The sequence below is a fragment of the Mitsuokella jalaludinii genome (assembly GCF_928722185.1).
GTDB classification, from domain to species: Bacteria; Bacillota; Negativicutes; order Selenomonadales; family Selenomonadaceae; genus Mitsuokella; species Mitsuokella jalaludinii.
Genome location: NZ_CAKMXA010000001.1, coordinates 1,666,471 through 1,724,141, shown reverse-complemented (window position 1 = coordinate 1,724,141; position 57,671 = coordinate 1,666,471). Strand labels below are relative to the sequence as shown.

Sequence of the window (57,671 nt, the reverse complement as noted above, 5' to 3'; positions counted from 1 at the left end):
TATTGGCTATCACTTCAGAATAAGAGTACTGTCTCTGATGCTGGAATCACTGTCATTGCCAATCGAGCAGATACGATAAAATGGTTGCATGGCTATGATGAGACAATCCTATCTGAGCTAAAAAACATTCCTTCTTCGGATAACAATTTCATCATTATCCATTTGAACGGAAGCCATTTCCGTTATGACAGACGCGTACCGCAAGAGTTTATCGAGAAAAATAACTTACCAACCGAATCGAAAACAGATTGGTACAATGCATCACTACAATATACTGACTACGTATTAAAAGAAATCTATCAGTACGGAAAAGAAAATCTTCACATGCAGGCTCTGGTCTATTTCTCAGATCATGGTGAGAATATGGAATACACACATACTTCATCACCATTTTACTTTGATATGGTTCATATCCCCTTCTGGATTTATTTGTCACCAGAGTACCAGGCAGCTTACCCAGGCACCTACCAATCTTCACGTAATAACAAAAAAGAAATCTTTACAAACGATTTGATGTTTGAAAGCATTTCTGGAATTCTACATGCCGAGTCGAATTCTTATCAACCAGAATACGACATAACATCATCGAGATATAATCTATCAAGCGACCACGCCTTAACCTTACACGGCAAAAAATATATACGAGACGACATAAAGTAAGTGAAATGGCCATCATGAAGATGGCCATTTTTAAATTCCTAGCTTATAGCGGATCTTCAATATACCATACCAAAACATGCCAGTAAGATAATCTCCTATATAACCTTTTTCTTTACGATACCGTCCCCAGTATTTAAAATCATGGTAATTCTCTGGTTTCTTTACTGGACGTATGTTCGTGATTGTCGGCCACGGTGATAATGTATTATATTTACGCCATTGCTCATCAAAAGATGATACTACCATCTGCCATGGTTTACGACGGCCAGTCCAATGAACAATGACACTATGTCCCCGATCATATTCACCACCATCGTACACATTATAGTCGTCAGGTAAAAAGAAATTTGTTCCATCAAATACTAAATTCAAGACATCTTGACTTTGTCCTAAGAAGCGTTTTCTCGGTTCACACTGATAAGAAAAAGCTTTTTCTGTAATATGCTGCTGTTCCCAACAAGGAATATCCACCAGCATTACTCCATCATTGAAATATTTTCCGCCCTTTAGATGTAAATATCCTGCACGATAATCGACTGCGGAAGCACGTTCTGATACAGCCCCCATCGGTGCACCATGCAAGTTCATCTCCCATATCTTATCCAACGATGCAACACACATTGTATCAGCATCTAGATAAATATAACGAGATGTATATTCTTTAACAATCTTTGGCATATAAAGACGTGCATATGTGATGCGAGAAAATCGTTCTACTTTTATATGAAAGTCATGGAATGGTTCCATATTTAATTTATAAATAATACACGTACAGTTCCATTTCTTTGCGACTTCTTCTATTTTCTTTGCATTCTCTTTACTATATCCATCTGTAAAGATGTGGAACACCAGTGTAGCATCTTGATTGTTTTCCAAGACCGAAATCATAGATGCGCCCATTATGGGAATAAAGTCATCATTTACATTATAAGTAATATGATATTCTTTCTTTCCATCACTAGAATATTCATATTTTAGTTTCGAAACGATAAAATTATTCACATCAAAAAAAGTATCAACAAATTCCTTCATTTAGTTACCTTCCGCTTTCTCTCATAAAATCAATAACTTCACCTATATAAAATTACATATTGCTTTGCTTTACAATTTCCGACTATTATCCGATGCAAATGCCATTCCTAAGATTGCTGAGATTGATTGTAGAGCATTACGATTTGTAATGCCTGTATCTACCATCCCATGACACATCAAAGCCACGAATGCCCAAAAAGCTGCTTGATAATAAATATTATGTGGATTCTGTTGTATTCGCCTCCCTAAAATAATCAAGGTACCAAACACCAATAACAGAAAACCGAATCCACCAATGATACCTGTCTCATCAAAGAAACTAGCTATCACATTATGCGGAATTGTTAAGTCAGGTTCCCTTGCTGCGGGAGATATATAATTAGGATATTCACGCGCCCAATGTCTAAATCCAACACCATACAGTTTATGATCTTCCCACATCGCATAACTAGATTTCAACAGTAAAACTCGTTCATAATCATAACTGCGATGAAAAGATTGCACAGTAACTGCTCCTATGCATCCTACTATAGCAAGACTTACTAAAATCATTAACACTGTTTTCTTTACATTGTTCTTTTTGATACTATATAATAAAGCCGCTAATAATACTCCACCTATCAATACACCAATAATTGCACCTCTAGTCTTTGTCATAAGCAACGTGTATACGCCTAAAAATGTAGGTATTATCAGCATTACACGTCCCATAAGATTTTTTGTTTAAATCTATACACTGCTATTATAATTATAACAGGGACTATTATCGCTAATTCTGTTCCTAAAAGCGTCGGCTTTCCAAAATAGCCATCGACACGATATTGCGTATTTAATTGTGGTACGATACTCAGGAAAATAGCAATCAACGCGAGAGATAAGGCACCATCAAAAATGTCAGGACGAAATTCCTTCGATTCGAGAAGGAATACTATCCAAAACGGTAATGTCCAAAGGAAATACTTCCATGTTGAATGAACAACCGTAATATCCCCATATAACATAGCGGCCAAAAATAATGATAAAAAGAAAATTACATAATATATAAGGAAGGTTCTGATTAGATTAAAATTAAATTCAATCCTCTTCTTGATTAAAAATATTATTACTAGTACTCCAATAACCGAAAATATACTATACCCCGCGTTTGAACATCTTGATAGGCAGAAAAAGATATACAAAAAAAGGATAACTGATTCGTAAATATTTTGTCTTATCAGCATGAAGCTTACCTTTCTCTAATCTTTTTTGCTTTCACTTGAAAATACCGAATATGACTGTATATCTTTAATCCAGTCAAAAAATATTTTGACATAAGCTGAAGGAGCTTATATTTAAAACTGATACGCGTCGATTTGTGTGTCTTTAAATAATCTAAAACATCTTGCCTCTCTTGCTTAGATAGACACCTTACACTATGATAATCAATATACAAAGACTTGATTCCTTCATGGATGCAACGAGAAATAGCCCATTCCTCTCCTTCTTTATATGAAAATAACTTTGATACACGTTCATGTTCTTCATATGCCAAAAATTTATTATATCGTCCCCAAGAAGAAAATTCATTATTTTTCCCTGTAATTGAAGAATCGTTCAATCTATTATAATGATACAAAATATCCGGTACAATGGTGAATGTACGAACTCTCAAAAAGAGTGATGGATGTATAAACAAATCTTCATATTGAAATCCAACAGGAAAGCGAAGTTTTTCCCAAAGTTCACTTCGATACATCTTATTCCATAAAAAGTTTGTAATCCGATCGACCAGTACATACTCTTGTATGGTCCGTATATCAAAAGAAGTATCAAAGTTCATCACTGAATTTTTTATTCCATGGTTCGTAATTTCATCATATCCAAAAAAAATCACATCATACTTTTCTTTTTGAAGACATGCTACTGCTTTTTCGACTAAGGTCGTTTCAATATAGTCATCCGAATCAACAAAGAGCATATAATCTCCATGGACACAATCCAAGCCATGATTTCTTGATGCACCAATACCTTGATTGGGCTGATGTATTACTTGTATCCTAGAATCTTTATCTCTATATACGTCACATATAGCCGCTGAAAAATCCGTTGATCCATCATCAATCACTATAATTTCAATATTTTTATATGTTTGATTTATTATCGATTTCAAACATGTCTCTAAATATTTATCTGTATTATATACTGGTATAATGAGACTAACTAACGGACAATACATCATAATCCCTCTGCATCACGTTTACTATCGAAAAAAGAAATGTCTCCACTCTTCAAATAAGTATCTATTTTATTCTTTCATCCTATTTAAATTGATTCTTCAAGCTGCTTTTCTTTAAGGATAACGATAGGAATCCCATCCCTCTTTCCTTCTTTTTCCCTCCAGCGAATAATACGGCTTTTTCTGACCTCTTGTGTCCTGCTCCGATAGATAATACGATAGAATATGGAATAAGTAGCTAAATCTCCTTTTAATAACTTTTCTGCAGAAATTACCTGATCCATAGCATACAAGATATTAGAGCCTTTGAGTTCAATCAGATATGCGGACTTCTTATCCTGATTCATAACTAGAAAATCACACCGTTGTTCATGTCCTGTAAAGACCTGACCATCCAATTGATATTGTGCAACGTGTGAGCGATCTTTATTGACAGCAACGTGTTTGCAAGGATTTCGACTTTCTCTGTCTTGTGATACGATTTTTGACTGCCGTTCGCTGCACAGGGACTGAAACTTGCTAACTTACCCATTATCTTTCTCCGTTTGCCACTTGAGTTCCATCAACGCATCATTTTCATCATTGATTATGTCAGAAGCTCCATCAATCAGACTATTGTCAATCAAACCATCATCCATGCCATCGATGACTTGGCCATTGATGACATGGACTGCTTTTGTCCAGCATGCATCTAACATCTCACAAGACGGCACGATTGCATCACGCTGTGCGTCAGCCGAACGTATCTCAGCAGCATACAGCAGATTATTGAACTCGCCCAGAATATAGGGGCTATGTGTCGTGACGATAACCTGATTGCCAACATTTGCAAAAGTCCCTAGAGCTTCTGCCATGTATTTCTGCGAATCCGGATAGAGATGCGCTTCCGGTTCCTCCAAGATGATACATGACGGCTTATCTTCCAGCAAATAGTAAAAGAGCAGATTCAAGGCCCATACGGTCTCCTGCTGACCCGAAGAGGCAAAATTGACCTTGATGGATTTGACTGTTTCGTCTACGTCCAGTAAGAGCTGTTCTTCGCTTGCGCGGTAACAGTAACGTGCTTTGAGGATTTTCTCTGTCAGCTGCATCATATGTTTCAGCACAGGCAGATTCAAATGCTTATCGGTCGTTTCAATCTCCTGCTTCAATAAGCCTTCTAAGCCATTGGCAAAGGACTGGCGCAGAGACAAAATCCCATGGATGTATGCATTGGTACAGTAATCCAATGCGGGCAGTTGACGGTTCGGATCAGTGAAGAGCACCGGGAGCTGATCGCTCAGAAGGGTGATCATACTGCGACCTGCAGGGATGTAAACAGTCTCCATCTTCTCCCCTGTCAACTAGCGAATATCTTGACTGTAGTGAAATAATACTGTCTGCGAATGGGTTTGAGGATGCTGGCCTTTAATGACTTCTAGCCAATGCCCATCTGCAAAAGTATAGCGGACCTGCATCGCATCGGAAAGGCTTGTCACATCGCCAAAGATCCGCAGGAATACTGAGCGAAGCCCCTTGTCCACCTGTGAAGATGATGAATCCTGCGATTGTATATACTGTCTGGCAATCTTGAAAAAGTAAATCAACTTCGCCAAAGTGCTCTTGCCGCTCGCTTGTGGCCCAGTCAGCACGGTCAATCGCTATACTTCGATATCACAGGACTGAATAGGCCCAAAGTCACGCACATGCAAGTGCTGTATCTCTTCCATCCTCTCACCTTCTCTCAAGATTTTCTCGACAGGATTCCCACAATCCGCTGAATCAGTTTATCTTGTCCGTATTTCTCGTTTGCCCCCATCAGACCTTGGCGGTATTCCTCTGCCTTTTGTGGGAAGGTATTGACGAAGTGTTCCAACTGCTTGGAGAACACATCCACTGAATCCAGCTTGACGGCTTCACCTATCTTGAACTCGCTCAGAATCTCGGGATTCATCTCGGGAGACTGCAGGACGGGCTTGTAATAGCCGATTGCGGTGAACAACATGGCGCTCGGCTGATAGCGGTAGCGCTCTGCACCGTATGGCAAGAGCAGAACATCGATGTCCATGAGCTCGCGCTGCCATTCGATGCCCAAGAGGTTCTTGTGCAGGAAGCGGATATTATCGTACGATGCATACTCACGCTTCAAGCGCTCGAAGTCGTCGCCGTCGGCCTGCGTCACGGTAGCGCCCTGCACCGTGAGCACGACGGGATTCGTAAAGGTCGCCTTGACAAATGCCTGCAGGAAAAAGTCGAGATTCTTCTCGCGGCGGTATTGCCCGAAGAAGCCGAGCCGCAGCGGCTCGTGCACATGGAATTCTGGTGTGACCGGCAAATCAAACGGGATGTAGACTGGTGCCATGACTGTATGGAAGTTTGGGCAATCAGACAGCTCGGGGAACGACGTCTGCAAGCCCAGTGCGCCGAGATGGATATTCGAGTAAGCCCGGAGGCTCTTGACACCATCGCAGAAGCGCTCTCTGTCTTTTGGCATGATACCATGGAATAGGAACAGGACCGGGACAGGGCTGTTCTTGATGGCGCTGTTCCGGACCGAGCGCATGACGCGCCAGCTGTTCGTCGGCACGACGATGGCATCGCAATAGCCCTGCTTCGCCTTTTCACAGGCGCTGTTGAACCAAGCCAGGCGGCGGCGTTCCCTCTGGAATGACAGCCAGAGCCGCTTGATCCTGCCGACACCCGCATACGATATCGCTTCGCCGCCCGCCAGATACTCGACATCGCAGTGATAGTCGAGCTTGAACGGAAAGTGTTCCGGCACAAAGAACACTGGCTCATGCCCCTGCTTCTTCAATTCTTCTACGAGAATGCGGTCAAATTCTACCTCATGGCCAGCAGGCATAACGATGGATTCTAATATCGCAATCCTCATAAATTAGGCTCCTCTTCTCTGCAATTCGTGCAGTTTCAAATACTTAAGCATCGTATAGAAGAAATGATTGCAACACATGTACATGCCGAGATACCCGTCCAGGAAACCTCTCCGAACAAAGAACATCTTGAAAAAGCCGCCCAGACTATGGGTAAAGATTCCTGGCAAAGTCGTTCGTTTCCCTCTTCGGTAGGCATCTTCTGCCCAAATGGTCGTATAGAGGCAGAGCTTCTCTTCCCACTGATGCCAGTCCTTATAGGTATGGTGCTCGATGTAGCCCGGCAGGCGTTTGGCGGGCAGCGGGCACTCGGGGTGTTCGTGGACCTTGTTGACCCAAGTGACGCTTTCGCGGGGGAACATGCGCAGGACATGGTCAGGATAGAGTACGCCGTAGCTGAAGGTCACGCCAAAGGCGACGGATTTACGTGTGATGGCGTATTGCGCATCCATCTTGCCGGACGCGACGATGTGCTTAACCTCAGCGATGAGCGCATCATTGAGCCGTTCATCGGCATCGAGGTAGAGCACCCAATCGGCATTTGTCTGCTCGAGTGCAAAATTGCGCTGCGCTGAAAAGTCATCTGTCCAGGCGCGGAAACTGACCTTGGCGCCGTGCTCCTTTGCCAAGTCAACAGTACGGTCCGTGCTGCCCGAGTCGATGATGATGACCTCATCCGTGCACTTCTTGGCGTTCTCCACTACCGAGATGATATTCTCTTCTTCATTGCGCGTCAGGATCAAGATAGCTAGTGAGCTCATATTTCCCTCGTTCTCTCGTCATTTCAACAGTGCATGGACCTTCTCTGCGATAGAAGCGTCGACTTCATCGAGTAGGGCGTAGCGCTTGCGGTAGTTAGCGCGCTTGCGCGTCGGGACTTCTTCCATGGTCTTGCGGTATTCCGTCATCGGCAGCTCGTAGAAGCGCTGGTCGGCACACGGACGGCCGCCCGACTCTTTCCAGAAGTCGCTGAAGCTCGTCTTGAGCTTGCGGTCGCGGCGGATGTGGTTGTTCGCATAGTAACCGTAGTTCGTGACAGCATAGATGTGCTTGAGGCCGAGGGCCTTGGCCGTCTCCTGTGTCGCGTGCAGGATGAAGTTCTTCGTGCGATAGGCATGGCAACGCTTCGTGACCTTCTTGACGATGTCCTTGGCGTTCTCCATGTTCGGGCCCTGCATCGCACCGATCCAGAGTGCCCACTCACCAGCCTTGTTTGGCGCAATCCAGAACATCATCTGGTAGAGGTCTGCTTCGTCGAGGCACAGGACAACGGACAAGAGCCCTTCCTTACGCTGGCCGGGATGATACGACAGCTCGAAGCGCAGATGGCCACCTTCATCATGGCTTTCCCAGAGGATGTAGTGCTCATCCCCATAAAGACCTAGGAATACATCTGCTTTGAGATGCTTCGACAAGTAGTCCATATGCTGCTCGACAAGTTTGGCACGCTCATCAAACGTCGACTTATTGTAGAAGAAAGCACGCGTCGGCTGCTCGTAGACAAAAGGATATTCCTCTGCCAGTTTGCCGAGAAGCGCATCGCTCGTAAAAAATTGATACAGACGCTTCATGCGTCTCATGTTCAACAAGCAGCGCCCAACGAAGACCACCATGCGTCTGGCTTCGCGCGGATTTTCTGTATTGTATATTTTCTTTCCTAATCTTATATAATCCAGCATGCATTCCATTCCTTATATGTATTCTACAAGATAACCTCGTCATCCTTCTTATCATAAGTTTACTCTAAACAAGTCCATTGTGCAAATAGCAAACGAAAAACCCTATCTTGCGACAGGGTTTTCTATTACAATGCCTAATCTTAGCTATATTGCGAGAAGTTTCGGCCTTCAACGAAAGTTGCTCAACATCTCTGGATGACGGACAATCCAGGCTGTCAAGGCATCAACACCGGCAATCTCATCCGCATAGCGGATGCCCGTACTCTCCTTTGTCGGCACCTCTTGATCCGTAGCGACAGTGGATTGATATACCGGCGTCTGCGCTGAGCCCACGTTTTCCTTGGTGAGCCAGTGATACGGCGTCACAACGTGGTCGATTGGCTCCGTCAGCGATGGCACGAGGGAATAGTACGAGAATCCCTTAGGAGCAATCAGCTCGAAGATGGTCGGCATGATGTTCATATGGCCGCCAATCGTGTTTCCTGAGAGGATGTCCTGTGTGAGCTCTGGGTGGTGCATCGCAAAGGAAGTACAGAACTGCTCGCGCAGGGTGACATCCTGGCGCGTCAGCGTATCGCCCGGGTGAATCGGGATGCTCGCATGGTCGCCCGTCACGATGAACAGGGCGTCTGGGTAGACGCGCTCCATCTCCGCCACAAAGTCCGAGATGGCTTTATCGCTGTACCAATAAGTGCCCAAGACCTTCTGCTTCTTGTGGTTATGCCGCACCGACTCCGGCAAGTCCTTGAGGACTGCGTCGGCATCGAAGCCGAGCTTCTTGAGCGGCATCTTGTAGGGACCGTGATTCGAGGTCGTGTAGATGTAGTGGAAGGTCGGCGTATCGTCATCGAGTTCCTGGATGAGCTCTGCTGCATGCTGCAGGAAGATGTGGTCGTAGACGCCCACCCATGTCTTCGGCGAGTCGGGCGGGCAGAACTCTGTAGCGCCCATGACCTTGTCAAAGCCAACGGCAGGGCCGAACTTGTCGAAGTTACCGTACGTGGGATTGCCGCCGTACCAGTAGATGGAGCGGTAGCCCAGCTTGCGCAGCTGATTGGGCAATGTCGTGGCCAGTGTGCCATGCCAGAAATCCTCGCGTTCGTTGAGCTCCAGCTTCGCATCAAAGATGCCCGTCATCAGGCTGACGATGGCAGGGCGAGAGATCATGCCGGCTGGCAGGAAGTTGTTAAGCGATACCGTATGCGGGTCCTGGCGAAACGCCTTGGCACCGTCCATGATGTGGTAGTCGCTGTAGATATCGTCGAGCGGCATCTGCGCGTAACTCTCGCCCACGATCAAGAAGATGTGTTTTGGCTTCTTGATGCGTGCGCCCTTTGCCTCGTGCACGAAGGCTTCGGCAGGATTCTGGAGTTCCTTCCACTTGCCGCCCTTCATCGCATCGGGCATGATGGCGTCGATGACGGGCTCATCTTCCTCATCGGTATGGCTCAGGCCCTCTTGCAATGGATGCTTGAGCACGTTCTCGAGTGCAATCAGATCATCTACCGTCGCACGCGCCATGAAGATGTCTTCCTTGACGATGCTCGGGATCGTGTCCCACTCCGGCTTATTGTCGTGGATCAGCGTGCCACCGTAGCGGAAGTAGTAAAACAGGAGTGCTATGCCGATCACGATGGCTGTGTTGATGGCAATCTGCAGGGCTCCTGACGGTACGAGGTAGTACGTCAGCTGCGGGATGGAGAGAAATGCTTCCCCCGCCCACCAGCAGAACAGCGTGTACGGGATGTAGCTGAGAATCAGCAGGACGCCGTGGTTCTGGTGAAAGAAGATGTCCAGCAGATTGTGCTTCTCGGCCTTCTTGCCCAGCCAGAGTGTGCTGTTGTAGATGTCGTGGTAATGATAGTAAAAGATCATCTTGCCAAGGAAAGCGGTGTAGAGCACCACGGCATAGATTGTGACGGCGGCCTGCCGTATCGTATCGCCGATGGCAAAGTAAGCGGGCAAGAACGCGCCCGGCAGGCTGACGAAAAGGACCAGCAGCAAGAAAACGTACGCATTGAAGTCCATGCCCCACCAGAAGCCATAGCGGAAGCAGGCCAGCCACTTGCGCCATTCGCCAAAAGGGTTCTTCTTGGGACGATAGACTTCAATGAAAATCAAACGGAACAATGTACACAGGACAGGCGGAAATATTGCAATCTGCAAATCCTGCTGTATCCCGTCAAAAAACAATGAAAACATGGAGTTCACCTCTACTATGCCTTATATAATTGCTTGGAGCAACTACTCTATAGTTTAATCGATAACGCTGGCTTCTGCAACAAAAAAGAACCATGTTGAACATGATTCTTTTTCTACAAGCTATTTGTTTTAGATGCTTTGTACCAGCTCCAGCAGGCTCCCGCCCTCGTAGCGCAGGCCTTTGAGGCCGGCGTTCTTGGCGCAGAGCATGTCGCCGTCGCTGTCGCCGACGAAGTAGGACTTCGCGCGGTCGATGTGGAAGCGGGCGCAGGCGGCGTCGATGAGGCCGGTGGCAGGCTTGCGGCAGCTGCAGGCCTTGGTGTAGGCGGGCACTGTGCCCTCGGGGTGGTGCGGGCAGTAGTAGAGAGCGTCTAGGTGGGCGCCGACTTTCTGGAGCTCGCTGTTCATCCAGTCGTAGACGTGCTGGACGTCGCTCTCGGGGTAGTAGCCGCGGGCGACGCCGGACTGGTTCGTCACGAGGATGGCGAGGTAGCCGCGGTCGTTGACGTGACGGATGGCCTCTTTGGCGCCGGGAATCCAGATGAAGTCTTCGGGACGGTGAAGGTAGTGGATGTCGACGTTGAGGGTGCCGTCGCGGTCAAAGAAGACGGCTTTATTTTCCATACTCATAGTAACCGCCGTTGTCGAGGAAGGTCACGTACTCTTTGACGGCTTCGTCCATGTCGGTGAAGCCCTGGTCGTAGCCGGCGGCGAGCAGGTGTGTCGGGTCGGACTCGGTGAAGTTCTGGTACTTGCCCTTGAGGACCTCGGGGAAGTCGCGGTAGGCAATCTCGCCCTTGCCCATGGCCTTGATGACGGCCTTGGCTACTTCGTTGTAGCTGTGGGCGTGGCCGGTGCCGCAGTTGTAGATGCCGGACGGGCCGTGGTTCTCCCAGAACCAGAGGTTGACGCGCACGACGTCCTTGACGTAGACGAAGTCGCGGCGCTGCTCGCCGTCCTCGACGGGCTTGCCGGCGATCTCGCCCCAGCCGCGGAACAGGCGCGCCTTGCCCGTCTCGTTGATCTGGTTGTAGAGCTGGTAGAAGATGGAGGCCATCTTGCCCTTGTGGTGCTCCTGCGGGCCGTAGACGTTGAAGTACTTGAGGCCGACGATCTGGCTGTGGGCTTCAGGCATGACCTGGCGCACGTAGCGGTCGAAGGCGAGCTTCGAGAAGGCGTACGGATTCAGGGCGTCCTCGCACTCGTCGCCCTCGCGGAAACCGTTCTTGCCGCCGCCGTACGTCGAAGCGGACGAGGCGTACATGAACGGGATGCGGTGCTGCAGGCAGAAGTGCAGCAGGGACTTGGAGTACTCGTAGTTCGTGCGCATCATGAAGTTGACGTCATACTCCATCGTGTCGGAGCAGGCGCCCTCGTGGAAGACGGCGTCAATGTCCGTGCCGTCGAAGTCGTCATCCTCGATGCTCTGAAGGAAGTCGTCCTTGTACTGGTAGTCGATGAACTGCAGGCCGCGGAGGTTCTTGTAGTTCTGCCCATCCTTGAGGTCGTCGACGATCAGGATGTCCGTGCGACCGCGGCGGTTGAGTTCTTTGACGATATTGCTGCCGATGAAACCGGCACCACCTGTTACGATAATCATGTGGAATTCCTCCTGTATCCTATCACAAAGTGACTGTTTACTGTATTATTCACCCCGAAGCACGGCCATAAGCTCGTCGCGGCTGACGGCGTAGGTGCCGAGCTTGGCGACGACGACGCTGGCGGCAAGGTTGGCCATGTAGGCGCCGTCGCGCGGCGCGAGGCCGCCGGCTAAGGCCATGGCGAAGACGGCGATGACGGTGTCGCCGGCACCGGAAACGTCGAAGACCTCCTGTGCCTTCGTCGGGATGTGGACGACTTCTTCCTCGCGCACGAGCGAGAGGCCTTCTTCGGAGCGCGTGACGATGACGTTGCGCAGCTTGAACTTGCGCATAACGTAGTGCGCGGCCTTCTCGACGGCCTTGTCCTCATTGCGGATGGGCTCGAGGAGCACCGAATTGATTTCCTTGAGGTTCGGCGTGATGTAGTCGGCGTGCGCATACTTGGCCCAGTTCGTGCCCTTCGGGTCGACGACGACGGGCACGCCGTGGGCGTGGCAGGCCTGGATGATCTTCTGGCAGTTCTGCTCGGAGCAGGAGCCCTTGCCGTAGTCGGAGATGATCACGCAATCGAGGCTCTCGTTGAGCTTCTGGTTGATGTAGTGGAGGAAGCGGTCGGCATAGGGACCGGTGATTGGTGCGGACTCCTCGAAGTCGAGGCGCATCATCTGCTGATGGCCGCCGATGACGCGGAGTTTCGTCGTCGTCGGGCGGTCGGTCGTGATGAGGCCGTGGTAATCGATGCCGCGGGCCGTGAATTTATCGAGCAGGCTCTGGCAGTGGTAATCCTCGCCGACGAAGCCCGCGATGCTCGTCTCACAGCCGAGCAGGGCGAGGTTGTGGGCGACGTTGGCCGCGCCGCCCAGGGTCTCCTTCGTCTCGAGCACGTGCGTGATTGGCACAGGCGCCTCAGGCGAGATGCGCGTGACCTCGCCATAGTAATACTTGTCGAGCATGACATCGCCGACGACGAGGATCTTGCAGCGCGCGGTGCGCTGGGCGACAAAATCATAAAGCTGTTCGTTTTCCATTGGACACCTCTCAATACATCCCAAGCGTAAAGGCTCAAAATCTCAAAGTTCAATGACGCGGCACTTGTAGTCGCCCGGATGGGGCGGCCACTCGTAGGCCGACGCGCCGTCGTGGGCCGCGAGGAGTTCCTCCGCGTACTTCATGACGGTGTCTACAGGGATATTCTTCATGCAGGCCATGTTATCCTGCCCCTTGCGCGGACATTCGTGGATGCCGCAGGGGTGGCAGGGCTCGGGCGTCTTGATGAGGACGTCCTTGCCGTCGTACGGGTAAAAGGTCGGCACGGGGCTCGCGCCGAACATCGTGACGATGGGCACGTTCATGGCGACGCCGACGTGCATCGGGCCGGAGTCGGTCGTGAGGAAGAGCGAGCAGCGCCGCAAGAGGCCTGCGAGCACGGTCAGGCTGACCTTGCCCGTGAAGACGTGGACATGCTCCTGCTCCTCCATCTGCGCGCGGCATTTCTCGACGAGCGGCACGTCGGTCGGGCCGCCCATGAAGGCGACGTCGTAACCCTCGCGGATGAAGCGGTCGGCGCAGGCGGCAAAGTAGCTGTCGAGCCAGCGCTTCGTCTGCCAGCTCGCGCCGATGTTGAAGGCGACGACCTTGGCCTCGGGCGCGAATTCCTGCTGCCAGAGTGCGGCGGCCTTGGCCTCCTCCTCTGGCGGCAGCATCATCTCGAGGCCGCGGTCGTCGATGGTCTTGACGCCGACGGCCTCCTTGAGCACATCGAGGTGGCAGAGCACCTGATGCTTGACGAGTTCGGGTGGCGTGTCGGCCATGGCGCGGTTCGGCATGACCTTGTCAAAGAAGCGCTTGAAGCCGGGCTGCGAGTAGCCGACGATGCGCTTGCCGCCCGAGAAGGCGGCGATGGCCGAAGCGCGTTCATTGCGGTGGAAATTGATGACGAGGTCGAAGTGGCGCGCGCGGATTTTCCGGATGAAGCGCACGAGGGCGAGGAGGCCCTTGTCCTTGCCGTGCTTGTCGATGAGGATGCACTCGTCGAGGTTCTCGTTACAGCGCACGAGGTCGCCGAGCGGCTTGTCCGTCAAGAGCGCGATGTGCGCCTCGGGATAGTTCGTCCGCAGCGTGCGCAGGGCCGGCGTCACGAGCATGAGGTCGCCGATGTGCATCGTGTTGATGACGAGGATATTCTTGTACATGAAAATTTCCTTCTTGCTAGACTACTTGGCTTCAGATGGTGACGGCAGCGAGCGCTGGCACGAGGGCCTTTAGCTTTGCTTCGACCTGCTCGGGCTTGATGACGGCCATGCAGTCGTGGCCGAGCGGGCAGACGCGCTTCATGCACTCGCGGCAGTCACGGTCGACGACGAGCAGGTTCTCCATCTGCCCGTAGGGTCCCGTGCGGTGCGGATATGTCGGCCCCATGAGCATGACGGTCTTCGCGCCGATGCCGACGGCGAGATGCGTCGGGCCCGTGTCGCCGCCGACGACGGCCGCCGACTGCTGGAAGAGGTAGGCGAGTTGCTTGAAGTTCAGCTTGCCGACGAGGTCGATCGGCGGGATGTCCATCTTGGCCGCGATCTCGGCGGCCTTCTGCGTCTCGACGGGGCCGCTGCCGACGAGCACGGGGATGACGCCGTGGTTGTAGAGCCAGTCGCCGAGCATGGCAAAGTGCCCGTCCGGCCAGCATTTTGTCGGCCAGCTGGCACCGACGACGAGCACGGTGTAGGGATTCGCCATATTGGCGCCGGCCTGCGCGACGATCTGGCGCGTGAGCTGCTGCTCGCGCTCTGGCACGCGGATGGGCAGGCGCACTTCCTTGACCGCGCAGCCGATGGCGCGCGCCGTGTCGAGGTAGCGCTCGATGACGTGGTCGTGGCAGTGCGGGCCGATGACGGGCTTCGAGATGAGCTGGCTGCCCTCGCGCATGTTCCACATGCCGTACTTCTGCCCCTTCGGGGCCTTGGCGAGCGCGGCGACGGCCGCCGACTTGAAGAGGCCCTGCAGGTCGAGCACGACGTCGTAGTCGCGCGCCTGTATCTTCTGGCGCAGCGGCAGGAAGTTCTGCAGGAAGCCCTTGACGCTGCGGAACTTCTTCTTCTCGAAGACGATGATCTCGTCGACGCAGGCGGCCATCGCGACGATGTCGTAGGCCGGCGGCTCGACGACCCAGGTCAGGTGGGCATCGGGATACGTCTCCTTGATGGCGTAGCTCACGGGCAGGGCGTGGATGACATCGCCGATGGAGCTCATCTTCACGATCAGGATATTCTTCACAGCGCAATCATCCCTCCATATTTTTTATCTTCTCGATGACGTTTGTCGTCGAGCGGCCGACGACCATCTGGACGAACTCGACGCGGCCGCCGTAGCTCTGGACGATCTTGGCCTCGGGCAGCGTCTCGAGCGTGTAGTCACCGCCCTTGACGTAGACGTCGGGGCGGACCTTGGCGATGATGGTCTCGGCTGTCTTCTCGCCGAACAAGACGACGTAGTCGACGGCCTTGAGTGCGCCGACGACCTCGGCGCGATCGAGCTCGCCGTTGATGGGGCGCGCGGGGCCCTTGTTGCCGCGCACGGATGCATCCGTGTTGAGGCCGAGCACGAGGCAGTCGCCGAAGGAGCGCGCTTTCTCGAGGTAGCGCACGTGGCCGGCGTGCAGGATGTCGAAGCAGCCGTTCGTGAAGACGATCTTCTCGCCGGCGCGATGGAGAATCTCGCAGAGCTTCTCGATATCATTTGGGTCAATCAGCATGGTATTCCCTCACTTTGACGGATATTCCGGATGTTGTTTCTCGACGGCCTCGGCGAGCTCGCGCACGGAAACCGTGCTCGTGCCGAGCTTGCGCACGGCGATGCCGCTCGCGATGTTGCTGAGGCGCGCGGCGAGCGCCGGCTCTGCACCGGCGGCCAGCGCCAGGATGACGGTCGCGACACAGGTATCACCGGCGCCGGAGACGTCGAATACCTCGCTCTTGTCGGAGACGGGGATCTCGTGGACGGCGCCGTGCTCGACGAGGACCATGCCGAGCTCGCCGCGCGTCACGAGGACGCCCTTGGCCGCGAGCTCCTGACGGAGCTCCTCTGCCGCCCTGACAATGTCCTCCGTCGTCACGAGCTCGCGGCCCATGGCCGCGGCAATCTCGGCATCGTTCTGCTTGACGTAGCCGATGCCGTGGAAGCGGCGGACGGCGTAGCGCGAGTCGACAATGCTAGGGATGCCCTTGGCCTGACAATAGTCGATCAGCAGGGACTGGAGCCCTTCGGTGACGGTGTCAGAGCCGTAGTCGCTGATGACGACGCCCTCGACAGTCGGCAGGACGGACTTGATGTAGGCGCACAGCTCCGCCTCGACGGCTGGGGCCATCGGCGCCTTGCTCTCCCTGTCGATGCGCACGATCTGCTGGCTGACCGTCGCGCGGCCGCCCGCAATGATGCGCGTCTTGGAGATGGTCGGCCGCGAATCGTCGGCGATAAGGCCGCGGACGTCGGCGCCGTTCTTCGCGAGAATAGCGCGCAATCCGTCAGCGCTCTTGTCTCTGCCGACGAGTCCGACGGCATGGACCTTGCCGCCGAGCGTCGCGATGTTGTTGACGACGTTGGCCGCGCCGCCCGCGACGACCTTCTCGCCGGCCTGCTCGAGCACGAGCACAGGGGCTTCGCGCGAGATGCGCGAGATGCGGCCGTCGAGGTAGATGTCGGCGACCATGTCGCCGATGACGAGGATATCCCTGCCCTGCATGCCGGACAGGGCATCATGGTATTCCTGCTGCAACGCATTCATCCTTTCTCATACTGCCAGCGCATCACATCGGCAGGAAGCGCCACTTGACCTTCCATGTATTGTCGCGTCCCTCGTAGTGAAGGATGAGCTGCGAGCAGTGCATGTCGTGGAACCAGTAGTAGTCGAACTTGCGCCAAGTTGCGTTGTCGACGTCGTACTTCGAGCCGAAGGCCACGCGGTTGTTCTCGTCGATGCGGTAGCTGAAGCCGGCCTCTACTTTGCGCGAGTAGCTGTCGTTGTCGAAGTCAAACGGCGAGAGCTCGCGATTATTCTTCTGGTAGCGGTAGGCACCGTAGCCCGACCAGCGGTCGTCGAAATCCTTCGTCAAGGTCGCATCGTAGTTGAAGCCGTTGTAGTGCGCGTCGTTATACGACTCGTGCGTAACCTCGTAGCTCGTACTGAGGTTGAGCTTCCAGCCGTCGAAGCGGATCGGGTCGTAGCTCAGGCCCACATTGTACATCTTGTGGTTACTCTTGACCTCGCCCTGCTTCCAGCGGCCGTACTCGCCGTTGATGCTGTAGTGGAACGGAGAATTGCCGATGCGCGCCGTGTGGCCGACGAGCAGCGACGGCTGCTTCTTGATCCAGTTGTCGTCGCTGTCGTCGAAGTAGCCCTGCGTCACGCGCGCGTAGTTGCCCGCGTTGGCCCAGCCCACGTTGAACTCATTGCGCCAGTCCTTCTTCGTCGTGTAGACGATCTTGGCATTGGCATCGACATTCTTGGCGATGGGCTGCTTGAGGTTCTCGCGGATCCAGAGGCCGTTCGTCTTGTCGTAGCCGACGCGCGGGAACCAGTCGGAGACAGTCGTGTCTTTCTTGAGGTTGACCTCGTAGCGCGACTTCGACATGAAGGTTGCGCCCTTGATCTTGAACTTGACGTTGTGCAGGACCATCTTGTCGTCGGGGTAGATCTCGATCTTGCGCGCGAAGAGGCTGTAGTCGGGGTGGATGGCGCTGCACTTCGTCTTCGTGCCGTCGTAGATGACGATCTTGTCGGGATAGAACTCGAACTTCTTGCCCGTCATGTAGTTTTCGGCCACTTTGCCCTTGGCGCTCTCCATCGAGCCCGTGCGCATGCGGTAGTTGTAGTTCGTCTCGAAGCCGTCGAGCATGACCTCAGTCTGGCCCGGCGTGAACTGCAGCATATGGCCCTTGCCCGGAATGTGGATGCGCTCCTCGATGGTGTTGCCGTCGACGTTCTCGCCCTCGAAGCGGTGCTGGTCGAGCTGCGTGACCTTGACCTTGCCCTTGGCCGTGAAGTCGCCCGTCACCTGGTTCCACGTGAGGTCATCGCCCTCGAAGGCGACAGGTGCGGCCTTCGTCGGGTCAATCGGGTAGCGCAGGTGCTTGCGCATCTCCTCCGTATCGGCCTTGAGCTGGTCTTTCTCGGGATTCGGCTTCTGGGCGCGCGCCGCGCGGTGCTCGTTCTCAAGGTAGTCGAGCAGGCCCAGGCTCGTATCGGAATCGGAATGATACGTCGCGGCGCTGGCCGTGCCCGCTGCTGCCGGCAGGACGAGGGCCGTGATCATCAGGCCTGATAAAATCTTCGTTGCTGATTTCATCCAGAAAATCTCCATTCTATGCATCTATGCAATCGTACATCCTCTATAGTACATCATCGCCGCGAGGAGCGCAAATCTCATGGCTTCTCAGCAAGTGTCTCATTGAGGCTGCCCGTGCGGTAGCCGAGCAGGTCGAGCGCGGCGTAGGCAAAGCCGATGCGCCTGAAAAAAGCCGCCGTCTCCTCGCGCAAACCTTCTTCAAGGAAGCGCGGGATGTCCTCTGGCACGAGCTCGATGCGCGCCACCTCGCCATGCGCGCGCACGCGCAGCTGGCGGAAGCCCTTCGCCATAAGGAATTCCTCGGCGCGATTGACGCGCGTAAGGCCCTCTGGCGTCAGCTCTTTCCCGTACGGGAAGCGCGAGGCCAGGCAGGCGAAAGAAGGCTTGTCCCATGTCGGCAGGCCGAGCGCCCTGGAGAGCGCGCGGATGTCGGCCTTGCGGAGCCCTGCCTCGTGCAGCGGGCTCACGATGGCGAGCTCGCGAAGCGCCCTGTGCCCCGGGCGGTAGTCGCCGTCGTCGTCGAGGTTCGAGCCGTCGACAACAAAGGCGAGGCCATGCTCTGCTGCGAGTTCCTTCATGTGCGCGAACAGTGCGTGCTTGCAGTAGTAGCAGCGGTCTTTGGGGTTCTCGCGGACATGCGGCACCGTGAGGATCGGGAACGGCACGGCATGGTGCTCGATGCCCTCTTTCTCGCAGAAGGCCCGGGCGTCGTCGACATCGCGCTGCGGCACAAAGTCAGAGGCCGCGGTGAACGCCACCGCTTTGCTGCCGAGCACATCGTGCGCTACCTTGACGAGCAAGGTCGAGTCGACGCCGCTCGAGAAGGCCACGGCGACACTGCCGAGCTGCTGCAGGATAACCCGCAACTTCTCGTACTTCTGGCGCACGGGCTCGGGGAGAGACTGTATAGAGTTCATGGGAATCACCTTTCTTCAGGGGAAATCAATTCTGGGGCTTCAACAAGCCGTTCTGGTAGGCGAGCAGCAGATTGTAGAGGTCCGTGATCTCGTCCTGGATGGCTCGGCCCTGGTCGGTGTCGCCGACCGTGTTATGGCACGACTGCAGTTCGACTGTCTCGGAGACGGACTCGATGTCGTGGTTGGCGCGCAGCGCCTCGCGGACGTCGGCGATGCGCTGGTGCTCGAGCAGGCGCAGGCCGCGCGAATTCGAGATGAGCGTGTAGCCGGAGATGCCCGTCTTCTTGTGGTAGGCGCGGCAGAAGCCGCCGTCGATGATGATGGCGCGGCCGCCCGCCTTGATGGGGCTCTCGCCCTTCTTGACCTTGACGGGTACATGGCCGTTGATGATGTGGCCGCGCTTCGGGTCGAGGCCGAATTCCTGCAGGACATGCTCGCAGCATTCCACCGTGTCGATGTAGCGGTAGTACGGGTCAGACGGCTCCTTCCATGTGCTCTCGTCGGGAATCAGCGCGCGCTCAAACGTCTTGAACTCGCGCCCAGACGTCGGCGAGAGCCTGCCGCACCAGAGGAAGTACATGAAGTCGAGGGCGCGCGGCGTGCCATGCAGCCATGCCTCCCGCGCGCGCTGCTCGCAGAAGTCGAACCAGCTGCGGCCGCGGTACTCCTTGCCCTCGAAGCGTATCGTGCGGAAACTGCCGTCTTCATTGAGCGGCACGCAGCCGTGGAACAGCAGATTGCCGTTGCAGCAGGTGTAGAGATTGCCCTTCTGGTAGAGGTAGTCGACGTGACGGTGCAGGACGGCGCTCTCCGTGAAGTAGGAGCGCAGGTCCGCGATGATCTCCTGCTCCTTTGCGGTCAGCTCGTAGACATCCTCGCCCGACTCGTCAATCGTCGGGAAGTAGGCGCTCTCGAGCTCGTAGCGCCTGCCGTCGCCGAGCCGCGCATACGAGGAACGGAAGTCGATGTGATGGAGCAGCCGGCGGCTCTCCATCTGGAAGTCGTGATTGCGCGCGATGAGCTGGCCCTCGAGCTTGAACATCATGATGGTGATGGCGCGCTCCGCTGCCTTCAGGGGCGCTTCGTCGGGGTAGATGTGCGAGGCAAATGTCGTCAGCGGCCGCAGGCTGATGCCGTAGCCGCGCTCGAGGACGTCGGTATTGTGGTAGCGCAGGGAATTGCGCACGACCGTCGCGATGCAGGCCTCGCTGCCAAGCGCCGCGCCCATCCAGAGCACATCGTGGTTGCCCCACTGGATGTCGACGGACGGGTGCTCCATGAGCAAGTTGAGGATGGCGTCGGGCCGGTTGCCGCGGTCAAAGAAATCGCCGACGATGTGGAGCCGGTCGACGGCCAGCCGCTTAATCAGAACGGTGAACGCCTCGATGAAGTCCGCGCCGCTGTCAATCTGCACGATGGTATTGAGGAGCTTCTTGAGGTAGAGGAACTGCGCCTGGTCGGCTTCCGGGCGCGTGTTCATGAGCTCGACGATGACCGATGCGTAGCGGTCGGGGATGAAGCCGCTGACCTTCGAAGCCGGGTACTTGTAGCTCATGAGCTTCGCGAGCTCGAGCAGGCGCGAGAGGTTCTCGCGGTACCACGACGGCGTCGCGCGCCGCTCCGTGCGCATCTGGTCGATCTTCTCCTTCGGGTAGTAGATGAGCGTGCAGAACTCCGCCTTCTCGTCCTCCGTCAGCCGCACGCCGAAGACGTAGTCGACCTTCTCGCGGATGACGCCGGAGCAGTTGTTGAGGATGTGGAAAAACGAGGCATACTCGCCGTGCAGGTCGCTCATGAAGTGCTCGATGCCCTTCGGCAGCGAGAGGTACGACTGCAGGTAGATGAGCTTCTCGTAAACGGCTTCTTTTGTTGGGTATTTCTCGGCCATGAGGCGCAGGATCTTGCTCGTCTTCTTCGTGTGTGTGCGATAGTCCGTCATCGTGACTCCCCTTCCCTAATCTATCCCTCAATCTCATATCTCAGCGCAAGTCAGCTCAAAAAAGAAAAATGCGTGCGCAGGCCGTAGCAGAGCAGCACAGCTGCAATCGTGAAGAGGTACTCCGGCACAGAGCCGACCTTGAAGAGCCTGACGCCGACTTTCTGGTACGGCGTCAAGAGCGGCACCTTGCCGCAGACGGCGTCCTCGGCGATGTGCAAGAGAGCGCCGATGCAGATGTAGATGCCGATCGTCGTGAGGTCGGCCGTCGGCAAGGCAGTCAGCTGCCCCTCCTCGAGCCTGCTCAGGAAAAAGATCAGACCGAGGTACAAGAGCGGCCAGTGCGACCAGCCGCGGTGACGGCTGCGCCAGCTCCAGTAATTGCCCGCATGCGGATTGCCCTCGACCTTGTCGGGGAAGATTGCCCCCGCCATGCTGTAGATAGTCAGCAGCATATCGTCCGTGGCCGCATAGACAATGACGCCCGTCAGGACCTGGTGGTTGACCCATTTCATAAAAAACATTTCCTCCAAAGCACAAACGCACGAGATTCTATTCTCTATCTCACTATTCTACCAGATATTACAAGGAAAACATATGAGTGCTGGCGATTTTTTGGACGCATACCGCCTCGTATAGTATAATAGAATCACACAGACAGAAAGGAATTTGCCAGATGGATGATTATACTTGGGAAAAGACCATACAGAGGCGCAGGATCAGGAGGCGACGCCAGGCTCTCCTGATCCTCGTGCTGCTGATCCTCGCGCTCGGCGCCTTCTTCGGCTGGCATTCGTATGCCGAGAAGCGCACACCGGAATACGCGCTCGAGCAGGCGGCGATCGCCGTTCAGAAGAAGGATGCCGACAGCTTCCGGCACTACGTCAACCTCGACCTCGTGACCTCGCGCGGCTACGACGACCTGACGGCAGACCTGCTCTCCTACGACACGACGCTGACAGCTGTCAACAAGGCCGCCTACGAGAAGTTCTACATCACGGTCAAGCCGCAGCTCACGAGCGGCACGCAGGACACGATCCTGCGGCGCGTGAGCTCGGGCGAGTGGAGCCTGCCTGAAGGCACGGACATCCTCAAGGGACGCCAGCTCGGCATCGACTACGAGCGCTTCCTCGCGCGCAGCCAGATGCGCAACACCTCGCTTGTCGGCATCGGCAAGGTCACGCGCGACGGCACGGCGGCAACGGCTGAGATCGAGGTGCGCGACGACTGGACGGGCACATCCTTCACGCTCGAGGCCGCAATGGAGCAGGCGACGGACGGCCACTGGCAAGTCACCTATCTCAAGAATTACCGCGACTACCTCGACGCCATCACGCCGCTGCACAACGAGGACATCGCCAAGTACAGCGAGGCGACGAAGAACATCGTCGCCTCCTACAACGAGAAGCTCACCGCCTACAAGGCCCGCTTTGCCGCACTGAGCCAGACGAGTTCCGGCACATTCACGGCCGAGCAGAAGGCGGGGCTTGAGGCACTGGTCGAGAAGGAAGTCATCCCGACTCTGCAGGCTCGCCAGCAGGAGCTCGCGAGCGTCGAGGTGCCGCCCGGTGCCCGCTACCTTGCCGACCAGCGCCAGCAGGCCACTGAGCTGACGCTCAAGGCATGGCAGCACTTCCTCGCGGGCATCAAGAACGATGACCCCGATGAGCTCGCCCAGGCCGAGACGCTCAACAAGCAGGAGCTCGCCGTCGACCTGCGCGTCGACGACATCATCCGCCACACGGCCATCAGCCGCAGCATCCCCAATCTGCCGTGACTGCCCTGCCCCATCAAAAAAGGTTCCACTCCGATGAGTGGAACCTTTTTTGATGGGATTACGGCTTCTGTATCTTGTACATCGCAGCGTACATCGTCGGCAGCACGAGCAGTGTCAAGACCGTGGCGACGAGCAGGCCGCTGGCGATGGCGACGGCCATCGGCCCCCAGAAGGCGCTCGTCATCAGGGGCAGCATGCCGAGGATGGCGGCTGCAGCCGTCAGCATGATGGGGCGGAAGCGCAGCACAGCGGAGTCGACGACGGCATCCCACGGCGTTTCGCCCGCCTCCAGATGCTTCTGGATCTGGTCGATGAGGATGACCGAGTTGCGGATGATCATGCCGAAGAGCGCGAGCACGCCGAGGATGGCGACGAAGCCCATGGCCTTGTCGAGCACGAGCATGCCGATGGCCACGCCGATGATGCCGAGCGGCGCCGTCAGGACGGTCAGGACCATGTCCTTGAAGCTGCGCAGCTGGAACATCAAGAGCGTCATGATGAGGAACACCATGACTGGTATTGGCTTGACGAGGAAGCCGACTGACTTGTCGCTGTCCTCGAGCGTGCCGGCCGCTTCGATGGAACAGCCGAGCGGCAGATCATCGCGCAGGTCCTTCGTCGCCTCGTACGCTTTCTTCGTCGCGTCATTAGCCGTGCCCGTCTTGACATCGGCGCTGACCGTGACGGTCGGCATGAGGTCGTAGCGCTTGATGAGGCCGTCCTCACCTTCGTACGAGATCTTCGCAATCTGGTCGAGCGTCACATAGCCGGCCTGGCCGAGGTAGATCGGCAGATTCTTGAGCTCGGCGATGTTCTGGCGGTCAACAGCCGCGAGCCGCAGGTCGATGTCGATTGTGCGGTCCCTCGTGTAGAATTCCGCCGCCTTGGCGCCCGTGAGCTCCGTGTAGAGCATCTGCGAGACGGCCTGCGTCGTCACGCCCATGCTGCGCAGCTTGTCCTGATCGAGCTCGAGGTGGACGACCTTGCTCTTCTGGCCCCAGTCCGTCTGGATATTCGTGTTGTTGGGATCCTCGGCGAGGATGTCCGCGACCTCGGCCGCCGTCGCCTTCGCCTGTTCGACTGTGTAGCCAGAGACGCGCAGCATGACAGGATGATCGGCCGGCGGGCCCGTCTGGATGAACTGGATGTTGCCGCTGACGTCGGAGAACTCACCGGCAAAGGCATCCTGGAGATCCTTGGCCAGCGCCTCGCGGGCCTTCGTGTCCTTCGCAACGATGACGAACTGCGAACAGTTGTCGGCTGCGGCCTTCGGGTCGACCGTCAGCACGAAGCGCGGCGCGTACTGGCCGACGTAATACGAGTAGTTCTCGAGCTTGTCACTGCGCTCCTGCAAAAAGTCCGACATGCGGTCGCAGACGGCCTGCGAGGCCTCCATCGAGGAGCCCTCCGGCAGCTTGAGCTCCACGAGGATCTCCGGGCGCAGCGATGGCGGGAAGAACTCCTGCTTGATGAACGTCATCATGAAGAGCGAGAGGAAGAATACGCCGGCCGTCGCGATGAGCACGACCTTGCGATGCGTCAGGAAGATGGTGAGCACCTTGCGGAACCACGTGTAGAAGCGGCTCTGGTACGGGTCAATATGCCCCTCAGCATCCTTCTTGACCTCGACGCGAATCAGGTAGTAGCCATAGAGCGGCGCGACCATGACAGAGACGATCCACGAGAGCAAGAGCGCCGTTGCGATGACCGGGAAGAGCGCGCTGCAGAACTCGCTGGCCATGCCCTTCGCAAAGGCGACGGGGATGAAGCCACAGCAGGTAATGAGCGTGCCCGTCAGCATCGGCTTAGCCGTCGCGCGGAAGGCGTAGCAGGCCGCGTCGAAGCGGCTGTTGCCCATCTCGAGCTTGACGCTCATCATCTCGACGGCGATGATGGCATCGTCGACGAGCAGGCCGAGCGCGATGATCAGCGAGCCGAGCGAGACTTTGTGCAAGTCGATGCCCACAGCGTACATGACGACGAAGGTACCGCAGAGCACGAGCGGGATGCAGCCCGCGACGACGAGGCCCGTGCGGAAGCCAAGCGACAGGAAGCTGACGGCCAGCACGATGACGATGGCCTCGACGAGCGTCTTGACGAAGTCGTGGATGGACTCCGCGACGACGCTCGGCTGGTCAGATACCTGGTGGATCTCGAGGCCGACGGGCATGTCCTGCTGGATCTTGCCGATCTCCGCCTTGAGATCATCGCCGAGCTTCAGGATATTGCCGCCGTCCTCCATCGAGACGGCGATGCCGATGGCCGGCTCGCCGTTGTAGTACATCTTCGGCGCAGCCGGCTCCTCAAAGCGGCGCTCGACCTTGGCGATATCGCCGAGCCGCAGCACCTTGCCGCCCGCATTCACGGGCATCTGGCGGATGGCCTCGACATCGTCGAACTGGCCCGACACGCGCACGTAGACGTTGTCGGAGTCCGTCTCGACCATGCCGCCTGGCGTCATGTCATTCTGCTGTGCGAGCGCGTTCATGATGACCTGCGGGCTGATGCCGAGCTCGGAGAGCTTGGCGCGGTCCATCTCGATGTAGACCTTCTCCTCCTGTTCGCCGACGAGTTCGACTTTCTGGACGCTCGGCACATTGAGGAGCAGTCGCCGCGTCTTCTCGGCCTGCTGGCGCATCTCCTCATACGAGTAGCCGTCGCCTGTCACGGCGTAGATCGAGCCGTAGACATCGTCGAAGCGGTCGTTGTAGTACGGGCCGTAGACGCCCTGCGGCAGTTCGCGCTTGACGTCCTCGCAGAGATTGCGCACATCCTTCCAAGTGTCGCGCACCTTTTCCTTCGCGACCTCATCGGAGAGCTCGACGTAGATGATGGTCTGGCCCGCGCGCGTCTCACTCTTGATGTTGTCGAGTCCCTGCGTGTCCTGGAGCTTCTTCTCGAGCTTGTCCGTGACCTGCTCCTGCATCTCCTGCGCCGTCGCGCCCGGCCAGGCGGCCGAGACGACCATCTGGCGTATCGTGAACTGCGGGTCCTCCATGCGGCCGAGCTTGTTGTAGGCAAAGATGCCGCCGATGGCCGTCACGATGATGAAGTACCAGACGAGCACCTTGTTCTTCAGGGAGACTTCTGTCAGATTTCTCATTTGTCCGCCTCCGTCCGCACGGCCTGGCCCTCACGGAGTTTATGGACGCCGGCCGTCACGACGACATCCGTCGGCGCGAGGCCGTGCACAAGGACCGTGTTGTCGCCGAAGTTCTCGACCTCGACGCTCTTCAGGGCAACGGTGTTGTCGTCCGTGACGACCCATACCTCGGGCGCGTCATCCGTCTGGTAGATGGCCGAGAGCGGCAGGACGGCACCTGAAGAGGCGTTGCCGTCCGACTGCCGGACAGCCACACTGGCCGTCATGCCGAGCTGCATGCCCTGCGGCGGGTTCGGAACGGAGACGCGCACTTTGTAGGTGCGCGAAGTGCTGTCCGCCATCGGCGCAACTTCGCGCACCGTGCCGTCCACTTCCTGAGATAGCGCCCAGAACGAAACTTTGACCGGCGTGCCGACTGCCACATCCTCGATGCGGTTCTCCGGGACGGCGATCTCCACCTCAAGCTCATCCGTCTGCACGAGCGTCATAACGGTCTGGCCGGCTGCGACGACCTGCCCTTCCTCCGCGTCAATCTTCGAGATGACGCCGTCTGCACCGGCTGTCAAGTTCGTGTAGCCGAGTGCGTTGTGCCCCTGCGCAGCGGTGGCGAGCGCCTGCTGGTACGTCGCAAAGGCCGCGTCGTAATTGGCCTGATACTGGTCGAGCACAGAGGCCGCGACAGCATCCTCTTGGTAGAGCTCGCTGTAGCGCGCGAGGTTGCGCTGTGCCAGGTCGAGCTGCGCGCGGGCCTGCGCGACCTGCGCGTCGCCGGCATTCGACTGCTGCACGACGTCCTTGGCGTTGATGACCATCAGCGTGTCGCCCGCCCTGACGCGGCTGCCCTCCTGCACATTGCGCGCGAGGATCTGGCCGCCGACCTGGAAGGCGAGGTTCGTCTCATAGCGGCCGCGCACCGTGCCAGCGTACGTGCCCGTGTCAGCCTCCATGCCGCTGCCGGCCTGCTGCGTCTTGACGAGCGGCGCCTTCTCTGCAGGCGCCGCCTTCTGGCCGCAGCCGGCGGCCGAGAGCGCGACAACGAACGCGAGCACGAGCGCCAGTCCCTTACGATTCTGCATGACCGTTCCCCCTTGTCATTTCTACCTCCGGTATATCGCGCGCCAGCTTGCGGATGTCGGCACGGCAGGCCCGGTCGACGAGATGGTCGAAGCCCTTGACGATGACCTCGACTTCCGCGGGCTCCATGTCCTCCACGAGGTAGTCGACCCAGCGCTGGATGACATTGCGCAGGTAAGCGTGCTGCTCCTTGCCGTAGTCCGTCAGGTAGACGTGCTTAGCGCGCTTGTCGCGCGCATCCTGCTCGCGGTAGACGAGCCCCTTCTTCTCGAGCATCGTCATCGTGCGTGTCACGACGGCCTTGTCGAGGTAGAGCATAGCGGCGAGCTCATCCTGCCGCGCACCCTCGTGGTCGTAGATGCGCAGCAGCATGACGTACTCCGAGTACGTCAGATGCAGCTTCTCGCACGCCTCGACAACAAAGATCTGTGAGCGGCGATGAAGCACCGAAAACCAGCGTCCTATGTTGATATACTCATCCATGAGTGATCCCTCCCATTATCTGCCTATCCCTTGACAGATATATATCAGCAAATGTCCAGTTGATGAAATCAACTATGATCACGATAATTGTAACATATTGGGCTAGCAGGTTCAAGGCAGCAGACATCGTCCCCGAAAAATACCGTATACATGAGAAACCCATATATTTTCGCAGAAGCAGCGTGTATAATGAAAGAGACTATGAAACAAGAAAGGGGATATTCTATGACCTGTCCAAGGGTTGGACACATCAATTTCCTGAACGTCCTGCCGCTGACCTGGAGCTATGCGCACGGTGCAGCGGACGGCCTCCAGCTCACGCGCGGCGTACCGGCGGAGCTCAACAGCGACATCGTCAACCACCGCCTCGACGTTAGCAATGTCTCGTCCATCGTCTACGCCCGCCACAGTGAGGCACTCGTCGTCGTACCGGATGTCTGTGTCTCGACGGACGGCGATGTCGAGAGCATCCTGCTCGCCTCGCGCAAGCCCATCGAGTCCCTGAAGGACGACAAGATCATCCTGACGGCCAAGTCGGCGACATCGCACTGCCTTTTGAAGATCATCCTGCGCCTCGCCTACGGCGCCATCCCGAACTACTACGTGCGTCACATCACTCCGGAAGACCCGATCCCTGACGACGCGACAGCCTCGCTGCTCATCGGCGACGACGCGCTCTGGCTCTACCACCACCCGCGCGAGGGCTACTATTACTACGACCTCGGCCTCGAGTGGAAGAAGATGACGGGCAAGAAGATGGTCTACGCGCTCTGGGTCGCGAGCCGCCGCTTCGCCGAGAGCCATCCAGAATCATTGCAGCTCGTCTACGACCGCATCCACACGGCCTTCCAGACAGCAGAAGCGCACAAGGACGCGGCCATCCGCGAGATCCTGCCGAAGAAACCCGCCTTCACCTACGAGCAGCTCGAGGAGTATCTCGGCCCGATCATCCGCTGGGACCTCGCCGACGACTACCTCGACGGCCTCAGGACCTTCTACAAGTTCGCCCACGAGATGAACCTCATCGACCACGTGCCTGAGATCGAGTTCGCCCCCGTGCGGCGCAGCTGAGCGGCACGATAAGAGAATACGGCGCAAAAAAGACGCTCTGACCTGAAATGTCAGAGCGTCTTTTATCATCGGATGTTGGATTGTCTCATCGCTCAAGACTGCGCGTGCAGCAGCTTTGCCTTGACGATGCGGCGCACCGACTCGTCGACACGCTCCATCGGGATCGTGCCGTCCTCGACGGCGTCCAAGAGGCCGAGGTAGACGTCCGTCTCATGCGGGTACTCGTGGCAGACGAGCACGATATCTGAGCCGGCTTCGACAGCCTTGACGCCGAGTTCGCGGAAGCTGTAGTGCTTCGCTAGTGCGCCCATCTCGACGTCATCCGTGATGATGAGGCCGCGGTAGCCTAGCTCACCGCGCAGGAAGTCCGTCTGTATGGCCTTCGAGATGCTCGCGGGGTTCTCTCCGTCGAGCGCCGGATAGCGCAGGTGCGAGACGAGCACGAAGTAGTCCTCGCTCTGGCGCTCATCGATGACCTTCTGGAACGGCACGATATCGCGCTTCAGGAGCTCCGCCTTCGTGGCCGTGATGGAGGAGATGTCCTCATGCGAGTCGACCGTGCCGCGGCCGATGCCCGGGAAGTGCTTGAGCGCGTACATCATGTGCTGCTGCTCGTAGCCCTGTGCGGCAGCCTCGACGAACTTGGCCGCCTGCTCGGGATCCGCACTGAACGAGCGCGCGTATTCGCCGACATCGGCGACCGGCGCGAAGTTGACGTTAAAGCCGAGCTTCTTGAGCTTCTCCGCCGTCTGGCGGGCCGACTCCTCCGCGCGCGTTACCTCACCGCTCCTGCCGATCTCCTGCTCCGACGGCGGCGGCGTCAGGAACGACTTGCCGCGCACGACCTGGCCGCCCTCCTCATCGACGCCGATGAAGAGCGGCACCTTCTGGTCCGCCTTCGCCTGCAGGTCCGCGATGAGCTGCTTCGTCTGGTCGGCCGACTCCATGTTGCGGTCAAACAGGATGACGCCACCCATGTGGTACTGGTGCAGCATGTAGAGGCTGTCATCCGTGACATCCGTCCCCTGGACGCCGATCATGACCATCTGGCCGACCTTCTCCGTCGTCGTCATCGAGTCGACAATCGCATCGACCTTCTCGTCGAGCGTCTGCTCCTTCGCTGTCTGACCTGCGCCATCGCCGCTCTGCGCCTTGCCGCAGCCCGCCACGATTGCGGCAGTCGACAGAGCAAATAGCAGCAGAACGAGCAGCCAAAAGCGGCTCATGTTCTTTCGCATCATCCCATCCCTTTCCGTTCTCACAGATTCACACCCAAATGTCATCCCGCTTACTTGAAGAACATCGCGTAGTAGCCCGCTACAAAGATGTAGAGGACAATCAGCGGCAGGATCCAGGTCGCGTAGAAGCGGATCCACTTTGGGAAGGCCATGCCCTTGCCGGTGTCGGCCTCCTTGATGAAGTTATTCCAGCCCCAGCCGTAGCGGCTCGTGCAGAAGGCCAGGTAGACGAGGCTGCCGAGCGGCAGCAGGTTGTTGCTGACGATGAAGTCCTCGAGGCTCAGGACATTCGACCCCGGGCCGAACGGCGTGAAGCCGCTCCAGAGGTTGAAGCCCAGGACGCAGGGCATCGAGAGCAGGATGATGACGAGCATGCCCCAGCGGATGATGATCTTGCGGTCCTTGCGCAAAAGCTCGAGGAAACAGCAGATGAGATTCTCGAACACGGCGATGACCGTCGACATCGAGGCAAAGGCCATGAACAGGAAAAACATCGCGCCCCAGAAGTGGCCGAGCGGCATGTGGTTGAATACGTTCGGCAAGGTGACGAACAGCAGGTTCGGGCCGCTGCCCGGATTGACGCCGTAGCTGAAGCAGGCCGGGAAGATGATGAGGCCGGCCATGATGGCGACGAAGGTGTCGAGCACGATGACCCAGACAGCCTCGCCCGTCAGCCGCTTCGACTTGCCGATGTAGCTGCCGAAGATGGCGAGCGCGCCGATGCCGAGGCTCAGCGTGAAGAAGGCCTGCCCCATCGCCGCAAAGACGACCTCCTGCACGCCGTACTCCACGACCTTGCTGAAGTCCGGATAGAGGTAGTACTTGAGTCCGATCTCGCTGTTCGGCAGCATGATGGAGTTGATGGCCAGCACGACCATCAGGACGAGCAGGGCCGCCATCATCAACTTCGTGATGCGCTCGACGCCGGCCTCGACACCGAGGTAGCAGACGCCGCCGCAGAGCACGACGACGAGGATCATGCAGCCGGCCATCGTCACGGGGTCAGCGAGCAGGCCGCCGAAAACGGCCCCGACCGCCTCGGCGTCCATGCCGTCAAAGGCGCCCGTCGCCATCTTGTAGATGTAGTAGAACATCCAGCCCGAGACGGTCGTGTAGAACATCATGAGCAGAAGATTGCCTGCAATCGCCCCGTACTTGTAGAGATGCCACTTCGTCCCCTTCGGCTCGAGCACGTCAAACGACATGGCCGCACTGCGGACGCTCGCGCGCCCGACGGCAAATTCTGCGACCATGATGGGTAGCCCGAGAATGGCCAGAAACACGAGATAGATCAGCACGAACGAGGCGCCGCCATACTGGCCTGTGATGTACGGGAAGCGCCAGACATTGCCGAGTCCGATGGCACAGCCCGCTGAGACCAGGATGAAGCCCAGGCGCGTCGAAAAACTTCCTCTTTTTTCCAAAAATTATCCCTCCTATTCCCTTTTACAGGGATACAATTCCTTGTGGTTCACACTACACCAGTTTACTCTACAGCATCTTTTTTGTCCAGCCACGAGCAACAAAAGGGCCTCCCGCAAGGGAGGCCCTTTTATTGCACGACTGCTTCAAGTGAATCAGCCGAGAATCTTCTGGAGGTAGTTGCGGATGTCGTCGCCGTCTTCCATCGTCATGACGTCTGCGAGGATTTCCTTTGCCTTGACCGAGCTGATGGAGCGGATCTTCTCCTTGACGCGCGGGATCGACGGTGCACTCATCGAGAGCTCATTGATGCCCATAGCCATGAGCAGGACAGCGGCGTTCGGATCCGACGCCATCTCGCCGCACATGCCGGCCCAGATGCCGTTCTCACGAGCGCTCGTGATTGTGCGCTGTACAAGGCGCAGCACAGCCGGGTTGAAGTGGTTGTAGAGATAGGAAATATTCGCATTGCCGCGGTCGACTGCCAGCGTGTACTGGACGAGATCGTTCGTGCCGATGGAGAAGAAGTCAACGTACTTGGCAAGTACCGGCGTCATGATAGCTGCTGCCGGCGTCTCGACCATGATGCCGACCTGGACATCGTCAGAGTACGCCTTGCCCTCATGCGCGAGCTCGAGTTTTGCTTCCTCGATGAACTCCTTGACCTTCTTGAACTCCGCCACGTTGATGATCATCGGGATCATGATGGCTGCCTTGCCGTAGACGCCGGCGCGCAGGATGGCCTTGAGCTGCGGCAGGAAGAGGTCACGGCGCTGCAGGCTGATGCGGACGGCGCGATAACCGAGGAATGGATTCTCCTCCTCCGGGATGTTGAGGTACGGCAGCGGCTTGTCACCGCCGATATCCATCGTGCGGATGACGCAGAGCTTGCCCTTGCACTTCTCGATGGCCTCTTTGTAGGCCTTGAACTGGTCTTCCTCCGTCGGGATGTCCTGACGGCCCATGAAGACGAACTCGGAGCGGAACAGGCCAACGCCCTCTGCACCGTAGTTCAGCGCGTTGTCGACGTCCATGTGCGTGCCGATGTTGGCCATCAGGTCGACCTTGACACCATCCGTCGTGACAGCCGGCAGGTCCTTGAGAGCAGCGTAGTGCTCGGCGAGTTCCTTCTGCTTCTTGATCTTCTCGTCGTAGCTGGCGATGTCTTCAGGTGCCGGATTGATGACGATCTCGCCGCGCTCGCCGTCCATGATGACGTGGTCGCCATCCGCGATGCGGTCGATGCGGTCTTCCTTGTTGAGGCCGACGATCGTCGGGATTGCGCGAGCCTTGGCGATGATGACGGCATGGGCCGTCGTGCTGCCCGAGCCGAGCAGGACGCCGGCGATCTTCTCCGTCTCCATGCCGGCGATGACGGACGGCTCAATCTCACGGCCGCAGAGGATGACCTTCTCGTCACCGATTTCCGGCTCCTTGACGCCGAGGATGTACTTGGCGACGCGCTTGCCGACATCGCGCAGATCAACAGCGCGGGCTGCAAAGTACTCGTCCTCCATCTGCTCGAACATGACGGCCTGCTCTTCCGCAGCCTTGAGGACGCCCTGTGGCGCATTGCCGAGCTCCTCAATCTTGGCCATGATGTTGTCGGCCATCATCGGGTCCTGTACCATCATGCGGTGTGCTTCCATGATGGCGGCCTGCTCCTTCATGTCCTTGCTCTTGAGCTTCTCGATGCTCTCGCGCAGGATCTCTGCGACAGCCGTCAGGGCATCCTGTGCCTTCTGCTTCTCCGTCGCCTTGTCTTCCGGCTTGTAGTTGACGAGATAGCCGTCAAGGTTCTGGCCTGCGAGCATGATCTTGCCCATGGCGATACCGGAGATGACGCCTTTACCACGAATGATTTCTGCCATTTTACTTTCCCCCTGAAAAATTCCCTGCATTCGCGTGCATTCCCTGCACATATGCAAATGACCTCCCTCCCGCCGGAGCCGGAGGAAGGTCACTCACCTCTTCTGTTCGCTTATCGCGCTCGAATCCGAAATTATTCCTCGCCGAACTTGGAGTCGATGAGGTCTTTCAGAGCCTTGACTGCCTCTGCTTCATCCGGGCCGTCTGCGATGATCGTGACTTCCGTGCCCTTGACGAGGCCCATGCTCATGATCATGAGGATGCTCTTTGCATCGATCGTCTTGCCCTTAGCCTGCAGCTGGATCTTGGACTTGAACTTCGTAGCCGTCTGAACGAAGATGGAAGCCGGGCGAGCGTGGATACCAGTCTTGTTTTCAATCGTAAGCGTTTCCTGAGTCATTTGAACCTCTCCAATCTTAAAACCATTAATCTTACTTTCCCTGTCGTTACAGGAACATAATCAGCACTTATAAATAATGCAAGATGCGTGCCAACTTTTTCCTCCAAGCAGGATTTTTTATCTTGACCCGTCAGGCCTTGTACACAAGGCTTCCGAGATCATATCGTCTTTTGCTTTCGGATTGTTCCGCCGCTATATGACGTCCTCCGATATGGGTTTTGGTAAATTTTACCAAAACTGCGATTTTGCTTGGTAATTTTTACCAACGCTTGGTAAATTATACCAAGCCGTATTTCCGCGCCTTGGCCGCCACGGTCTTGTGACTGATGCGCAGCAGTTTGGCCGCGCCGTTGAAGCTCGTTCCCTGGCGAAGGGCGTTTGCAATGATCTGCTTCTCGTACTCTTCCCACGGGAGGACGGTGTCATCGGCAAGGCTCTGCACCTCGCGTCCGGCGATGTCGCCCTTTATATAAGAAGGCAGCATGGCTGTCGTGATGAGATCCGTGTCCATCAGCGTGATCACGCGCTCGATGACATTCTCGAGCTCGCGGACATTGCCGGGCCAGCGGTAGTGCATGAACATCTGCATGGCGTCCGGCGTGATGCCGCGCACCGCCTTCTTGTTCTCCTTGCTGATCTTCTCGATGAAGTGCTCGACGAGCAAGGGGATATCGTCGGGGCGGTCGCGCAGCGGCGGCAGGATGATGGGGATGACGTTGAGGCGGTAGTAGAGGTCATCGCGGAAAGTGCCCTCGCGGACCATCGCCTCGAGGTCGCGGTTCGTCGCCGCGATGATGCGCACATCGACGTGAATGGTTTCCTCACCGCCGACGCGGTCGAATTCCTTCTGCTGCAAGACGCGCAGGAGCTTGACCTGCAGGTTCTTGTCGAGCTCCCCGATCTCGTCGAGGAAGATCGTGCCGCGGTTGGCGAGCTCGAACTTGCCGAGCTTGCGGCGCACGGCACCAGTGAAAGCACCCTTCTCGTGGCCAAAGAGCTCTGACTCGAGCAGCGCTCCGGGGATGGCGCCGCAGTTGACGCGGATGAAGGGGCCGCGACGTCGTCCGCTCGCATAGTGGATGCCCTCCGCGATGACCTCCTTGCCCGTGCCGCTCTCGCCGCGGATCAGGACATTGGCCGAAGAGTCCGCCGCCTTCGAGGCCAGCGCCAGCACGTCGACGACCTTGCCGCTCTTGCCGATGTAGTTGGCAAAAGCCTGCGCCGTCTTCTTGGTGCGCAGGAGCTCCTGCTCGAGGTACTCCGCTTTGGCCGAGACTTGCGACAGGCGCTCCATCAACGTCTGGATTTCCGTGATGTCCTTGATGACCGAGACGACGCCGGCAATCTCGCCGTCGACGAAGATTGGGTTGACATTGGCGACGATCGTCGTGCCGTCCTTCTTGTGGCGGATGCTGCCGATGCGCGCGATGCCAGAGCGCAGCACGGCGCAGCGGTTGCCGTCAGCAGCCGTCTCGAAGACGTTCTGACCGATGACCATCTCCGGCGTCTTGTGGACAATACGCAGATACGACGGATTGACATAGGTGATCTCGCCGCTGCGGTCAACGACGCAGATGCCGTCCTGCACCGCCTCGAGGATCATCTGCAGGCGTTCCTGCATCAGGGCATTCTCGTGCAGCAGCTTGTCGACGCCGTGGATCTCCGAAGCCTCGTTCATGATGAAGTCGCTCTCGAGGAAGCGCACCATCTCGATGACGGCCTGACGCCCGTTGTCTCCCTCCGCCGACACGAAGACCGAATCGCCCTGTGCGACCTTGAGGGCCACGAGCTTCATGAGGCTGTGCATCTCACAGCGCTCGCTGCGCGCGCTGCGCAGATAGAGGTGGCAGTCGTAGCGCTTGCAGAGTTCCTGTGCGCGCTGCACGATCATCGCCGCGACGCGCGCATGGATGCCGCCCTCGTCGTGGATGACGGCTTCCCGTTCAAAAATCATGTCCATCGTTCCTTTCTGCTTGTTATTATTATACTATAAAACACGGCCAAAATCCTCTCTCATCGCGTAAAAACCGAACCTTGCAAGCAAATATTTTCTAAGAGCGCCATCATCCGGGCGCCATCATCCGAGCGCCATCATCCGCCAGCACACCCGCCAGCTGCCCGAAAAAATCTGCAATTTTTTCCGAAGCAGCTATTGACAACATTACACGCGAGCGTTATGATAGTACCCGTAATCAAAACAACAGTTCACATAACGAATACAGCTGAAGACAGGAAAGAGTAGACTTCTGTTGCTGATGCATAGCGAGCCGGGCATGGTGAAAGCCGGTGATGAGCAGGAAGCCGAAAATCATCCTCGAGGCATGGCGCTGAACCAGAGTAAGCGACCACGACTGCTCCCCGTTACAGGAGCCGCGTATGATGGTACGTCGTGAACCTTACGAATGCCTGAGTACGTCAGAGCGTCGTGCTTTGGCACGGAACTTGGGTGGTAACGCGGAAATCAATCCGTCCCTTTCAGAGGGACGGATTTTTTATTTTTAGTCCATCACTCGGAACAGCCCTGAGAAATCTTGTGACTGCTTTCATCTCATCTATCATTTATCTTGGAGGTATCATCATGGAACAAGCAGCAAACGTCGATCTTGCCCATCTCAAGCGAGCGCGCGACTGGCGCATCATCCTGCCGGTCTTCCTCGTCTCGATCATCGCCTGCATCGACCGCGTCAATGTCGCCTACGCAAAGCTCACGATGACGGCGGACCTGCCGTGGATCACGCCGGAAGTCTTCGGCATGGGCGCCGGCATCTTCTTCGTCGGCTACCTGATCTTCGAGATCCCGGGCTCGCTCGTCGCCTCGCACTTCTCCGCGACGAAGTGGATTGCGCGCATCATGTTCACCTGGGGCCTCGTCTGCGTCTTCATGGCGTTCATCTCGACCGAGTTCCAGTTCTTCCTCTGCCGCTTCCTCTTGGGCGCGTCGGAGGCCAGCCTCTACCCGGTCATCTACTCCGTGCTCTTCCCACGCTGGTTCACGGCCGGTGAGCGCGCCCGCGCCACGAGCCTCATGCTGACTTCGCTGCTGCTCTCGAACATCATCGGCGCACCGATTGCCGGCGTGCTGCTCGAGAGTTCCTTCTTCGGCCTGCACGGCTGGCAGGAGCTCTTCATCCTCGAAGCCATCCCGGCCCTCGCCTTCGCTGTCTTCTTCTTCTTCTGCGTCAAGGACCGCCCGGACCAGGTCAGCTGGCTCACGGACGCCGAGAAAAAATACCTGACGGACAACTTCAACAAAGAGCAGGCTGCCATGCAGTCCCGCAAGAAATACACGGTTCTCGAAGCATTCCATGACCCGAAAGTCCTCAAGCTCTGCCTGATCTACTTCCTCTGGGTCGTCGGTTTCTGGGGCTTCTACTTCTGGATGCCGACCGTTCTCAAAGAACTCTCCGGCCTCTCGACCTCGCTGCTCGGCGGTGCCATCGCCATCCCGATGACGGCCGCACTGCTCGTCCAGCTCGTCATCAGCAAGACGGCCACGATGACGGGCGACAAGGTCTGGCACGTCGCCTGCACGCTCTTCGTCGGTGCTGTCGGCCTCGGCCTCTCGCCTTTTGCTCAGAGCCTGCCCGTCGCTCTCGCGCTCGTCTGCCTCTCCGCTATCGGCATCCACGCCGCCATGGGCGTCTGGTGGACCATCCCGACGACGTTCCTCACCGGCCCTGCTGCCGCCGGCTCCGTTGCCCTCATCAACTCCTGCGGCAACCTCGGCGGCTGGGTCGGCCCGAACATGATGGCCTGGGTCAAAGTCAATACGGGTTCCTTCGATGCCGGCTACTTCATCATGGGTGCCGCCATGCTCGTCTCCGGCCTGCTCGTCCTGACCATCCAGTACAAGCTCAACGGCCAGCGCAAAGACGTCTTCGCAGCCGATAAAGCCGCCGTCAGCGTCGAAGAAGCCGAAGCATGAGAACAATCAACTGAAAACACTGCTATAAAAAAGGTGATTGACCAACTGTGGTCAATCACCTTTTTATGTCATACAAACCTCAGAGCAACTTCACGCTGATCTTGACGACAACCTTGCGCACGGTCATGGGCTGACCGGAGGCGCAGGCCGGACGATGGATATCTTCCGGGAAAAAGACACTGTAGCAGCCGGGGCGCGCCTCGATGAAGCACTCGTTCTCCACCTTCTTGTAGAAGATCAGGTCGCGGTCGTCGAAGCGCTCCGCCACCTCATAGCTGCCTGTGTCCGGCGTGAAGCCAAGGCGCTCTCTGCCCGAGGCGAGGAACTGGACATCGGCGTACTTTTCATGGGCTTCGGGACGCTGCTCCTCTGCCGGCTTCGTCTCCGCGTCGAAGACCTGCGCGTAGATGTCATCGCCCTGGATCGCATAGCGGCCCGGCTCCATCTTCGTGAAGTCATGCGCCTTCAAGAAATCCAGTGCCTTCTCGACGGCCGTCGGCAGCATGACGCTCTGCTGTTTTGCATGGATGGAAGAAAAAATCATGATATGCCCTCCTCTGTGATCACAATCGCAGTCAATTGTGTGATGCCTTCTCGCCTATTGTATCACATGGAGCACAAATCCACATCAAAGAGATACGGCAAACTCTCTGCCGATGGCTTCGCACGCGGCGATGCCGTCGTCATCAGGGGCGTTCTCGATGGCAAGGCCGTCGCCTATGAGCTTGGCGCCCGCATTGCGCGTGCGCTCAGCCCAGGACTCCATCCAGGCACCGCCGCCCCAGCCGTAGGAACCGAAGAGTGCGACAGGCACGCCCTGCAGATGGCTCTCGGCCTCTGCGAAGAAGGGCTCGAACGCCCCTTCCTCGAGGACTTCATCCCCCATGGCCGGGCAGCCGAACATCAGGCCATCGTATTCTTTGAGGCGCTCGACGCCGCCAAACGATTCTACCTCGAATACATCGACATCGGCGCCGGCCTCCTTGGCCCCCTTCTCGATGGCCCTGGCCATCTCCAGCGTATTGCCCGTGCCGGTCCAGTAAATGATTGCGATCTTGCTCATTGAGAATCACCTTTCTTTCTATAAAAGTATATCTGCTTCTTCTGACTCAAACGGCTTTGACGAGATCCGGGAACGAACAGCCCTGCTCGAGGCGCGAGCAGAAGTCCTCCGTGCAGTGCGCATAGCGGTCGAACAGCGCCCGCGTCTCTCTTTCGTTCGCGTATACCTTCCAATACCCACTATAGCAGAAATCCTGCCCTTTGTGCGTGATAAAACCGACAACATCCTCGACAGGATAGCCAAGGAACAGGCCGATCTCATGCGGGAAGGATTTCTGGAGCTGCATGCGCAGGCACAGATGCGCGAGGCATACATCGAGCCCTTCGTCACACGGATAGCCGTACGCCTGCAGCAAATCCCGTACCTCCGCCTGCTCCAGATGGCGGCGAAGGCATGCTGCCCGGTAGAACAGCAGCAGCGTGTACGCCTCTCCCTCCGCTACGCGGAAGACTTCGATTCCCTTGCAGGAAAAACACGCCTTGTACGAGGCCAGCAGCCCTTCGAAATCATCAAAGCGGTCCCTGCGGAAGGAGAGCAGACTCGCGGGCCGCAGCCCGACGAGCAGCGGCGCGGCGTGGAAGCCCATGAGCTGTTCGAAACCCTCTCGTCCCAAAATGCATCACCTCTTGTTGAAAATCATTATCATCGTTGCTCTGCCTGTATTATATCGAAAATGTTTCTCAATTACAAGGCGGCCGATAAAATTTTTCGATTTCGCCTTTGTCCTCCTATGAGATAACCCCCTTTGATGCTATAATGGACAATAGCATAGTCAGGACTCGTAGCAGTCTGTAAGATTGTATTGACAACATTTCATTCCTATGCTACTATCAAAACATATAAGATTAATATGATTAGGAGGTAACTCATTCTATGATACAGCTGTCTCATATCGAGAAGACGTATGACAGCCCCTCCGGTCCCGTCAAGGCGCTCAAGGGTATCGACCTGACGATCGAGCGCGGCGAGATCTTCGGTATCATCGGTCTCAGCGGCGCGGGCAAGTCCACGCTGATCCGCTGCATCAACATGCTCGAGCGCCCGACGGCCGGCAAGGTCATCGTCGACGGCCAGGACATGACGGCCATGAGCGAGAAAGAGCTGCGCAAGGCGCGCAAGAACATCGGCATGATCTTCCAGCACTTCAACCTGCTGAGCTCGGCTACTGTCTACGACAACATCGCATTCCCGCTGCGCCTCTCGCACACGCCGGAAGCAGAGATCAAGAAAAAGGTACTGCCGCTCTTGGATCTCGTCGGACTGGCGGACAAGGCGCACCAGTATCCCTCGCAGCTTTCAGGCGGCCAGAAACAGCGCGTCGGCATCGCCCGCGCGCTCGCGAGCGAGCCGAAAGTCCTGCTCTGCGACGAGGCGACAAGCGCCCTCGACCCGCAGACGACACGCTCGATCCTCGAGCTCATCCAGGACATCAACCGCAAGCTCTCGCTGACGGTCGTCGTCATCACGCACGAGATGCAGGTCATCAAGGACATCTGCGACAAGGTCGCCGTCATCGAGAACGGCGTCATTGCCGAGCAGGGCACCGTCCTCGAGGTCTTCACGAACCCGCAGAAGCCCATCACGAAGGACTTCATCAGCGTCCTGCTCTCGAACGAGCTGCCCGCGGCGTTCCGCGGCGGCGAAGTCTCGAAGACGCCGCTGCCAGGCGCCTATCTCTTGCTGCGCCTGACGTTCATCGGCGAATCGGCCGACGACCCCGTGCTGGCCGGCATGATCCGCAAGTTCCCGGAAATCGAGGTCACGATGCTCTTCGGCAACCTCGACCAGATCAAGTCGACGCCTTTTGGGCGCATGATCATCGGCATCACGGGCCCGGAGGCAAAGATCCAGGAAGCTCTCCAGTACCTGCGCCAGCAAGATCTCAAAGAGGAGGTGATCGGCTATGTCCGCAGACATGATTCCACTTCTGACTAAGGCCCTCGGCGAGACGGTCTACATGGTCGTCGTCTCGATGATCATCGCCACCATCATCGGCGTGCCGCTCGGCGTGCTGCTTCACACGACGAGCAAGGGACAGATTCTCGAGTCACTGGCCGTCAACCGCATCGTCGGCGCCATCGTCAATGCCGTGCGCTCCATCCCGTTCATCATCCTGCTCGTCGCCATCATCCCGTTCACGCGCCTGCTCGTCGGCTCGGCCATCGGCACGACGGCTGCCATGGTACCGCTCGTCATCGCTGCCATCCCGTTCATCGGACGCCAGGTCGAGACGAGCCTCAAGGAAGTGCCGTTCGGCCTCGTCGAGGCTGCGCAGTCGATGGGCGCAACGCCGGCCCAGATTATCTGGAAGGTCCTGCTTCCGGAATCGATGTCCTCGATTGTCGCGCAGCTCACGACCGTCATCATCAGCCTCGTCGGCGAGTCGGCCATGGCCGGTGCCGTCGGCGGCGGCGGCCTCGGTGACCTCGCCATCCGCTACGGCTACCAGCGCTTCCGCCCGGAAATCATGCTGGCCACCGTCGTCATCCTCATCGTACTCGTTCAACTCGTCCAGTTCGTCGGCAACACGCTCGCCAAACGTCTGGACAAGAGATAAACAAAAAGGGAGGAATCCACATGAAAAAAGTACTCGCACTCATCGCTGCGCTCGTCGTCGCGACGCTGGCTTTCGCCGGCTGCGGCGGCAGCCAGTCCTCTTCTTCGTCCTCGTCGAGCGCAGCTCAGACGAGCGGCACGAAGACGCTCAAGGTAGGTGCTACGGCTGTGCCGCACGCCGAAATCCTCGAGGCAGCCAAGCCGCTGCTCGAGAAAGAAGGCATCAAACTCGACATCGTCGAATTCAACGACTACGTCCAGCCGAACCTCGCCCTCAACGACAAGGAACTCGATGCCAACTTCTACCAGCATGACCCGTACCTCCAGAACTTCATGGAAGAGCACAAGGAGGTCAAGCTCGTCAGCGCCGGCGGCGTCCACATCGAACCGATGGGCATCTACTCCAAGAAGGTCAAAGACCTCAAGGACCTCAAAGACGGCGCTACAATCTCCATCCCGAATGACCCGACCAACGGCGGCCGCGCCCTGCTCCTTCTCGAGAAAGCTGGCCTGCTGAAGCTCAAGGACGGCGTCAAGGAGAAAGCAACGCTGCAGGACATCGCCGAGAACACGAAGAACTTCAAGTTCCAGGAAGTCGAAGCCGCACAGGTTCCGCGCACGCTCGATGATGTCGATGCCGCCATCATCAACTCCAACTTCGCAATGCAGGTCCAGCTCGACCCGACGAAGGATGCGCTCTTCATCGAGGACAGCACGAGCCCGTACGTCAACATCGTCGCCGTACGCCAGGGCGATGAGAACCGCCCCGAGATCCAGGCTCTCATGAAAGTCCTGCACAGCCAGGAAATCAAGGATTTCATCAACAACAAGTATAAAGGCGCTGTCGTCCCGGCATTCTGATTGCCCAAGACAGCACAAAAGCTCCATCAGTAACGCTGATGGAGCTTTTTTCATGCATCATCATTGCACGATCGTGATGCGGCCCTGCGGTGCCTTGTAGTCGGCGCTGACTGTGCCGCCGAGTTCTTTGAGGTAGTTGCGGACGGCGTCGGTGTCGAGATAGTCGACATCGTGGATGGTGACTTTAGCGGGGTCCTGCATGGAGTAGTAGGAGTCGCCGCCGGAGGTCAGGAAGTCGGGGACGGCGATGTTGTAGGTCGCCTCCGGGTCGAACGGCTTGCCGCCGACGCTCGTGATCGTGACACGCGAGCCGGGGGCTGCCGGACGGTAATAAACGGAATGCGGGTAGAGCTCGCCCTTGGCAAACGGCGTCTTCGTGTCAACCGTATAGACGATGTCGGCCACCTGCGGGAAGGCGCCGAGCGCTGTCGGCGTCGTGCACGTCGCCGCCTCGAGGATCTCGAGCAGCGTCGAGCCCTTCATGGTGACGTACTGCAGGTAGTTGTGGTACGGCAGGACGCGCAGCAGGTCGGCCTCCGTGATTGCGCCAGCCTTGATGCCCGCGCGGATGCTGCCGCCGTTCATCAGGGCGCCGTCAATCGTGACGCTGTCGAGCACCGCAGCCTGACGGACCTGCCAGAGGTAAGCATCGGCGAGGAAATCGCCGAGGTTCGTCTCTTCCGTGCGCACGCCCGGGTCGCGACTGCCGTTGAGCTCAAACGGCGTCATGCCGACTTTTGTCGCGAGTCTCTTGTCGATGGCGGCCTGCGCCTTATCGACGATTGCCTTGACCTTGGCATCCTCTTTGTTGAACTGGCCGTAGGCATGGAGATCTTCCTGCCACTTGCCATCTTCATAGCGGACAACGCCGATGTTCGCGAGGTGCGAACCCGTCTCGGTCAGCAGACTGCCGTCAATGTAGAGATTCTTGACCGTGTGATCGTGGCCGTCGATGAAGACGTCGATGCCCTTGACGTTCGCGAGGACGTCGTTTGAGCGGTCGCCGACGGCATCCGGCTCGCTGCCGAGATGGCCGATGGCGACGATGAGGTCACAGTGCGCGGCCTTGAGCGCCGCGACTTCCTTCTGGGCTGCTGCGTACATTTCCTCTTTCGAGAGGAAGGTCAGGCCGCGCGTGCTCTTCGGGTTCGACGTCGTGATGGTCGACGGCGTCGTCAGGCCGAAGACACCGATCTTGAGACTACCCTTGCGGATGATGGCGTGCGTCTTGCCCGTGAACGGCTTGCCCGTCGCATCGACGATGATGTTGGCCGACACGATTGGGAACTTCGCCTGCTTGATGCGCTCCATGGTCACATCCGAGCCGTAGTCGAACTCGTGGTTGCCCAGCGTCATGGCATCGTAGCCCACGGCATTCATGAAGTCAATGGCCGTCTTGCCCTTGCTGAAGTTGACGAGGTTGTTGTCCTGGATCGCATCGCCGGCATCGACGAGCAGGACCTTGTAGCCCTTGGCCTCGTAATCCTTCTTGAGTGCGGCGACTGTCGCCATGCCGTTGACACCGTCGGCACGCTGGTCGTAGCCATGCGTGTCATTCGTGTGCAAGATGACGAGATGCGAGAAATCCGCCGCAAACGCCGTGCCCCAGAGACAGGCAAAGACGAATGCCAGCACTGCTAGTATCTTTTTCATAAATTCTCCTTTCGGCAAAATAATACTAAAACCATACTCTTACATCCATTGTACCGAACGAAAATTCTGACGTCAAATAGTAAATGACGTTATATTTATTATAAATACCAAATAATGATATTCGTATTTTTAATAAATTTCGCTGTTCACTCTTTCTCGCATCAGGCACAGCCGGAGCCGCGGCGAGCGCTCATCGAAAGAGTTACTACAGCTGGGCGCAACGCTACGCCCTCTATCCCGTCTGCGTTCACATTCGGGAATACTTTTCGCATGATCTGGTAGGCACCATTGACATCGGCATTGATTTTCCGGCCATCACTTGTCCTGAACAGGCCGCGATGAACCCGGCGTGATCTGTCATAGCAGGCTTTGACCGGTGCCTCGTCATCCAAGAAGGAAGTGCCACTCGTATAGCTCTCCTCAGTCAGCACAACCTTCATGCCGATTGACTCAGCCTTGTACTGGAGCATCTGGATGAAGCGGGCGAAAGGCAGCTGCACAAAGCTCTGGTTGACCTTGCGGCCGAGGTTCGCTTCCTGTTTCCAGCCCTTGTTCTTGCCGATGACCAGTACCGACACGTCCTGCCCCGTGCACAAGTCGATGACCTTGCGGCTTGCCTTATGCAAGTAATCCTCAACCTTGCGATTCCGCTTCGCTGTGAGCCGCGCGATTCGCTTAGAAGAATGGCGTCCATTCATCCGCTCACAGATGCTTCTGCGCTTGGCCATCTGCTTGTTGTAGTACTGATTGACCGACTTGAGCGGCGTCCCCTTGAGCAGGACAGGTCGCTCGCCTGTGTTCCAGGCCAGTGCCGCGAGATTGTCGACGCCGATGTCGATGGCGGCGTATCTTCCATTGTTCTCTTTCTCCTCGACCTCTGGAATTTCATAGACGAGTTCTATGCAAATCTCTCCGCCATGCGGGATGATGCGTGCCTGCTTGAACACAGCATCTGGCTGACTAGAGAAGATGGCCTTTACCGTGAATCCTTGAAAGACTCTTGGAAAGCGAATGACTCCGTCCTTGAGCTTGCAGTTCTGGTTCGTCAGGACCAGCGGGAAATAGCCGTCCTTCGGCTTGTACTTCGGCAGTTTTGGCCGTCCCTTGTACTTCTCGGGATGGGCCTTCCAGTCCTTGATGGCCGCGAAGAACGATGTCCAGTTCTTATCTAAAATGCGGAGTGTCTGCTGCGCTGTCTGCGCAGTCGGCATCTCCCGATAGTCGGGGTACTCTGTGTCAGCCTTCAACAAGCGGTCAACTTCGCCATAGCGCAGCCATTTGCCATCGTCGATGAACGTCTGGCGAATCAGGAAATTTCCGTGATTGTAGAGGTTCTTGGAACGATGACAGAATTCACGCAACATGGCATAGAACGGTGAAGAAGGTTTAAGCCGGTGGTGTTCCACTCGTTTCATCATCCTCTATCGCCTCCTTGATCTTCCGCAGTCTCCTGCGACTGGAATACAGCTTCATAGAGTAGCAATGCAGCAGATTCACGATTTCTTCAAAGATTTCCTGCGAGTCAAGCTTTTCGGACCCGACTTCGCTCATGACGACAATCTCACAGTTGTACTTCTGGAACAGATAATAGAATAAGTCGTAGCCGACGCGCGACAATCTGTCCTTGTACGTCACGACCACACGCTCAACACGACCGGCAAGGACATCGTCCAGCAGGTCGAACAAGCCCTTCCGCTTCTCAAAGCTGATGCCGCTGGCGATATCTGAGAACACACCGTTGATGGTGTAGCCGTTGGCGAAGCAGAACTGCTTGAGCAGCTGAATCTGGTTCTTGAGATCAGGCTTTTGTTTTGGCGTAGAGACACGAGCATAGATGTAGGTCTTGCGCTTCACGTCCTTGTTGAGGAACTTGTAGACATCTTCCTCGTTGTAGTCATAGTGGCCGTTCGGCATGACATGGACACGGATAATCCCTGTCTTGACGTACTTCGTGAGTGTCGGCCTAGAAACCTGCAAGATGCGAAGAACATCTTTTGCAAACATGTGGACTTTCCCCCTCTCTACAGATAATTATAACATATTTTAATATAATCATCTATAGATTTAGTGTGGTTAATTTTATATCTTTACTATATACAGACAAAAAAGACCCGCAACAGCGGGGAACTGTCGCGGGTCAAAAAGGGAAATTTAAGAGAAATGAGGGATGTTATGGATGCTCGTATCAGTCTTCTACGAGCATCATCCCCTGGTTCTCACCAAGGGCGAGTGTCAGCTGACCGCCATTTGCCGTAGCTTTGGTGCCGGTCAGCTCATCGGTGAAGATGGTACCATCTGCGGCGGAGACGGGCAGAGTGACCTGCTGTGCTTTGCCGCGGTTCAAGGCGACGATACCGAGTTTGCCGGAGTCGGCCTTGCGGCTGAAGGCGTAGATGTCGCCCTCTGCCTTGAGCGTATTGACATCGCCGCGCGCGAAGATATCCTTGTGCGCGTTGCGGACACCGATGACTTTCTTGTAGTGGGCAATGAGGTCTTTGTCCTCCTTGCCCCACGGATAGGTGCGGCGGCAATCCGGGTCGCCGCTGCCGTACTGGCCGGCTTCATCGCCGTAATAGATGGTCGGCATGCCCGGATAGCCCATGAGGAAGGTCGCCGCGAGTTTGAGACGCGCCTTGCCGAGGTTGTAGTCAAAATCCTTCTTCGTCGGCTGTGCGACACTGTCGGAGCCACCGCCAAACTTGTAGATAGCGCGGACCGTGTCGTGGCTGTCGACGATGTTCATGAGGTCGTAGAAGGCCTCCTTCGGGTAGTTCTGGCGCAGGACTGTCAGCTCGTAATCGGCCGCCTTGGCGTCGCCCTTGTTGAGGAAGAGGTCGCCGAGCGCGAACGAGAGCTTGTAGTTCATGACAGAGTCGAACGTGTCGCCCGTGAAGAACTGCGAGCCGTCCTGCCAGATCTCACCCAAGAGCAGCGGCTCAGAGCCGTCCTTCGTCTTGATGGACTTGACTTCCTTGCGGACGTTGGCCCAGAATCCCGGCGGCACCTCCTTGGCGACGTCGAGGCGCCAGCCGTCGAGGCCCTCGTCGAACCACTTCATGATGACGCCTTTGTCCTTGCCATTGCCGTAGAGCAGGTAGTCGCCGAGGTCCGACTTCACTGTGCCCTGCTCCGAGCCCGGGTAGTCGGCATCCTTGAACGGCACGAGGCTGTCGTAGCCCTGCCAGTCGTGGTAGGCGTACTTCTTGCCCATCATGTCCTGTGTCTTCTCGTTGCGGATGTCGAACCAGTTCTCCCAATGCCACGGGCTGAAGACCTGGCCTTCGGCCTCGAGTTCTTTCTTGGCCTCGACCTTGGCCGCCGCCTCCGTCATGTGCTTGTCGTTCATGAGGTCGTAGATGCGGCTCCAGTACTCGTAGGCACCGACCGTCTTGTACTTGCCGTAGCGGTCGAAGTAGATGGAATCATCGCCGATGTGGTTGTAGACACCGTCCATGATCAGGTGCATGCCGCGCTTCTGCATCTCCGCTGAGAGCTTCTCGAGATCCTTGAAGTTGCCGAGGAACGGGTCAATTGTGCCGTAGTCGACGGCATCGTAGCGGTGATTCGAGCTGGCATCGTAGATCGGGTTGACGTAGATAGCCGTCACGCCAAGGCCCTTGAGGTAGTCGAGCTTCTTCGTGATGCCGGCGATATCGCCGCCGAAGAAGTCGTTGCACTCCCACTTGTCGCCGTCGGCAGCCGGCGTCTTGCTGTAGTTAGCCGGCAGGTCGCTCCATTTGCGGTGCTGCACCGGCTGGAAGCCGCGCGCATTCGCACGCGCGTTGTCGTTGCTCTTGTCGCCGTTGAAGAAGCGGTCCGGGAAGATCTGGTAGCAGACGGCATCCTTCGCCCAGTCCGGCGTCTTGTAGTCCTTGCTGTAGACGGTGAGCTGGTACGGCTTGACACCGCGCAGCTTGAGCTCGCCCGTGCTGCCGGGCTTCGCATCGTCGCCGTACTCCTTCGTGTCGTTGAGCACGAACTTGTAGCCATAGAGGCCGTACGACGTCGGCGTGAACGATGCCGTCCAGATGTCCTGGTCGCCAGAGGTCGAGGCTTTCGTCATCGGATACGAAGTGACCGTGCCGGCCGTGTAGTCCGGATTGTACTCATCGCCGCCATTGGCCGTAATCTTGGCCTTGTAGACGACGAGCTTCGCGCTCGTGACATCGCCCTTGCCCGTGGCGAGCGAGAGCTTTACAGGCGTGCCCTCCTTGACGGCTTCAAACGGAGCGCGGTAATCCGTACTCCAGCTGTCGTGGTAGACCTTGTCCTCGCGGATGCGGCCATCGTCGGCGATCAGGCGCTTTGCCTTGCTGTCGTAGTAGAACGTGACATCGCCATCCTTGGCGACATTGACCTGCTGCGTCAGCGCATCCTCGCCCGGCATCTTGACCGTGACCGTGTAGTCGCCCTTCTGGAGCGGGATGGTCTTCTGGAAGAGATTGTCGAGCATCTGGTCGCGCATCAGCGGGTCATCGACCGCGCCAAAGCTGCCCGAGAGCACCGGCAGGTCTTTATCCGCGCGGAATGTGTAGCTCGTGCTGTCTGCAATGTGATGCGACTTGTCGTTGTAGTAGAAGGTGACTTCCTGCGCCTTCGGCAGCGTCAACTGCACGTTCGCACCGTCGAAGTTGCCGCCGAGGCCGTAATTCTCAGCCCAGCTGCCGTTGACGGAAATCTTGTAGTAATACGTGCCGGCAGGCAGCTTTATCTTGTAAGAATAGAAATCATGGCCGATGGGCTTCATGCGCGTCGTCGTGTCCGACGGATCCCAGTCCTTCGCCGCGCCAGCCTTCGACTGCACCGTGCCCGTCAGCACGATGCTGCGTCCCTCGGCAGCAAGAGCTTTCTCCTCAGCGTCCTTGCCCGCGTAATCGTATGTCACGGCATGCGTCGCATCGTCGTAGGTGAATGTGACATCGTGGTCCTTGAGCAGGCGCAGCGCGATGTTCTTGCCATTCGCCTCGCCGTTCGCGCCGTAGTTGACATCCCACGAGCCGCCCACGGCGATCTTGAAGTCGTAGTTGCCCTTCGGCAGATGGCCCGTGAAGACATGATGGCCAGCGCCGTCCGACTTCATGATGGTCTTGCCATCGGCAGGATCCCACTCCTTGGCCGCACCAAGCTCATCCTGCAAGGAGCCTACCAAAACAACGTCAGTCGGCTGTACGGAGCCAGGTCGGGCTGCTTCAGCAGTAGTTGCTGCCTTTTCCTCCGCAGATCCCTGTCCAGCATACGATACCGTTGTCTTGTGCGTAGCGGAATCGTATGTGAAGGTCACCTCCGTGTCCTTCGTGAGCTTCAGCTTCATATTGGCACCATCGGCCGCGCCGTCAGCACCGTAATTCGTATCCCACGTGCCACCGATGGCAATCTTATACTCGTAATTGCCCTTCGGCAGTTTGCCCGTATACTGGTACTTGCCGTTGCCGGCATCCTTCATGATTGTCGTACCGTCTCCCGGTGCCCAGTCTGCACCAGCACCGAGCTTCGACTGAACCGTGCCGACGAGAACAACATCTGAAGGGCCTACCGCCGCCGCAGCTTCAGCAACCGAAGCCGTGATGCAGGTTGGCATGACGTCTGCCGGCATGACGAACGGACTGCCTAGCAGGCTAAAGGCCAACGACATGCCAATGGCACGTTTCAACGCTTTCTTATGACTCATTACGAATGCCCCTTTCACCAAAGGAATAAAATCGGGACCTCACTGCTGAGGGCAACGACTCGTCTATCACCTTAGTGGTAACCACAAAGCCCATGTCAGGTGCGAGGTTGCCCCCACTGTGAAATCCCGATACTGTCAGAAAATCATTTGTGTATCAAGCGGAGAGCACTTCATCAGAAATGGAAGTCGAGCCAGCTGCGCAGGATGTGACGCGTGTAGGCACCACCAGCCCAGTTAGCATCACTATTTTCGGTGAGATGCGGAGCCCACATCGTCTCCCACTCGCAGTTCTGCCACGGAACCATCTTGAAGCCGTAGAACCAGCCCTTGACGCCATTGACAAAGGTCGGTTCACGCGTAGCCCACTCATCATCATGTCCGAGATCCGAAACGGCACCGATATCCATCCACTTTGCATAGGCCCCCCAAGAACCAACTTTGTTGAGATCCGTGCCACGATAATCAAAGCGGACAGCCCACGTGCGATCTGCATGCGGTTTCAGCCAATTCAGGTCCTCTAACAGGGCATCAGATTTCAGATAAGAACCCGTGACCGAGAAATCTTTGAAAAGTTTCGCCTTCAAATCAACACCATAGAAGTTCTTAGCCCCCGTGTAATAACCATCTGCCGAGTTACCCGTATCCGATGTATGATCGACGACACGAGAGTAAGCGATGTTTGCATCGAGGTATTTACCGATTGGGCCCCAGAAATCCAACGAACCAACAATCGGTGCGCGATGCGTGTTAATCTTGACAGAAGAAGTATCCCAGCCCTTATGCGAACCATCTTCATTAAACGTTTCTTTGATCTGGTCCGTACCCGAGACAGTCGTCCAGTCAGCAGACGGTTTCCAGTACTGAGCACTCATCCACCAACCGTGACCACCTTCAATCGGATGGTACGTGGCGATACCGTCGACCTGACCACCAAGCATGAGGTTCTGCATACCAATACCGTTCCACTTGCGGCCAATGTTCGTATACCAGTTGTGGTTCTTGCCGAGCTGGAGTTCTACCCAGATATTCGAGATGGAACCATTGTGGTTATCATCGCCGAGCAAACTATCCTTATCGATACCAGAAATAGCATTTGTCGTCTCAAGGAAATCAGTCGTACCATCTTTACGGGTCAACTTGAGCATCTTAGGAATCTTGCTGTTCGCGTATTCACTGTCGCGATAATGCGCGTTTTTCTCAACCGTAAAGCGTGCCGTTGCATGATCGTTGACCTTCATGGAACCCTCGAGATCCATGTAGAAGCGATTATTATAGGTGCCATTATGACCATCTTTCACCAAGCCATTGTCATCGCCAACCTGTACACGCGTCATGCCCCAGACCTTGAATTTATCCGTCTTGTTCTTGAGATCATTGATGTCATTCGTATTCTTGTTGACCTGATTTTTCAGCGTGCCCAGCTCATTGGCATACTCGGCAGAGAGTTTGTCGAGCACGGCCTTATCGCCGAAGCTGACGTCCTTCTTCTGCATTGCCTTTGCTACGATGGCGGCCATCTCATAACGAGTCATGGTGCGGCTGCCCTGGAAGGTACTATCCCCCATACCTTCGATGACGCCTTCTTTGGCCAGGTAGTCGAGTGCCTGGTAGGACCAGTGATCCTTCGGGACGTCTGTGAAACTGTCCGCCGTAGCAGCAAATGCCGTACTGGACATGCCGACCGTCAGACCGGCAAGGATAGCAAGTGCTTTCGTGTTGATCTTCATGTGATAGACTTCCTTTCCCTTTTAAGATAAATGGGTAATTGGGATTTTATAAGAATGAGATTCCCTTATCTATCCTTGTTCCGATATGAAAATCTCATCATATAAACTTTTCTGATATCTCCCGGTAAAAAGCAGGCGATAACGGTTCTGTGTGTGATAGAGGACAGAACCGTTACACACCCAAAGGGGGAATTCCTGTAAACATGTCACAGGTCAAAAGAAATATATGTACACGCAAATACATGCGCGCGGGGGCTGATTAAAGGTTGGCGAGCAGCATGGCGCCGACGCTCTCGTAGGCGCAGCGGGCCTTTGCCTTGATGGCATCGCGGGCTGTCTCTACTGTATACCCGCTGAATGCCTCAATCATCGGCAGGTCGTTGACCTCGTCGCCGATGGCGAAGATCTCAGCATCCTGCCACCCCATCAACTTGAGCGTGTGGTCGACAGCCTGTTCCTTGCTGATCTCCTTCGGCGTGATATCGACGGCACAGCGGTTCGGGTAGGCGTGCACGACGTCGCCGAACTTGGCATTGACCTCATCACTCGCGGCGAAGGCGTCCTCGGGATTCGTGAAGCCGAGGGCGAACTGGTGGATGGTCTGCGGCAGATGGCCGACTTCGCTCTCCTCGATGTTGACAATCGGGAAGTTCCACTGCTTCGCCTCGCGGATGACCCAAGTACCTTCCGACGCATGGCAGAGGTAAGTGCGGTCCGCGGCGGACAGGGCAAAATGGAAGGACTTGCGCACGAGCGGCAGATGCGTCAGCGCGGCCAGCATCTCCGGAGCGATTTCTGCTTCCCAGAGCACCGTACCGTTGGCTGCACAGATGATGCCGCCGTTATTGCAGGCGAGATAATCGTAGCCGACACCATAGTGCTGGAGCTGCGGCACGAGCATGCCGTGGTCGCGTCCCGAGACAACGCCAAACTTATGCCCGGCTTCACGCCATTTCTTGATTGCCTCGGCATCGCTCTTGGCGATCCTGTCCTGACGGAACAGCGTTCCATCGTAATCACTAGCGGCTACTTTCATCATCGTTCCTCCTCATTTGACATAGACGACGGCTTCCGCCGGTCTAAGAGTTCCCTTCTTGGCATTCTCGTAGTTGCCGATCAGGATGTCGGCATCCTCAAGGACGCTGCTATCGTATGTAACAGTATCATTCGTGAAATTGACGACCGTGTACGCCGCATGCTCCCCAAGCACGCGTTTGAATGCGTAGACGTGCTCATCCTCGTGCAGCAGCTCTTCATAGGAGCCCTGCAGCAGGATCTCAGAGGCTTTGCCCTCCGTGCGCTCACGGTTCATCTGGCGGTAGTAGCTCAGCACGGATGTGCCGTCCTCGCTCTCCGCCTCGACACAGCAGTCCATGAAATCCTTGTGGACAGGCAGCCACGGCTTGCCGGTCGTGAAGCCTGCGTTCGTGTCGCGCGTCCACTGCATCGGCGTGCGCGCGTTGTCGCGGCTCTGGAACTGCACGGCCTTGAGTGCTTCTTCTGGCGAGAGGCCCTCTTTGAGGGCGTATTCATACTGGCCATGCGTCGAGATATCATTGTAGTCCTCGATCTTCGGGAAGGCCGTATTCGTCATGCCGATCTCTTCGCCTTCGTAGACGAAAGGCGTGCCGCGCAGCGTGAAGAGCACGGTCGCCAGCGCCTTGGCTGCCACCTTCGGGTCGGTGCCCTCCGGGAAGTAGCGGTGCATCGCGCGGTTCTGGTCGTGGTTCTCGAAGAAGATCGGATACCAGCCCTCTTTTGCCGTCGCAGCCTGGCTGGCTGACAGGGCATCCTTGAGCTGGCCGAGCTTCCAGGCGAAGCGCTTGCACCAGATCTCGCCCTCCGGGTAGGAGAGCTCGAGGTGGCTGAACTCGAAGAGCATCGAGAAGACACCGTCCTTGCCGACCCACTGCGGCAGTTCCTCCGGGCTGACGCCGTTGGCCTCGCCGACCGTGAAGATGTCGTGGCCGTCGAAGACGTTGCGGCGGAACTCGTGCAGGAAGTCGAGGATGCCCGGCGTGTTGGCCGTCATCTCGTGGATGCCGGAGAGGCCGTCAGCACCGTCAACCGGGCCGTCCTTGAACGCCGGCTTCTTGATGTAGACGATGGCATCGATGCGGAAGCCGCCGACGCCCTTGTCGAGCCAGAAGTTCGCGGCGTTAAAGAGCGCCTGGCGCACCTCCGGGTTCTCCCAGTTGAGATCCGGCTGCGCCTCAGCGAACGTGTGCAGGTAGTACTGCTGGCGCTCCTCGCACCACGTCCAGGCCGAGCCGCCGAAGATGGCTCTCCAGTTCGTCGGAGCCGAGCCGTCCGGCTTGGCGTCGCGCCAGATGTACCAGTCGGCCTTGGGATTCGTGCGGTCCTTCTTCGACTCGAGGAACCACGGGTGCTGGTCAGAGCTGTGGTTGAATACGAGGTCCATGACGATGCGGATGTCGCGCTTCTTCGCCTCGGCGATGAGCTCTTCCATGTCCTCCATCGTGCCGTACGACGGGTCGATCCCGCAGTAATCGGAAATATCATATCCATTGTCGACCATCGGCGATGGGTAGACCGGCGTGAGCCAGATGGCTCCCGTGCCGAGGGACTTCAGGTAGTCGAGATGGCTCGTGACACCTGGGATGTCACCCACGCCCGTCCCGGTCGTATCCTGGAAACTCTTCGGATAGATCTGATAGACGATGGTTTTCTGCCACCATTTCAATTCATTCATGTATATGCTCCTTTCTTCTGAGGATCTCCGAGAAATAAGAAAGAGGAGTGTGGAGCACTCCACACTCCACTCTCATTTCTTATCGATGGGACATCAGAAGGAGATGATCGGGGTTTCGTTTACTTTGACGTCTCCGTCTGCAGCTTTCTTCATCTGCGGATAGTCACCGCTGTTCGTGACAGCGAGGATGATCGTATCCTTGTAGCCCGCAGCCTTGATGGCCTCGCGATTAAAGCCGATGAGTTCGTCGCCGGCCTTGACCTTCGCACCCGTCTTCGTCAGGCAGCGGAAGCCCTTGCCGCCCATCTTGACCGTGTCGAGGCCGATGTGGATGAGGATCTCGGCGCCGTTCGTCAGGCGCAGGCCGATGGCGTGATAGGAACCTTCCATGATCATGGTGACTTCGCCGTCAGCCGGAGCTACGACCATTTCCGTCGTCGGCTCGATAGCAACGCCGTCGCCCATCATCTTCTGGGAGAATACGTCGTCCGGGACTTCCGTCATGTCGATGAGCTTGCCGGAAGCAAATGCCTTGAGTTTCATCGAGAGGTCCGTCTTGACAGGCTCGCTCGGATCAGCTGCTGCCTTTGCCTCGACGGCTACGTCAGCGAGATCGCCCTTGAGCAGGGCATCGAAATAGCTGCGGACATTCGGTACGGAGAGGCCGACGATGACCTGGATCGCATGGCCGTTCTTGACGAGGCCGAATGCGCCAGCCTTCGTGAACTTGCTTGCCGATGCGACTTTATCCGGATCAGCGACCGTGACGCGCAGACGCGTTGCGCAGTTCGTGACTTCCTTGATATTGGACGGGCCGCCGAGGTTGTCGAGGAAGACCTGAGCCTTCAGAGCTTCCGGGTTGTTGGCGAGGCCCTTCTTCTCCATCTCTTTCTTGGCCTTGTACTCGGCTTTCGAGAAGAGCTTGTCCTCTTCATCGTCGTCCGTGCGGCCCGGCGTCTTGTAGTCGTTCTTGAGGATGAGGTAACGGAATACGAAGAAGTAGATTGCGGTGAAGCAGAGGCCTACGATGATCTGCATGATGTAGGTGCCTGCATGATACTTGAACAGCGGGATCCAGTTCTGGACGAAGCAATCGATGAGGCCGCCGCCGAAGTTACCGGAAAGGCCGAAGAAGTAAAGCGTTGCGGAAAGCGTTGCCGCGAGAACGGCATGCACAGCGTAGAGGAGCGGTGCGACGAAGAGGAAGGTGAACTCAAGCGGCTCAGTGATGCCGCAGAGGACGGCCGTAATCGTGGCCGGGATCAGGAGCGTTGCGACTTTCTTGCGCTTCTCCGGTTTTGCGCAGAAGTACATGGCAAGTGCAGCGCCAGGCAGGCCGAAGACCTTCGACATGCCGTGGAGGGCGAAGCCGCCTTCCGGGAACATCTCTTTCAGGGAATGAGCGCTCGTAGCGAAGTCATTGAGATGCTGGAGCCAGTAAGCCTGGATACCGCCATCGCAGACGGCCGGGCCGAAGATGAACGGCAGGTAGATGAAGTGATGCAGGCCTGCCGGCAGGAGGATTCGTTCGGAGAAGGTGTAGCACCATACGCCGACGATGCCGCTCGTCTTGAGGAAGAACTGGAACTGCTCAATGGCGTGCTGGACAGCCGGCCATACGAAGCAGAAGAGCAGTGCCATCGGGATCATGACGGCGAAGCCGACGGCTACAACAAAGGCAGGGCCCTTGAAGATGCCGAGCCAGTCCGGGATCTCCGTATCATAGAAGTGGTTGTGGATCCAAGAGGAGCAACAGGCGATGAAGATGGCGCCGAGCATGCCCATGTCGAGCGTCTTGATGTTCGCGATCATCGCAAGGCCTGTGCCCGCACCAGCTGCCTGGCTGTAATCCACTCCGAAGAAGCTGCCGTGCAGCGTCAGGAATGCGGATATGAAGTAGTTGAAGCACATGTAGATGACGAAGGACTCCATTGCGCAGCGCGCAGGTTCCTTTTTCGCGAAGCCGATTGGAACGGCGATGGCGAAGAGGATTGGCATCTGGGCAAATACCGTCCAGGCACCCTGTTCGACGACGAACCAGAAATCGTACCAGACTGTGCCTTTATCTGCAATGCTGCCGAGAAGCATGGTGTTCTTGCAGACAATCGAGATGGCAACCGTGAGACCGAAGAATGCGAACAGGATGACCGGCGTGTACATTGCGCCGCCAAACCGCTGCAATTCTTGCATGACGCGATCTTTCTTGATCGACATGTTCATACCCCCTATTTCTTAAACATACCCTTATGAGTTCTTGCCAATTCGATATTGTTATCGATTCGACTTGGTTTCCGAGCTGGGTGATTGCAATCCCCCGATCACCCCCTCGGTTATCTTGTACCTAAAGGATACAAAAAAAAGACCGCAAACGCAATAGTTTCGCGGCCTTTAGGCACATCACCCCTTTCGTGTACCACGGTACATCTGGCGTATCTTGGTACACGCGAGGTGCTGCGAGGGTTTGCAGGCAGTCTTTCTTTATATTGTTGACTGAATAGTTTTCTCTTTCAATCGATGCACGTACATGCGGTACTTGACATACCAGACCTCGATGAGCATGAAGTACGGCATCATCGACTTGAAGGAGATGTGCTTGCCGTCCTCGGCATCGTAGAGCTGGAACTCGGCCGGCGAGATGTAGAGGTTGACGGTCGAGAGGCTCGCGAGCGTGTTGTCGTGGAGCTTCGTGATGGAGATCAGCGGGATGTCGCGCAGCTGGAGCTCGCGGGCGAACTCGACAACAGTCGGCGTCTCGCCCGACAGCGAGACGATGATGAAGAGGTCATCCTTCGTCAAGGTGTTCAGCAGCGAATAGAATTCCTCGCGGGCCGGTATCTCATAGAGGAAAACGTTGTCGTAGAAGAACAGCCGCTTGAGCTCCTGCAGGACGTTGGCCTGTACGTAGCCCGAGGCAAACGTGAAGACGCGGTTGGCCTCATGCACGAGTCGGCTCGCGCTGTCGAAGTTGCGCTTGAAGATCTTCTCGCCTGTCTTGAGGTAGAAGTCGCTGAGGTCCTCGAGCACGTTCGAATTGTAGTGCGGCGTCTCCTGCTCCTCCATCTTGAGGATGGCCTTGAGCTCGCCGAAGCCGTCGAGTCCGAGCTTCTGCGCGAAGCGCACGATCGTCGTACTCGAGACGCAGCAGGACTTTGCGAGCTCATGGATGGAGATGTGGCGCGCCATCTCCCGGTGCTGCAGGATGTATTTCCAGATGACCATGTCGGTGTCGTTGAGCGACTGGCGGTGGGTGTTGATGATTTCATCGAGACGCATATCCGTTCCCCCTTGACGAATGCATTTCTTATTCCTTTTCAATACAAAATGATACCATCCCTGAAAGGATACGACAAGATGTTCTCCAGAGCATCAGAACAGGCCGAGCGTCTTCAAGACGAAGACCCAGCCGAAGATCGTGAAGCACGAGAGCCCCGTCGTGTAGACGACGCAGTTGCCGGCGAGGTCGGCATCACTGCCCATCTGCTGTGCCATGGCGTAACCGGCAACGGCGCACGGCGTCGCGAAGATGGCCATGAGTGTGACGAGTTCGACGCCGCGGAAGCCCACAAAGATGGCCAGGCCCAGCATGATGGTCGGCACGATGATGAGCCTGCCGAGGAC

At 56.6% G+C, this 57,671-nt stretch carries 48 protein-coding genes and 1 other annotated feature (2 of these 49 only partly in view); of the genes, 7 read left to right on the top strand and 41 right to left on the bottom strand.

What is annotated here, in order from left to right:
• On the top strand, positions 1 to 660 hold the end of the coding sequence (locus QDI87_RS08015) for a phosphoethanolamine transferase (protein WP_081828500.1). It extends 1,188 nt beyond the left edge of the window; only the last 660 of its 1,848 coding nucleotides appear in the window; its start codon lies off the left edge, out of view; it ends in the stop codon at positions 658 to 660.
• 30 nt (positions 661 to 690) lie between these two features.
• Here QDI87_RS08015 and QDI87_RS08010 read toward each other — a convergent pair whose 3' ends face one another.
• From QDI87_RS08010 to QDI87_RS07915, 20 genes are all read right to left on the bottom strand, one after another.
• Positions 691 to 1,692: a glycosyltransferase family 8 protein gene (locus QDI87_RS08010; RefSeq protein ID WP_055162995.1), complete on the bottom strand. Its 1,002-nt coding sequence runs from the start codon at positions 1,690 to 1,692 to the stop codon at positions 691 to 693.
• A gap of 69 nt (positions 1,693 to 1,761) precedes the next feature.
• Positions 1,762 to 2,391, bottom strand: coding sequence for an O-antigen ligase family protein (locus QDI87_RS08005; RefSeq protein WP_255241107.1), 630 nt, complete (start codon positions 2,389 to 2,391; stop codon positions 1,762 to 1,764).
• 526 nt (positions 2,392 to 2,917) lie between these two features.
• The gene (locus tag QDI87_RS08000; protein ID WP_072003585.1) at positions 2,918 to 3,907 is read right to left on the bottom strand and encodes a glycosyltransferase family 2 protein; all 990 of its coding nucleotides are present in this window, start codon (positions 3,905 to 3,907) and stop codon (positions 2,918 to 2,920) included.
• An 86-nt stretch (positions 3,908 to 3,993) separates the two neighbouring features.
• A complete protein-coding gene (locus QDI87_RS07995; RefSeq protein ID WP_036377288.1) occupies positions 3,994 to 4,254 on the bottom strand; it encodes a hypothetical protein in 261 nt (86 codons plus the stop codon).
• Positions 4,255 to 4,431: 177 nt separating this feature from the next.
• The gene (locus QDI87_RS07990; RefSeq protein WP_081828452.1) at positions 4,432 to 5,235 is read right to left on the bottom strand and encodes an AAA family ATPase; all 804 of its coding nucleotides are present in this window, start codon (positions 5,233 to 5,235) and stop codon (positions 4,432 to 4,434) included.
• A 395-nt stretch (positions 5,236 to 5,630) separates the two neighbouring features.
• Positions 5,631 to 6,779 (bottom strand): glycosyl transferase family 1, encoded by a 1,149-nt coding sequence (locus QDI87_RS07985; protein ID WP_036377282.1) that lies wholly within the window; start codon positions 6,777 to 6,779, stop codon positions 5,631 to 5,633.
• Between the two features lie 3 nt (positions 6,780 to 6,782).
• Positions 6,783 to 7,538: a glycosyltransferase family 2 protein gene (locus QDI87_RS07980; protein WP_036377281.1), complete on the bottom strand. Its 756-nt coding sequence runs from the start codon at positions 7,536 to 7,538 to the stop codon at positions 6,783 to 6,785.
• A gap of 18 nt (positions 7,539 to 7,556) precedes the next feature.
• On the bottom strand, positions 7,557 to 8,456 hold the full coding sequence (locus QDI87_RS07975) for a VirK/YbjX family protein (RefSeq protein WP_036377308.1): 900 nt from the start codon (positions 8,454 to 8,456) through the stop codon (positions 7,557 to 7,559).
• 168 nt (positions 8,457 to 8,624) lie between these two features.
• Positions 8,625 to 10,577 carry an LTA synthase family protein gene (locus QDI87_RS07970; RefSeq protein WP_248617167.1) on the bottom strand — a complete coding sequence of 651 codons (1,953 nt, stop codon included), beginning with the start codon at positions 10,575 to 10,577 and terminating at the stop codon, positions 8,625 to 8,627.
• A gap of 210 nt (positions 10,578 to 10,787) precedes the next feature.
• A complete protein-coding gene (locus tag QDI87_RS07965; RefSeq protein ID WP_278521189.1) occupies positions 10,788 to 11,282 on the bottom strand; it encodes a D-glycero-alpha-D-manno-heptose-1,7-bisphosphate 7-phosphatase in 495 nt (164 codons plus the stop codon).
• A complete protein-coding gene (gene rfaD, locus QDI87_RS07960) occupies positions 11,272 to 12,258 on the bottom strand; it encodes an ADP-glyceromanno-heptose 6-epimerase (protein WP_005840879.1) in 987 nt (328 codons plus the stop codon). Before rfaD ends, QDI87_RS07965 begins: the two co-directional genes overlap by 11 nt.
• 45 nt (positions 12,259 to 12,303) lie before the next feature.
• Positions 12,304 to 13,287 carry a D-glycero-beta-D-manno-heptose-7-phosphate kinase gene (gene rfaE1 / locus QDI87_RS07955; protein WP_005840878.1) on the bottom strand — a complete coding sequence of 328 codons (984 nt, stop codon included), beginning with the start codon at positions 13,285 to 13,287 and terminating at the stop codon, positions 12,304 to 12,306.
• A 42-nt stretch (positions 13,288 to 13,329) separates the two neighbouring features.
• Positions 13,330 to 14,451, bottom strand: a complete 1,122-nt coding sequence (locus QDI87_RS07950; protein ID WP_278521174.1) for a glycosyltransferase family 9 protein — start codon at positions 14,449 to 14,451, stop codon at positions 13,330 to 13,332.
• A gap of 31 nt (positions 14,452 to 14,482) precedes the next feature.
• Positions 14,483 to 15,529 (bottom strand): lipopolysaccharide heptosyltransferase I, encoded by a 1,047-nt coding sequence (waaC, locus tag QDI87_RS07945; RefSeq protein WP_278742851.1) that lies wholly within the window; start codon positions 15,527 to 15,529, stop codon positions 14,483 to 14,485.
• A gap of 7 nt (positions 15,530 to 15,536) precedes the next feature.
• Positions 15,537 to 16,007 (bottom strand): D-glycero-beta-D-manno-heptose 1-phosphate adenylyltransferase, encoded by a 471-nt coding sequence (gene rfaE2, locus QDI87_RS07940; RefSeq protein WP_278742849.1) that lies wholly within the window; start codon positions 16,005 to 16,007, stop codon positions 15,537 to 15,539.
• 9 nt (positions 16,008 to 16,016) lie between these two features.
• Complete coding sequence (locus QDI87_RS07935) at positions 16,017 to 17,036, bottom strand: bifunctional heptose 7-phosphate kinase/heptose 1-phosphate adenyltransferase (protein ID WP_278742848.1); 1,020 nt, start codon at positions 17,034 to 17,036, stop codon at positions 16,017 to 16,019.
• A 22-nt stretch (positions 17,037 to 17,058) separates the two neighbouring features.
• Positions 17,059 to 18,597, bottom strand: a complete 1,539-nt coding sequence (locus QDI87_RS07930; RefSeq protein ID WP_278742847.1) for an LPS-assembly protein LptD — start codon at positions 18,595 to 18,597, stop codon at positions 17,059 to 17,061.
• Between the two features lie 77 nt (positions 18,598 to 18,674).
• The gene (larE, locus tag QDI87_RS07925; RefSeq protein ID WP_278742846.1) at positions 18,675 to 19,514 is read right to left on the bottom strand and encodes an ATP-dependent sacrificial sulfur transferase LarE; all 840 of its coding nucleotides are present in this window, start codon (positions 19,512 to 19,514) and stop codon (positions 18,675 to 18,677) included.
• Between the two features lie 25 nt (positions 19,515 to 19,539).
• Complete coding sequence (locus QDI87_RS07920; RefSeq protein WP_036377250.1) at positions 19,540 to 21,453, bottom strand: fructose-bisphosphatase class III; 1,914 nt, start codon at positions 21,451 to 21,453, stop codon at positions 19,540 to 19,542.
• Positions 21,454 to 21,503: 50 nt separating this feature from the next.
• On the bottom strand, positions 21,504 to 21,965 hold the full coding sequence (locus QDI87_RS07915) for a metal-dependent hydrolase (protein WP_036377247.1): 462 nt from the start codon (positions 21,963 to 21,965) through the stop codon (positions 21,504 to 21,506).
• A gap of 161 nt (positions 21,966 to 22,126) precedes the next feature.
• Between QDI87_RS07915 and QDI87_RS07910 the strand changes: the two genes are divergently transcribed.
• A complete protein-coding gene (locus QDI87_RS07910) occupies positions 22,127 to 23,227 on the top strand; it encodes a hypothetical protein (protein ID WP_055161744.1) in 1,101 nt (366 codons plus the stop codon).
• 58 nt (positions 23,228 to 23,285) lie between these two features.
• Here the strand turns inward: QDI87_RS07910 and QDI87_RS07905 are convergent, their stop codons facing one another.
• From QDI87_RS07905 to QDI87_RS07895, 3 genes are read right to left on the bottom strand one after another with little or no spacing between them, the layout of a single operon-like run.
• Entirely contained in the window at positions 23,286 to 26,330 is a 3,045-nt protein-coding gene (locus QDI87_RS07905) for an efflux RND transporter permease subunit (RefSeq protein WP_278742842.1), read from the bottom strand.
• Positions 26,327 to 27,406 carry an efflux RND transporter periplasmic adaptor subunit gene (locus QDI87_RS07900; protein ID WP_278742839.1) on the bottom strand — a complete coding sequence of 360 codons (1,080 nt, stop codon included), beginning with the start codon at positions 27,404 to 27,406 and terminating at the stop codon, positions 26,327 to 26,329. Before QDI87_RS07900 ends, QDI87_RS07905 begins: the two co-directional genes overlap by 4 nt.
• Entirely contained in the window at positions 27,393 to 27,887 is a 495-nt protein-coding gene (locus QDI87_RS07895) for a MarR family winged helix-turn-helix transcriptional regulator (RefSeq protein ID WP_055161753.1), read from the bottom strand. Before QDI87_RS07895 ends, QDI87_RS07900 begins: the two co-directional genes overlap by 14 nt.
• Before the next feature lie 225 nt (positions 27,888 to 28,112).
• Between QDI87_RS07895 and QDI87_RS07890 the strand changes: the two genes are divergently transcribed.
• A complete protein-coding gene (locus QDI87_RS07890) occupies positions 28,113 to 28,958 on the top strand; it encodes a menaquinone biosynthetic enzyme MqnA/MqnD family protein (protein ID WP_278742835.1) in 846 nt (281 codons plus the stop codon).
• Positions 28,959 to 29,050: 92 nt separating this feature from the next.
• Here the strand turns inward: QDI87_RS07890 and QDI87_RS07885 are convergent, their stop codons facing one another.
• From QDI87_RS07885 to QDI87_RS07865, 5 genes are all read right to left on the bottom strand, one after another.
• A complete protein-coding gene (locus tag QDI87_RS07885) occupies positions 29,051 to 30,199 on the bottom strand; it encodes a glycoside hydrolase family 3 N-terminal domain-containing protein (RefSeq protein WP_278742833.1) in 1,149 nt (382 codons plus the stop codon).
• A gap of 47 nt (positions 30,200 to 30,246) precedes the next feature.
• The gene (locus QDI87_RS07880) at positions 30,247 to 31,620 is read right to left on the bottom strand and encodes a sodium-dependent transporter (protein ID WP_270528039.1); all 1,374 of its coding nucleotides are present in this window, start codon (positions 31,618 to 31,620) and stop codon (positions 30,247 to 30,249) included.
• 153 nt (positions 31,621 to 31,773) lie between these two features.
• On the bottom strand, positions 31,774 to 33,489 hold the full coding sequence (gene ptsP / locus QDI87_RS07875; RefSeq protein ID WP_278742829.1) for a phosphoenolpyruvate--protein phosphotransferase: 1,716 nt from the start codon (positions 33,487 to 33,489) through the stop codon (positions 31,774 to 31,776).
• A 131-nt stretch (positions 33,490 to 33,620) separates the two neighbouring features.
• Entirely contained in the window at positions 33,621 to 33,887 is a 267-nt protein-coding gene (locus tag QDI87_RS07870) for an HPr family phosphocarrier protein (protein ID WP_036377218.1), read from the bottom strand.
• 277 nt (positions 33,888 to 34,164) lie between these two features.
• Entirely contained in the window at positions 34,165 to 35,841 is a 1,677-nt protein-coding gene (locus QDI87_RS07865) for a sigma 54-interacting transcriptional regulator (RefSeq protein ID WP_055161823.1), read from the bottom strand.
• Between the two features lie 262 nt (positions 35,842 to 36,103).
• Positions 36,104 to 36,364: a binding site (T-box leader), on the top strand.
• 101 nt (positions 36,365 to 36,465) lie between these two features.
• Here QDI87_RS07865 and QDI87_RS07860 point away from each other — a divergent pair.
• Positions 36,466 to 37,812, top strand: coding sequence for an MFS transporter (locus QDI87_RS07860; protein WP_055161768.1), 1,347 nt, complete (start codon positions 36,466 to 36,468; stop codon positions 37,810 to 37,812).
• Positions 37,813 to 37,891: 79 nt separating this feature from the next.
• Here the strand turns inward: QDI87_RS07860 and QDI87_RS07855 are convergent, their stop codons facing one another.
• From QDI87_RS07855 to QDI87_RS07845, 3 genes are all read right to left on the bottom strand, one after another.
• The gene (locus QDI87_RS07855; protein ID WP_036377212.1) at positions 37,892 to 38,356 is read right to left on the bottom strand and encodes a YhcH/YjgK/YiaL family protein; all 465 of its coding nucleotides are present in this window, start codon (positions 38,354 to 38,356) and stop codon (positions 37,892 to 37,894) included.
• An 84-nt stretch (positions 38,357 to 38,440) separates the two neighbouring features.
• Positions 38,441 to 38,875, bottom strand: a complete 435-nt coding sequence (locus QDI87_RS07850) for a flavodoxin (protein WP_036377209.1) — start codon at positions 38,873 to 38,875, stop codon at positions 38,441 to 38,443.
• A gap of 46 nt (positions 38,876 to 38,921) precedes the next feature.
• Complete coding sequence (locus QDI87_RS07845) at positions 38,922 to 39,461, bottom strand: DUF3793 family protein (protein ID WP_036377206.1); 540 nt, start codon at positions 39,459 to 39,461, stop codon at positions 38,922 to 38,924.
• A 287-nt stretch (positions 39,462 to 39,748) separates the two neighbouring features.
• On the opposite strand from QDI87_RS07845, the gene QDI87_RS07840 reads away from it, so the two are divergent.
• Genes QDI87_RS07840 through QDI87_RS07830 form a run of 3 tightly spaced genes read left to right on the top strand, consistent with a single transcriptional unit; the run spans position 39,749 to position 42,292 of the window.
• Positions 39,749 to 40,810 (top strand): methionine ABC transporter ATP-binding protein, encoded by a 1,062-nt coding sequence (locus QDI87_RS07840; protein WP_278521268.1) that lies wholly within the window; start codon positions 39,749 to 39,751, stop codon positions 40,808 to 40,810.
• Positions 40,779 to 41,432, top strand: coding sequence for a methionine ABC transporter permease (locus QDI87_RS07835; protein WP_226867304.1), 654 nt, complete (start codon positions 40,779 to 40,781; stop codon positions 41,430 to 41,432). The genes QDI87_RS07840 and QDI87_RS07835 overlap by 32 nt, the downstream gene beginning before the upstream one ends.
• A gap of 20 nt (positions 41,433 to 41,452) precedes the next feature.
• The gene (locus tag QDI87_RS07830) at positions 41,453 to 42,292 is read left to right on the top strand and encodes a MetQ/NlpA family ABC transporter substrate-binding protein (protein WP_055161774.1); all 840 of its coding nucleotides are present in this window, start codon (positions 41,453 to 41,455) and stop codon (positions 42,290 to 42,292) included.
• Between the two features lie 60 nt (positions 42,293 to 42,352).
• Here QDI87_RS07830 and QDI87_RS07825 read toward each other — a convergent pair whose 3' ends face one another.
• From QDI87_RS07825 to QDI87_RS07780, 10 genes are all read right to left on the bottom strand, one after another.
• Positions 42,353 to 43,945: a bifunctional metallophosphatase/5'-nucleotidase gene (locus QDI87_RS07825; RefSeq protein WP_055161777.1), complete on the bottom strand. Its 1,593-nt coding sequence runs from the start codon at positions 43,943 to 43,945 to the stop codon at positions 42,353 to 42,355.
• 161 nt (positions 43,946 to 44,106) lie between these two features.
• Positions 44,107 to 45,363, bottom strand: coding sequence for an RNA-guided endonuclease InsQ/TnpB family protein (locus QDI87_RS07820; protein WP_070099913.1), 1,257 nt, complete (start codon positions 45,361 to 45,363; stop codon positions 44,107 to 44,109).
• On the bottom strand, positions 45,332 to 45,949 hold the full coding sequence (locus QDI87_RS07815; protein WP_055161782.1) for an IS607 family transposase: 618 nt from the start codon (positions 45,947 to 45,949) through the stop codon (positions 45,332 to 45,334). Before QDI87_RS07815 ends, QDI87_RS07820 begins: the two co-directional genes overlap by 32 nt.
• 181 nt (positions 45,950 to 46,130) lie before the next feature.
• A complete protein-coding gene (locus QDI87_RS07810) occupies positions 46,131 to 49,613 on the bottom strand; it encodes an alpha-amylase family glycosyl hydrolase (protein WP_055161785.1) in 3,483 nt (1,160 codons plus the stop codon).
• 173 nt (positions 49,614 to 49,786) lie between these two features.
• Entirely contained in the window at positions 49,787 to 51,340 is a 1,554-nt protein-coding gene (locus QDI87_RS07805; protein ID WP_036377188.1) for an S-layer homology domain-containing protein, read from the bottom strand.
• A 259-nt stretch (positions 51,341 to 51,599) separates the two neighbouring features.
• Positions 51,600 to 52,376 carry an HAD-IIB family hydrolase gene (locus QDI87_RS07800; RefSeq protein WP_036377185.1) on the bottom strand — a complete coding sequence of 259 codons (777 nt, stop codon included), beginning with the start codon at positions 52,374 to 52,376 and terminating at the stop codon, positions 51,600 to 51,602.
• A gap of 12 nt (positions 52,377 to 52,388) precedes the next feature.
• On the bottom strand, positions 52,389 to 54,053 hold the full coding sequence (locus tag QDI87_RS07795; protein WP_278742821.1) for an alpha-glucosidase: 1,665 nt from the start codon (positions 54,051 to 54,053) through the stop codon (positions 52,389 to 52,391).
• A gap of 93 nt (positions 54,054 to 54,146) precedes the next feature.
• Positions 54,147 to 56,267, bottom strand: a complete 2,121-nt coding sequence (locus QDI87_RS07790; RefSeq protein ID WP_278742818.1) for an alpha-glucoside-specific PTS transporter subunit IIBC — start codon at positions 56,265 to 56,267, stop codon at positions 54,147 to 54,149.
• A 264-nt stretch (positions 56,268 to 56,531) separates the two neighbouring features.
• Positions 56,532 to 57,326: a MurR/RpiR family transcriptional regulator gene (locus QDI87_RS07785; protein ID WP_036377176.1), complete on the bottom strand. Its 795-nt coding sequence runs from the start codon at positions 57,324 to 57,326 to the stop codon at positions 56,532 to 56,534.
• Between the two features lie 93 nt (positions 57,327 to 57,419).
• Positions 57,420 to 57,671 carry the 3' portion of an AEC family transporter gene (locus QDI87_RS07780; protein ID WP_055161794.1) on the bottom strand. Its footprint extends 690 nt past the window's final position, so only the last 252 of its 942 coding nucleotides appear in the window; its start codon lies beyond the right edge, outside the window; the stop codon is at positions 57,420 to 57,422.

Bases quoted from the DNA above. Each gene is read 5' to 3' on its own strand.
- QDI87_RS07915 (WP_036377247.1), bottom strand. From the start codon at position 21,965: ATGAAATGGGTCAACCACCAGGTCCTGACGGGCGTCATTGTCTATGCG.
- QDI87_RS07980 (WP_036377281.1), bottom strand. From the start codon at position 7,538: ATGAGCTCACTAGCTATCTTGATCCTGACGCGCAATGAAGAAGAGAAT.
- QDI87_RS07855 (WP_036377212.1), bottom strand. From the start codon at position 38,356: ATGATTTTTTCTTCCATCCATGCAAAACAGCAGAGCGTCATGCTGCCG.
- QDI87_RS07845 (WP_036377206.1), bottom strand. From the start codon at position 39,461: ATGGGCTTCCACGCCGCGCCGCTGCTCGTCGGGCTGCGGCCCGCGAGT.
- QDI87_RS07890 (WP_278742835.1), top strand. From the start codon at position 28,113: ATGACCTGTCCAAGGGTTGGACACATCAATTTCCTGAACGTCCTGCCG.
- QDI87_RS07905 (WP_278742842.1), bottom strand. From the start codon at position 26,330: ATGAGAAATCTGACAGAAGTCTCCCTGAAGAACAAGGTGCTCGTCTGG.
- QDI87_RS07815 (WP_055161782.1), bottom strand. From the start codon at position 45,949: ATGTTTGCAAAAGATGTTCTTCGCATCTTGCAGGTTTCTAGGCCGACA.
- QDI87_RS07975 (WP_036377308.1), bottom strand. From the start codon at position 8,456: ATGCTGGATTATATAAGATTAGGAAAGAAAATATACAATACAGAAAAT.
- QDI87_RS08000 (WP_072003585.1), bottom strand. From the start codon at position 3,907: ATGTATTGTCCGTTAGTTAGTCTCATTATACCAGTATATAATACAGAT.
- ptsP (WP_278742829.1), bottom strand. From the start codon at position 33,489: ATGGCAGAAATCATTCGTGGTAAAGGCGTCATCTCCGGTATCGCCATG.
- QDI87_RS07990 (WP_081828452.1), bottom strand. From the start codon at position 5,235: ATGGAGACTGTTTACATCCCTGCAGGTCGCAGTATGATCACCCTTCTG.
- QDI87_RS07910 (WP_055161744.1), top strand. From the start codon at position 22,127: ATGGATGATTATACTTGGGAAAAGACCATACAGAGGCGCAGGATCAGG.
- QDI87_RS07830 (WP_055161774.1), top strand. From the start codon at position 41,453: ATGAAAAAAGTACTCGCACTCATCGCTGCGCTCGTCGTCGCGACGCTG.
- QDI87_RS07825 (WP_055161777.1), bottom strand. From the start codon at position 43,945: ATGAAAAAGATACTAGCAGTGCTGGCATTCGTCTTTGCCTGTCTCTGG.
- QDI87_RS07795 (WP_278742821.1), bottom strand. From the start codon at position 54,053: ATGAATGAATTGAAATGGTGGCAGAAAACCATCGTCTATCAGATCTAT.
- QDI87_RS07840 (WP_278521268.1), top strand. From the start codon at position 39,749: ATGATACAGCTGTCTCATATCGAGAAGACGTATGACAGCCCCTCCGGT.
- QDI87_RS07920 (WP_036377250.1), bottom strand. From the start codon at position 21,453: ATGACGGACTATCGCACACACACGAAGAAGACGAGCAAGATCCTGCGC.
- QDI87_RS07985 (WP_036377282.1), bottom strand. From the start codon at position 6,779: ATGAGGATTGCGATATTAGAATCCATCGTTATGCCTGCTGGCCATGAG.
- QDI87_RS07810 (WP_055161785.1), bottom strand. From the start codon at position 49,613: ATGAGTCATAAGAAAGCGTTGAAACGTGCCATTGGCATGTCGTTGGCC.
- QDI87_RS08005 (WP_255241107.1), bottom strand. From the start codon at position 2,391: ATGCTGATAATACCTACATTTTTAGGCGTATACACGTTGCTTATGACA.
- QDI87_RS07790 (WP_278742818.1), bottom strand. From the start codon at position 56,267: ATGTCGATCAAGAAAGATCGCGTCATGCAAGAATTGCAGCGGTTTGGC.
- QDI87_RS07785 (WP_036377176.1), bottom strand. From the start codon at position 57,326: ATGCGTCTCGATGAAATCATCAACACCCACCGCCAGTCGCTCAACGAC.
- QDI87_RS07950 (WP_278521174.1), bottom strand. From the start codon at position 14,451: ATGTACAAGAATATCCTCGTCATCAACACGATGCACATCGGCGACCTC.
- QDI87_RS07935 (WP_278742848.1), bottom strand. From the start codon at position 17,036: ATGAATGCGTTGCAGCAGGAATACCATGATGCCCTGTCCGGCATGCAG.
- QDI87_RS07900 (WP_278742839.1), bottom strand. From the start codon at position 27,406: ATGCAGAATCGTAAGGGACTGGCGCTCGTGCTCGCGTTCGTTGTCGCG.
- QDI87_RS07850 (WP_036377209.1), bottom strand. From the start codon at position 38,875: ATGAGCAAGATCGCAATCATTTACTGGACCGGCACGGGCAATACGCTG.
- larE (WP_278742846.1), bottom strand. From the start codon at position 19,514: ATGAACTCTATACAGTCTCTCCCCGAGCCCGTGCGCCAGAAGTACGAG.
- QDI87_RS07865 (WP_055161823.1), bottom strand. From the start codon at position 35,841: ATGATTTTTGAACGGGAAGCCGTCATCCACGACGAGGGCGGCATCCAT.
- QDI87_RS07805 (WP_036377188.1), bottom strand. From the start codon at position 51,340: ATGAAGATCAACACGAAAGCACTTGCTATCCTTGCCGGTCTGACGGTC.
- rfaE2 (WP_278742849.1), bottom strand. From the start codon at position 16,007: ATGCTGATTGACCCAAATGATATCGAGAAGCTCTGCGAGATTCTCCAT.
- rfaD (WP_005840879.1), bottom strand. From the start codon at position 12,258: ATGATTATCGTAACAGGTGGTGCCGGTTTCATCGGCAGCAATATCGTC.
- QDI87_RS07870 (WP_036377218.1), bottom strand. From the start codon at position 33,887: ATGACTCAGGAAACGCTTACGATTGAAAACAAGACTGGTATCCACGCT.
- QDI87_RS07860 (WP_055161768.1), top strand. From the start codon at position 36,466: ATGGAACAAGCAGCAAACGTCGATCTTGCCCATCTCAAGCGAGCGCGC.
- QDI87_RS07835 (WP_226867304.1), top strand. From the start codon at position 40,779: ATGTCCGCAGACATGATTCCACTTCTGACTAAGGCCCTCGGCGAGACG.
- QDI87_RS08010 (WP_055162995.1), bottom strand. From the start codon at position 1,692: ATGAAGGAATTTGTTGATACTTTTTTTGATGTGAATAATTTTATCGTT.
- QDI87_RS07820 (WP_070099913.1), bottom strand. From the start codon at position 45,363: ATGATGAAACGAGTGGAACACCACCGGCTTAAACCTTCTTCACCGTTC.
- QDI87_RS07930 (WP_278742847.1), bottom strand. From the start codon at position 18,597: ATGAAATCAGCAACGAAGATTTTATCAGGCCTGATGATCACGGCCCTC.
- rfaE1 (WP_005840878.1), bottom strand. From the start codon at position 13,287: ATGGAAAACGAACAGCTTTATGATTTTGTCGCCCAGCGCACCGCGCGC.
- QDI87_RS07965 (WP_278521189.1), bottom strand. From the start codon at position 11,282: ATGGAAAATAAAGCCGTCTTCTTTGACCGCGACGGCACCCTCAACGTC.
- QDI87_RS07800 (WP_036377185.1), bottom strand. From the start codon at position 52,376: ATGAAAGTAGCCGCTAGTGATTACGATGGAACGCTGTTCCGTCAGGAC.
- QDI87_RS07885 (WP_278742833.1), bottom strand. From the start codon at position 30,199: ATGATGCGAAAGAACATGAGCCGCTTTTGGCTGCTCGTTCTGCTGCTA.
- QDI87_RS07895 (WP_055161753.1), bottom strand. From the start codon at position 27,887: ATGGATGAGTATATCAACATAGGACGCTGGTTTTCGGTGCTTCATCGC.
- QDI87_RS07995 (WP_036377288.1), bottom strand. From the start codon at position 4,254: ATGAATCAGGATAAGAAGTCCGCATATCTGATTGAACTCAAAGGCTCT.